Annotated in this window: 51 protein-coding genes, 1 tRNA gene and 2 pseudogenes (2 of these 54 cut by a window edge); 47 read left to right on the top strand and 7 right to left on the bottom strand. The window is 45.2% G+C overall.

The features are described from left to right. Together NSQ66_RS30295 and NSQ66_RS30290 are read left to right on the top strand one after the other, a co-directional pair. Positions 1 to 779, top strand: partial view of an aminotransferase class V-fold PLP-dependent enzyme gene (locus NSQ66_RS30295; protein ID WP_038573968.1) — the 3' portion only. 367 nt of this gene lie to the left of the window's left edge; only the last 779 of its 1,146 coding nucleotides appear in the window; the start codon falls outside the window, past its left edge; it ends in the stop codon at positions 777 to 779. A gap of 36 nt (positions 780 to 815) precedes the next feature. Further along, positions 816 to 1,316: a DUF4446 family protein gene (locus NSQ66_RS30290; protein WP_038573966.1), complete on the top strand. Its 501-nt coding sequence runs from the start codon at positions 816 to 818 to the stop codon at positions 1,314 to 1,316. Here NSQ66_RS30290 and yyaC read toward each other — a convergent pair. After that, positions 1,288 to 1,896, bottom strand: a complete 609-nt coding sequence (gene yyaC / locus NSQ66_RS30285; RefSeq protein WP_036677770.1) for a spore protease YyaC — start codon at positions 1,894 to 1,896, stop codon at positions 1,288 to 1,290. The genes NSQ66_RS30290 and yyaC overlap by 29 nt on opposite strands. A gap of 119 nt (positions 1,897 to 2,015) precedes the next feature. On the opposite strand from yyaC, the gene NSQ66_RS30280 reads away from it, so the two are divergent. From NSQ66_RS30280 to NSQ66_RS30265, 4 genes are all read left to right on the top strand, one after another. Further along, positions 2,016 to 2,261: a DUF3343 domain-containing protein gene (locus NSQ66_RS30280; protein WP_036677843.1), complete on the top strand. Its 246-nt coding sequence runs from the start codon at positions 2,016 to 2,018 to the stop codon at positions 2,259 to 2,261. A gap of 21 nt (positions 2,262 to 2,282) precedes the next feature. Continuing rightward, entirely contained in the window at positions 2,283 to 3,323 is a 1,041-nt protein-coding gene (locus NSQ66_RS30275) for a mechanosensitive ion channel family protein (protein ID WP_076140566.1), read from the top strand. After that, positions 3,323 to 3,535, top strand: coding sequence for a DUF951 domain-containing protein (locus tag NSQ66_RS30270; RefSeq protein WP_036677772.1), 213 nt, complete (start codon positions 3,323 to 3,325; stop codon positions 3,533 to 3,535). The genes NSQ66_RS30275 and NSQ66_RS30270 overlap by 1 nt, the downstream gene beginning before the upstream one ends. A gap of 43 nt (positions 3,536 to 3,578) precedes the next feature. Beyond that, positions 3,579 to 3,669, top strand: a tRNA-Ser gene (locus NSQ66_RS30265). Positions 3,670 to 4,036: 367 nt separating this feature from the next. Here the strand turns inward: NSQ66_RS30265 and NSQ66_RS30260 are convergent. Then, the gene (locus NSQ66_RS30260) at positions 4,037 to 4,234 is read right to left on the bottom strand and encodes a YjzC family protein (RefSeq protein WP_036677774.1); all 198 of its coding nucleotides are present in this window, start codon (positions 4,232 to 4,234) and stop codon (positions 4,037 to 4,039) included. A gap of 217 nt (positions 4,235 to 4,451) precedes the next feature. On the opposite strand from NSQ66_RS30260, the gene rpsF reads away from it, so the two are divergent. The 21 genes from rpsF to NSQ66_RS30155 all read left to right on the top strand — a co-directional run bounded on the left by rpsF (position 4,452) and on the right by NSQ66_RS30155 (position 28,074). Continuing rightward, positions 4,452 to 4,736 (top strand): 30S ribosomal protein S6, encoded by a 285-nt coding sequence (rpsF, locus tag NSQ66_RS30255; protein WP_036677776.1) that lies wholly within the window; start codon positions 4,452 to 4,454, stop codon positions 4,734 to 4,736. 48 nt (positions 4,737 to 4,784) lie between these two features. Beyond that, on the top strand, positions 4,785 to 5,291 hold the full coding sequence (gene ssb, locus NSQ66_RS30250; protein WP_036677780.1) for a single-stranded DNA-binding protein: 507 nt from the start codon (positions 4,785 to 4,787) through the stop codon (positions 5,289 to 5,291). Between the two features lie 21 nt (positions 5,292 to 5,312). Continuing rightward, the gene (gene rpsR, locus NSQ66_RS30245) at positions 5,313 to 5,585 is read left to right on the top strand and encodes a 30S ribosomal protein S18 (protein ID WP_036651767.1); all 273 of its coding nucleotides are present in this window, start codon (positions 5,313 to 5,315) and stop codon (positions 5,583 to 5,585) included. Between the two features lie 516 nt (positions 5,586 to 6,101). Further along, entirely contained in the window at positions 6,102 to 8,051 is a 1,950-nt protein-coding gene (locus NSQ66_RS30240; RefSeq protein ID WP_076140567.1) for a DNA mismatch repair protein MutS, read from the top strand. A gap of 193 nt (positions 8,052 to 8,244) precedes the next feature. After that, a complete protein-coding gene (gene opp4A / locus NSQ66_RS30235) occupies positions 8,245 to 9,963 on the top strand; it encodes an oligopeptide ABC transporter substrate-binding protein (RefSeq protein WP_076105179.1) in 1,719 nt (572 codons plus the stop codon). 84 nt (positions 9,964 to 10,047) lie between these two features. Next, positions 10,048 to 10,992 carry a D-alanyl-D-alanine carboxypeptidase family protein gene (locus NSQ66_RS30230; protein WP_036677789.1) on the top strand — a complete coding sequence of 315 codons (945 nt, stop codon included), beginning with the start codon at positions 10,048 to 10,050 and terminating at the stop codon, positions 10,990 to 10,992. A gap of 323 nt (positions 10,993 to 11,315) precedes the next feature. Then, complete coding sequence (locus NSQ66_RS30225) at positions 11,316 to 12,341, top strand: LCP family protein (protein ID WP_036677792.1); 1,026 nt, start codon at positions 11,316 to 11,318, stop codon at positions 12,339 to 12,341. Positions 12,342 to 12,535: 194 nt separating this feature from the next. Beyond that, positions 12,536 to 12,961 carry a CBS domain-containing protein gene (locus NSQ66_RS30220; protein WP_036677795.1) on the top strand — a complete coding sequence of 142 codons (426 nt, stop codon included), beginning with the start codon at positions 12,536 to 12,538 and terminating at the stop codon, positions 12,959 to 12,961. 223 nt (positions 12,962 to 13,184) lie between these two features. Next, positions 13,185 to 13,487 (top strand): MazG-like family protein, encoded by a 303-nt coding sequence (locus NSQ66_RS30215; protein WP_170914153.1) that lies wholly within the window; start codon positions 13,185 to 13,187, stop codon positions 13,485 to 13,487. 6 nt (positions 13,488 to 13,493) lie between these two features. Then, entirely contained in the window at positions 13,494 to 14,411 is a 918-nt protein-coding gene (locus tag NSQ66_RS30210; RefSeq protein WP_036677800.1) for a DUF2232 domain-containing protein, read from the top strand. Positions 14,412 to 14,422: 11 nt separating this feature from the next. Next, a complete protein-coding gene (locus NSQ66_RS30205; protein WP_036677802.1) occupies positions 14,423 to 16,429 on the top strand; it encodes a DHH family phosphoesterase in 2,007 nt (668 codons plus the stop codon). After that, a complete protein-coding gene (gene rplI / locus NSQ66_RS30200) occupies positions 16,426 to 16,872 on the top strand; it encodes a 50S ribosomal protein L9 (RefSeq protein WP_036677804.1) in 447 nt (148 codons plus the stop codon). Before NSQ66_RS30205 ends, rplI begins: the two co-directional genes overlap by 4 nt. 1 nt (position 16,873) lies before the next feature. Then, positions 16,874 to 18,235: a replicative DNA helicase gene (dnaB, locus tag NSQ66_RS30195; RefSeq protein WP_036677807.1), complete on the top strand. Its 1,362-nt coding sequence runs from the start codon at positions 16,874 to 16,876 to the stop codon at positions 18,233 to 18,235. 211 nt (positions 18,236 to 18,446) lie between these two features. Beyond that, the gene (locus NSQ66_RS30190; protein WP_036677809.1) at positions 18,447 to 19,733 is read left to right on the top strand and encodes an adenylosuccinate synthase; all 1,287 of its coding nucleotides are present in this window, start codon (positions 18,447 to 18,449) and stop codon (positions 19,731 to 19,733) included. A gap of 190 nt (positions 19,734 to 19,923) precedes the next feature. Beyond that, positions 19,924 to 20,568 (top strand): hypothetical protein, encoded by a 645-nt coding sequence (locus NSQ66_RS30185; RefSeq protein ID WP_038573956.1) that lies wholly within the window; start codon positions 19,924 to 19,926, stop codon positions 20,566 to 20,568. A gap of 317 nt (positions 20,569 to 20,885) precedes the next feature. Continuing rightward, on the top strand, positions 20,886 to 22,433 hold the full coding sequence (locus NSQ66_RS30180) for a M23 family metallopeptidase (protein WP_076140569.1): 1,548 nt from the start codon (positions 20,886 to 20,888) through the stop codon (positions 22,431 to 22,433). A gap of 191 nt (positions 22,434 to 22,624) precedes the next feature. Next, on the top strand, positions 22,625 to 23,356 hold the full coding sequence (gene yycF / locus NSQ66_RS30175; protein ID WP_076124308.1) for a response regulator YycF: 732 nt from the start codon (positions 22,625 to 22,627) through the stop codon (positions 23,354 to 23,356). Next, positions 23,356 to 25,185 carry a cell wall metabolism sensor histidine kinase WalK gene (gene walK / locus NSQ66_RS30170; protein ID WP_036677817.1) on the top strand — a complete coding sequence of 610 codons (1,830 nt, stop codon included), beginning with the start codon at positions 23,356 to 23,358 and terminating at the stop codon, positions 25,183 to 25,185. Before yycF ends, walK begins: the two co-directional genes overlap by 1 nt. Further along, positions 25,182 to 26,474, top strand: a complete 1,293-nt coding sequence (gene yycH, locus NSQ66_RS30165) for a two-component system activity regulator YycH (protein WP_036677820.1) — start codon at positions 25,182 to 25,184, stop codon at positions 26,472 to 26,474. The genes walK and yycH overlap by 4 nt, the downstream gene beginning before the upstream one ends. Before the next feature lie 38 nt (positions 26,475 to 26,512). Next, on the top strand, positions 26,513 to 27,253 hold the full coding sequence (gene yycI / locus NSQ66_RS30160; RefSeq protein WP_036677823.1) for a two-component system regulatory protein YycI: 741 nt from the start codon (positions 26,513 to 26,515) through the stop codon (positions 27,251 to 27,253). A 14-nt stretch (positions 27,254 to 27,267) separates the two neighbouring features. Then, positions 27,268 to 28,074 (top strand): MBL fold metallo-hydrolase, encoded by an 807-nt coding sequence (locus NSQ66_RS30155; RefSeq protein WP_036677825.1) that lies wholly within the window; start codon positions 27,268 to 27,270, stop codon positions 28,072 to 28,074. On the opposite strand, the gene NSQ66_RS30150 is transcribed toward NSQ66_RS30155, so the two are convergent. Continuing rightward, positions 28,043 to 28,249 (bottom strand): hypothetical protein, encoded by a 207-nt coding sequence (locus tag NSQ66_RS30150; RefSeq protein WP_036677826.1) that lies wholly within the window; start codon positions 28,247 to 28,249, stop codon positions 28,043 to 28,045. The two genes, NSQ66_RS30155 and NSQ66_RS30150, sit on opposite strands and share 32 nt — an antisense overlap. A 388-nt stretch (positions 28,250 to 28,637) precedes the next feature. Here NSQ66_RS30150 and NSQ66_RS30145 point away from each other — a divergent pair, with 388 nt between their 5' ends. From NSQ66_RS30145 to NSQ66_RS30110, 8 genes are all read left to right on the top strand, one after another. Then, positions 28,638 to 29,885, top strand: a complete 1,248-nt coding sequence (locus NSQ66_RS30145) for a trypsin-like peptidase domain-containing protein (RefSeq protein WP_036677827.1) — start codon at positions 28,638 to 28,640, stop codon at positions 29,883 to 29,885. Positions 29,886 to 30,304: 419 nt separating this feature from the next. Beyond that, positions 30,305 to 30,505 (top strand): cold-shock protein, encoded by a 201-nt coding sequence (locus NSQ66_RS30140; protein ID WP_019914582.1) that lies wholly within the window; start codon positions 30,305 to 30,307, stop codon positions 30,503 to 30,505. A 92-nt stretch (positions 30,506 to 30,597) separates the two neighbouring features. Continuing rightward, positions 30,598 to 30,825 carry a cold-shock protein gene (locus NSQ66_RS30135; RefSeq protein ID WP_036677829.1) on the top strand — a complete coding sequence of 76 codons (228 nt, stop codon included), beginning with the start codon at positions 30,598 to 30,600 and terminating at the stop codon, positions 30,823 to 30,825. A 222-nt stretch (positions 30,826 to 31,047) separates the two neighbouring features. Continuing rightward, a complete protein-coding gene (locus tag NSQ66_RS30130; RefSeq protein WP_036677831.1) occupies positions 31,048 to 32,451 on the top strand; it encodes a cytochrome ubiquinol oxidase subunit I in 1,404 nt (467 codons plus the stop codon). Beyond that, positions 32,438 to 33,454, top strand: coding sequence for a cytochrome d ubiquinol oxidase subunit II (cydB, locus tag NSQ66_RS30125; protein WP_038573947.1), 1,017 nt, complete (start codon positions 32,438 to 32,440; stop codon positions 33,452 to 33,454). The genes NSQ66_RS30130 and cydB overlap by 14 nt, the downstream gene beginning before the upstream one ends. Then, a complete protein-coding gene (gene cydD / locus NSQ66_RS30120; RefSeq protein ID WP_076140570.1) occupies positions 33,454 to 35,220 on the top strand; it encodes a thiol reductant ABC exporter subunit CydD in 1,767 nt (588 codons plus the stop codon). Before cydB ends, cydD begins: the two co-directional genes overlap by 1 nt. Further along, a complete protein-coding gene (gene cydC, locus NSQ66_RS30115) occupies positions 35,217 to 36,968 on the top strand; it encodes a thiol reductant ABC exporter subunit CydC (RefSeq protein ID WP_076140572.1) in 1,752 nt (583 codons plus the stop codon). The genes cydD and cydC overlap by 4 nt, the downstream gene beginning before the upstream one ends. A gap of 230 nt (positions 36,969 to 37,198) precedes the next feature. Then, positions 37,199 to 37,366: a CxxH/CxxC protein gene (locus NSQ66_RS30110; RefSeq protein WP_063829780.1), complete on the top strand. Its 168-nt coding sequence runs from the start codon at positions 37,199 to 37,201 to the stop codon at positions 37,364 to 37,366. A 98-nt stretch (positions 37,367 to 37,464) separates the two neighbouring features. Here the strand turns inward: NSQ66_RS30110 and NSQ66_RS30105 are convergent, their stop codons facing one another. Further along, complete coding sequence (locus NSQ66_RS30105; protein ID WP_076140574.1) at positions 37,465 to 38,877, bottom strand: MFS transporter; 1,413 nt, start codon at positions 38,875 to 38,877, stop codon at positions 37,465 to 37,467. Between the two features lie 142 nt (positions 38,878 to 39,019). Here NSQ66_RS30105 and NSQ66_RS30100 point away from each other — a divergent pair, with 142 nt between their 5' ends. From NSQ66_RS30100 to NSQ66_RS30060, 9 genes and pseudogenes are all read left to right on the top strand, one after another. Beyond that, positions 39,020 to 39,370, top strand: a complete 351-nt coding sequence (locus tag NSQ66_RS30100) for a helix-turn-helix transcriptional regulator (RefSeq protein WP_038573939.1) — start codon at positions 39,020 to 39,022, stop codon at positions 39,368 to 39,370. 257 nt (positions 39,371 to 39,627) lie between these two features. Then, on the top strand, positions 39,628 to 40,107 hold the full coding sequence (gene rlmH, locus NSQ66_RS30095; protein WP_036677839.1) for a 23S rRNA (pseudouridine(1915)-N(3))-methyltransferase RlmH: 480 nt from the start codon (positions 39,628 to 39,630) through the stop codon (positions 40,105 to 40,107). Between the two features lie 401 nt (positions 40,108 to 40,508). Then, a complete protein-coding gene (locus tag NSQ66_RS30090; protein WP_036677840.1) occupies positions 40,509 to 41,057 on the top strand; it encodes a cupin domain-containing protein in 549 nt (182 codons plus the stop codon). A 152-nt stretch (positions 41,058 to 41,209) separates the two neighbouring features. After that, positions 41,210 to 44,869 carry a stalk domain-containing protein gene (locus NSQ66_RS30085; protein WP_339279511.1) on the top strand — a complete coding sequence of 1,220 codons (3,660 nt, stop codon included), beginning with the start codon at positions 41,210 to 41,212 and terminating at the stop codon, positions 44,867 to 44,869. Positions 44,870 to 44,980: 111 nt separating this feature from the next. After that, positions 44,981 to 45,379: a hypothetical protein gene (locus tag NSQ66_RS30080; RefSeq protein ID WP_076140575.1), complete on the top strand. Its 399-nt coding sequence runs from the start codon at positions 44,981 to 44,983 to the stop codon at positions 45,377 to 45,379. A gap of 304 nt (positions 45,380 to 45,683) precedes the next feature. Next, positions 45,684 to 49,745 (top strand): annotated as a pseudogene (locus tag NSQ66_RS30075) (AAA family ATPase); the annotation flags it as partial. 105 nt (positions 49,746 to 49,850) lie between these two features. After that, a pseudogene (locus tag NSQ66_RS30070) lies at positions 49,851 to 50,051 on the top strand (LuxR C-terminal-related transcriptional regulator); the annotation flags it as partial. 234 nt (positions 50,052 to 50,285) lie between these two features. Continuing rightward, on the top strand, positions 50,286 to 50,855 hold the full coding sequence (locus tag NSQ66_RS30065; RefSeq protein WP_076140579.1) for a MarR family transcriptional regulator: 570 nt from the start codon (positions 50,286 to 50,288) through the stop codon (positions 50,853 to 50,855). After that, a complete protein-coding gene (locus NSQ66_RS30060; protein ID WP_076140580.1) occupies positions 50,845 to 51,858 on the top strand; it encodes an alpha/beta hydrolase in 1,014 nt (337 codons plus the stop codon). The genes NSQ66_RS30065 and NSQ66_RS30060 overlap by 11 nt, the downstream gene beginning before the upstream one ends. Before the next feature lie 232 nt (positions 51,859 to 52,090). Here the strand turns inward: NSQ66_RS30060 and NSQ66_RS30055 are convergent, their stop codons facing one another. Next, entirely contained in the window at positions 52,091 to 53,008 is a 918-nt protein-coding gene (locus NSQ66_RS30055; protein ID WP_036681034.1) for an AraC family transcriptional regulator, read from the bottom strand. Between the two features lie 145 nt (positions 53,009 to 53,153). Here NSQ66_RS30055 and NSQ66_RS30050 point away from each other — a divergent pair, with 145 nt between their 5' ends. Then, on the top strand, positions 53,154 to 54,278 hold the full coding sequence (locus NSQ66_RS30050; RefSeq protein ID WP_081383629.1) for a serine hydrolase: 1,125 nt from the start codon (positions 53,154 to 53,156) through the stop codon (positions 54,276 to 54,278). Between the two features lie 323 nt (positions 54,279 to 54,601). Here the strand turns inward: NSQ66_RS30050 and NSQ66_RS30045 are convergent, their stop codons facing one another. Beyond that, on the bottom strand, positions 54,602 to 56,116 hold the full coding sequence (locus NSQ66_RS30045; RefSeq protein ID WP_339279510.1) for an S-layer homology domain-containing protein: 1,515 nt from the start codon (positions 56,114 to 56,116) through the stop codon (positions 54,602 to 54,604). Between the two features lie 97 nt (positions 56,117 to 56,213). Continuing rightward, on the bottom strand, positions 56,214 to 56,345 hold the full coding sequence (locus NSQ66_RS30040; protein WP_256715920.1) for a hypothetical protein: 132 nt from the start codon (positions 56,343 to 56,345) through the stop codon (positions 56,214 to 56,216). 196 nt (positions 56,346 to 56,541) lie between these two features. On the opposite strand from NSQ66_RS30040, the gene NSQ66_RS30035 reads away from it, so the two are divergent. After that, positions 56,542 to 56,865, top strand: a complete 324-nt coding sequence (locus NSQ66_RS30035; RefSeq protein ID WP_036682419.1) for a DUF2834 domain-containing protein — start codon at positions 56,542 to 56,544, stop codon at positions 56,863 to 56,865. Between the two features lie 292 nt (positions 56,866 to 57,157). After that, on the top strand, positions 57,158 to 57,671 hold the 5' portion of the coding sequence (locus tag NSQ66_RS30030) for a U32 family peptidase (RefSeq protein ID WP_076140582.1). 1,730 nt of this gene lie beyond the right edge of the window; 514 of the gene's 2,244 nt are visible here — the first part of the coding sequence; its start codon is at positions 57,158 to 57,160; its stop codon lies beyond the right edge, outside the window.

The following is a 57,671-nucleotide window of genomic DNA, read 5'->3' as shown; positions in this document are numbered from 1 at the left end:
ATCGGGCGGGTCAATTGGATTTGAAGGAATTGGGCAAAACGTTTCGACCAAACACTAAAATGGTAATTTGTAATCATAGCTCCAACTTACTAGGTAGTATACTTCCCATTGGTGAAATCGGAGATCTAACTAAAGCAAAGGGTGCTATATTTCTAGTGGATGCTGCTCAAAGTGCAGGCTCGCTTGATATTGATGTAAAAAAGATGAATATTGACTTATTAGCTTTTCCTGGGCATAAAGGATTGCTTGGACCACAAGGGACTGGTGGACTCTATATATCACCTGAATTGGATCTCGAGCCCTTAATGCATGGAGGCACAGGCAGTCAATCTGAGAATAGTGAACAACCCTCCGTTCGCCCAGATCGGTATGAAGCGGGAACGCAAAATGCGGTAGGAATTGCTGGTTTACTAGCCGGTGTTCAAAAGGTAAAATCGATAGGGACAACCGTTATCCACGAAAGAGAGTGGAAGCTGACTCAACTGCTGATGGAGGGGTTGTCCCATATTCCAAACATTAAACTATTAGGACCCACATTAGGGGCTCCGAGAACTGGAATTGTGTCGTTTGTAGTGGATGGGGAAGAATCGGCGAATATAGCTCACCGTCTAGATCGTGAGTATAAAATAGCCGTCAGAGCGGGTATGCATTGTACCCCGCTGGCACATAAGGCTGTTGATACACTAGAAAGTGGTGCTGTTCGGGCGAGTGTAGGCGTAGATACAACAGAGCATAATATAAGCAGAATGCTAGCTGCTATGGATGAGTTATATGGCTGATGCCCGCAGCAGATAAATAAAAAGGATGGTCCATTCATGTCTGAAATGAATCAATTAATTAATGAACAGTTGCAGTGGTTTGTGTTTGGTTTCGTAGTAATTATGCTAGTACTGATAGTGACTGTAATCGCCCAGGGAGCTAAGCTGCGGACTATACGGCGCAAATATGAGGCCATGATGGCAGGAAGCGGTGTGGAGGATCTGGAAGGCCTTCTGGTTGATCTGAAGAACCAAAGCGACATGCTGGAAGAAGAACAACGTGAGCAAAAAGCGTTGATAGAAGCTACCCAAGTCAAAATCCGCAGCATGAAGTCAAATATCGCTCTCAAGCGTTATAATGCCTTCGGTGAACGTGGTAATGATTTGAGCTTCTCGGTGGCTATTCTGGATGACAATAGCAGTGGCATTGTATTAACCAGCCTTCATAATCGTGAGAACTCATATATTTACTCCAAGCCTATGCAAAATGGGGAGTCACAATATGCCTTATCGCCGGAAGAGAAAGAAGTTATAACTCTCGCGTTGCAGCAGAAGTAGCATGTAGGTTCCATTGTTTTAAAGCAGAATATAGACTTGTAGCGATAATATCAGATAATCGCATGACTAGACTTAGCCGTGTATTCTGCAATACGAAATACTCCATAAAGCCGCCGACATTAACGATTCCAGTCAAATGGATATCCCCAACCGGCGGCAATTGTTTATTTACGCCAGCTCCTGGTCTGAGGGGGCCTTCAACGACTTGGATGCAGCCAACACTAGTAGAGTGACCTAAGCAGGCATCTATTCCGATGACAAACGGGTTATTATATTTTTCATTAATTAGCGACAAAGTCTCTTCAAGATTGACGGCATGAACCGGTTCCTCAAGGGTACCGTATAAATGAAACAACGGGCTATGAAAACGGGATAATGCAGTACCAACAAGAGGACCGAGAGAATCTCCGGTGGAGCGATCAGTGCCTACACAGATGACGATAATTTGAGTCTCTGGACGCGTGCGTGAAAAGTGAAAAAGTAGCCGATGAGTAATTGCGGAATAGATATCGGGATCTGTATGTGATATTTTTAAACAGGACGTTTCTTGCGCTGCTGTAGCCTTGGATGAGGAGTTCATACCATCTTCCTTTCTAAAGGTGATTCTATTTGTTGGTATCTAGTATATGGATAGAAGAGGGGTTTTATACTACAGCAGCAAGAGATAGGACGATAAACCTATGGAGAGGCTTGACGTATATGCAGGATGAGATGTTAATAGCGTTTGACTCCACCCAGCAGGCGCTTCGTGCTGAAATGCTGCTTGAGTATGCTGAAATAGAAATTGATATATTTCCAACTCCGAAGGAAATCACCGCAGGCTGTGCAATTTCAATTCAGTTTTTTCAAAATGCGCTGGAAGAGGTAAAAAAGATTATAGTTGAGCAAGAAATAGAAATACGCGGCATCTACGGAAAACACAACGAGAACTACATACTGATTTAGGGGTAGGGAGGAGTACATGCGATGAATATGTGGATACTGGAGGCTGATACACCCGGTGCGGATACATTAAAAGATGCCATTCGCTTTAAAGATAAGGTGTGGAATTGGTTTACCGATGCTGATATGTGGGCGGATGTATTATTTGCGGGTCTACGGATTCTTGTTATTTTTCTCTTAACCCGGGTTATTATTAAAATTGTTTCTAATATTATTGATCGTTCGCTTGAGCGTAAAACCGGTGGCAGACTTCTGTCCAACACACGAAGGTTTACTACGGTTGGGGAATTGATGAAAAATGTAGTGACAGTTATCTGTAATTTTGTGATGATCATGCTCGTGCTTTCTGAGTTCCACTTCGATTTGGCACCATTGTTGGCTGGAGCGGGTGTACTTGGTTTAGCAGTAGGTTTTGGGGCGCAAAGTTTGGTGAAGGATGTTATTACAGGTTTCTTTATTATTTTAGAGGATCAATTTGCAGTGGGTGATGTGATTCAAACAGGTACCTATAAAGGAACTGTAGAATTAATCGGACTGCGAACAACCAGGCTGTTAAGCACAACTGGAGAAGTATTTATTATCCCGAATGGATTAATCACGAACGTGACCAATTATTCTCTCTCGAATGCATTGGCTGTAGTTGATGTTCCTGTAAAAATGGAGCGCAGCTTGGAGGCCACGCTAGGTTTGATTGGAGAAGCGTTAAAGGGAATAGAAGAGCGTAACTCTAATGTGCTTGCTTATCCTAATGTGCTCGGTATACAGTCCATGAGTACTTCGGAATATGTAATTCGTATAGCGGCTAGCTGTTTACCCAATGCAAAAGAGGTTGCGGAGAGACAGATTCAGAATGATATTAAGCAGGCACTAGAGAAACTAAGCAGTCTAGAGCAGGCTCAAGCTGCTCAAGCCGAAGAGGAAGCTCGTTTGAAGGCAGAAGAAGAAGCAAAGGTTGAAATTGAACTGGGAAAAACAGAAAATGAGCAGGAAGTATCGGATACGCCTGACACTCGATCAAGACGCCAAATCGCAGCTACACAAGAGGGGAAAAAGGGGGAAGGGTAGTGGAACGTAAAGTTTTTCAGCTTGGAGATATTGTACAGATGAAGAAACAGCACCCTTGCGGTTCTAATGAGATGGAGATCATTCGTATGGGGATGGATATCCGCATTAAGTGTACAGGATGTCAGCACAGTGTTCTGATTCCCCGGGCGAAATTCGAGAAGAATATGAAGAAGGTACTGCGTTCTGCAGAGGGAAATACAGACAATAATTAAGCTTGCAAATGGCATGTCTGCATGATACAATTATTTTTGCTGCGGAGAGGTACCCAAGAGGCCCAAGGGGGCTGACTCGAAATCAGTTAGGCGTGTCACAGCGTGCGTGGGTTCGAATCCCACCCTCTCCGCCACTTCAGCATAATATAACATTTTAATGAATCCTTCGTTCCTGTAACGGAGGTTTTTTTGTGTCCAATGAGCTGTTTGCAAAAGATCATAACATGCAAAAAGAAGGGCCCTTTCGGGTCCTTCTTTAAGAGGCAGTACATCAATGATGTTGGAATTTCTCTGTATATAGCTACTAAAGTGATTTAGGCGTTGCTGAGGTTACTGCTTTTTAGACAATAACCCACTACTATTCCCAGCTAACAATAGATGCTGAATCAGATATCCTGTGATTGTGTTCGTCTACGACGGCCAACGGAACCACACCTCTCTTTTGTACTGCCTGAGAATAGTATGGTGTAATGTCGTTTTTTTATACACATTTATTTTTAATTAATGTACACGTGCTTTTTCAACCTTTTTCCACTTCCGATTTTTGTTACTGGTCTCGGGGAAGGTATCCCCTTTTTCCATTTTAATATGCTGTGGATTCTGAATTTCGGTATGGAAGCTTCGCGCTTCACCTACCTCTGTATACATGCCTGGATTGGGGGCTTTGTCGCCTTTTTCATATTCCGTCTTTTCGCCCATCATTATCGCTCCTTCCTTAAGTGCAGATGAATTCACTGATTATTGTGCGCAGGTAGGGTTTTTTTCATGTAAAAAGAGGGTGGAGGGTTGTCCGGTATTAATATTGCTTGCACTCTGCTGCTCGTTTTGGTATATTAATCAGGTGCGAGTCTATGTTTGTGCTCGTTCCTTGCTCCTGACGTGATTAGGGGCCTCAGACCATAAGGAGGTGAAAATTATGCGCAAATATGAAGTGATGTACATTATTCGTCCTGACATTGAACAAGAAGCTGTTCAAGCAGCAGTCGATAAATTCCAAGGCATCATCTCCAATGGCGGGGAAATTACAAAGCACGAAGTGCAAGGTAAACGCCGTCTTGCGTATGAGATCAAGAAATTCCGTGATGGCGTTTATGTTTTGGTTAACTTCAATGCAGAACCTGCAGTAGTTACTGAATTAGAACGTCTTATGAAGATTTCTGACGAAGTTATTCGTTATCTCATTACGAACGACGTTGCTTAAGATCTTGACAAGCTTTGTAATGAATCGCTCTAAAGGAGGGGACCAGAATTGTTGAACCGTATCATTTTGATCGGACGGTTGACCCGTGACCCGGAACTTCGTTATACTCCCGCTGGTGTTGCCGTAACTCAATTTACGCTTGCCGTAGATCGTAACTTTACGGGCCAGAACGGTGAACGTGAGGCAGACTTCATCCCGGTTGTTACCTGGAGACAGCTAGCAGAAACCTGTGCCAATTATTTGCGCAAAGGTCGTCTGACAGCAGTGGAAGGACGCATCCAAGTGCGGAACTATGAGAATAACGAAGGTAAACGTGTATACGTAACTGAAGTTATTGCTGATAATGTTCGTTTCCTGGAATCTTCACAAAGCCGTGAAGGTGGAAATACTTCAAGTGGTGCAAGTAGTATGCCTGAAGAGCCAGCATATGGTGGCGGTGGTAACGCTGGACGCGGAAATAACAACAATAATTTCTCGCGTAACAACAATACTCAAGATCCTTTTTCGGGCGATGGTAAACCGATTGATATATCGGATGATGATTTGCCATTTTAATTAGGAAGGACTGAAAAGAATATGGCTTTTAAACCAAGAGAAGGCGCTGACAACGACAAAAGACCAGCACGTCGTGGTGGACGCAACAAGCGTAAAAAAGTTTGCTTTTTCACTGTGAACAAGATTACTCACATTGATTATAAAGATACTGAACTTCTTAAGAAGTTCATCAGCGAACGTGGAAAGATTTTGCCACGCCGTGTAACAGGTACAAGTGCAAAATACCAACGCGCTCTTACCATTGCTGTAAAACGCTCGCGTCAAATCGCGTTGCTTCCTTACACAACGGAATAGGACGTTTTATAGAAGCAGTCGGGAAACCGGCTGCTTTTTTTGTTGTGAAAAGCCAGCGTGCGGATTACGTTTGACGTTCAATCTGGAATGTGTTAAATTACAGCTATCCTATAATAAAAGGGGAAATATTGATGTTGGTGACCGTTCTTAACTAGCAATTTCATAACACTGGATTAGGAAGGCTTTAGCAGGCTCGTCTTTTGGCGTTTACGTGCTCTATTTGAGTCCGTCTCGCACAGATGTCTGTTGTTCCTAACGGTGGATGATTTAGTTAAGAACACACGAAGCGTCATATGGCCTCTTTACGGCTATTGTTCTCTTTGTAATTAACCGTGCTCTTAGAGCACGGTTTTTTTGTTTTTCGGCCACCCTGGCTTTTATAGGGGGACCTTAAAACGCCAGAGAACAATAGTATAAAAAGAAGGGCAAGGACTGCCATAGTGGCATTCTTTGTCCTTTTTGCGTTAGGGAGATTTTGTTCCAAAAAAATAGTTAGATCAATAAGGAGGATTTGCTGTGAATTTACAAAGTCTAAACACGTTGGAATACGAAATTATTAAAACCGAGCTTAGCCGTCATGCGGTATCTTATGTAGGAAAGAAAACTGTAGAAGAGCTTATGCCTATGACCTATTTGCCTTCCATTCAAAGAGCGATGGAGGAAACGTCTGAAGCTAAAGAGCTGCTGGAGCGGGGGTCCAGTGTACCGATTCCTTCATTAGAGGGGATTGAGTGGATCATGTCACTAATGGGGACTGGATATCTGTACAGTGAGCAAGACTTCACTGCAGTGGCTACATTTCTAAAGAGCTGTAGTCAATTGCGCAAATATATGGCTTCTAAAGAGCAAAGTGCTCCCCGGATTGCTGCTTATGCCTCCTCGCTGCTGGAATTAAATCATGTGCGGGAAGCAATTGACCGCTGTATCCGCTTTGGGGGAATTGATGATGGAGCTAGTAAGGGGTTAGAGCGGGTTCGTAAACGGATTGGCGTAGCTAAAGAACGTCTTCATAAAAAAATTGACGGGATCATGTCGCGCCATCAATCGATTTTGCAAGAGAATATTTATAGTCAGCGTGGTGGACGTTACGTTATCCCCGTAAAGCGGGAGTATCATAAGCAAATAAAGGGATCGGTACTTGATCAATCCACAAGTGGACAGACGGTGTTCATCGAACCAGATGAGATCGCCTCCATGCAGATTGAGCTGGATTTGTTATTAGGAGAAGAGGCACGTGAAGAAGCTGTGATCCTCAGTATGCTGACCAGCATGGTAGAACAGGAACAAACTGCACTGCGCCTAAATATCGAGGTTACAGGCACCTATGATTTTATTTTTGCCAAAGCAAAATATGCACGAACGCTGGGAGCATCTGAGGTTACTCTAAATGATAGGGGTTTTCTAAGGATGAACGGAGGCAGACATCCCATGCTGCAGGGCATGATTCCAATTAGCCTGGAGATAGGGAAGGGATATAAATCCCTAATCATTACAGGTCCAAATACAGGCGGGAAAACGGTGGTGCTCAAGACCCTCGGGCTGCTGACCCTCATGGCTCAATCGGGGTTGTTGATTCCGGTCGAGGAGGGGAGTGAGTTTACGGTCTTTACGGATGTGATCAGTGTAATCGGAGACGGACAAAGTTTGGCCCAATCACTCAGTACATTTTCGGCACAAATGAAGAGTATTGAGGGAATGCTGAGAGATGCCTCTAAAGGGGTGCTGCTGCTCATTGACGAGCTGGCGGCAGGTACAGACCCTGGGGAAGGAATCGCCCTCTCAATCGCCATTCTGGAAGAGCTGAGCCGTAAAGGGGCGAATATTATCGTCACAACCCACTTTAACGAGCTAAAAGCCTTTGCCGCTGCGACAGCCGGTTTTCAAAATGCACGAATGGAATTCGACAAAGAAACGCTGCAGCCGTTGTATCGTCTGACTATCGGAGAAGCGGGGGAGAGTTATGCTCTGCAAATTGCTAAAAAGCTGGGTATCCAGGATAACGTTATCAAGCGATCGTGGGAGATCGTTGAGGCGCAGCAGCAAAGGCTGCAGAAAGGTGATGGGTCGGCATGGGCAAGTCTTTTTAGCAAAGAGGGAGAGAAAGGGAAGACTGCACCTGTTATAGAGGATTTTGAAAAAGAAGAAAAGTCTGTGGAATCACTGAGCGATAAGGAGAAGCAGACCCAGTATGAAATTGGTGATGCCGTTCTTGTAACTTCACTGGGGCGGATAGGAATTGTTTATGAGAAAAAAGATCACTTAGGAATGGTCGGAGTGATGATCCAGAAGCAAAAAATGCGGATTAATCATAAACGTTTAAAGCCATATCTATCCAAAGATGAGCTGTATCCTGAGGAATATGACTTTGATATAATTTTTGAGAGCAAGGATACCCGTAAAAAGCGTAAATTGATGCAGCGTAAGCATGTCGAAGGCCTGAGAATTACGCATAAGGATGAAGAATAATGTAATAAAAGGATCTGCCTATGAGGTAGGTCCCTCTTTTTTTATAAATACTATGAAATATGCGTAAATTCAAGCAGGAGTATAGGCCTAAAGCTTAGAAGTTATTGTAACCATTCTAAAACTTTGTTACAGTAAATATTTATTCCATAGCTTAAATGTAGATATACGTTCAACTAGAGAAGGGAAGGAACACATGAAGAATAAGAAGATATGCGGGTTCTTGTTAACAATGCTCGTGATGACTACTGTATTGTCAGCATGCAGCAGAGCAGGTACCAGCAGTAATTCATTATCTTTACATCACAATGAGGTGGTCGAAAAGCCACAGACTGGCGGAGTAGTTACTTATGGATACTCATCGCCGTTTATGGGCTTCTTTGAGCCTGCTTTTTATGAAGGTGAAGATGATTTTCATGTGCTGGAGTTTATTACTGAGGCCATGTTTACGATAGATGATGATTTATCAACGGTTCCTAATATCGCCACTTGGCAGGAGTCCGAGGATCATAGAATATTTACCTTTAAAATCAAACCGGGAATCCGTTGGCATAATGGAGATGAACTGACCGTAGAGGACTGGAAATTTGCGATGGAGACTATTGCTAGTCCAGACTACACCGGATCACGTTATTATAGTGTGGAAATGATTCAAGGTGCGGAAGCCTATCATAAAGGTGAGGCGAAGAATATAACAGGTCTTAAGGTTATAGATCCTTATACTTTGAAAATAACAATGACAGCTGCCCGCGTAAATACGATTGATAATCTATGGCCGTATCCGATGAATAAAAAATATTATACTGGAGTCGCTGTTAAGGATATGCCTGAGAGTGATCAGATGCGAAAAAATCCGATAGGGATTGGTCCCTTTGAGGTGAGCCTTATTGAACCTGGCCAGCGGGTGGAGATGAAGCGCTTTGATCAATACTATAAAGGTAAGGCTTTATTGGATGGTGTGTTGTATAAGGTATTTGATGACAAGGAAATCATCAGCCTGTTTGAACAAGGCGTAATTGATATAGAGAATGCCCCACGAGATACTTATGAAAAGTTGAGTAAACTCGATAATATTAATATTTTACAATCAAATGAGCTTGCTTATGAGTATATAGGGTTTAAATTTGGGTATTGGGATAGTGAAGCTGAAAAAATCGTAATGGATAACCCTAAATTTGCGGATAAAAGATTACGTCAGGCGATGTATTATGCACTTGATCGGGAGGGGATCATTCAATCATTTTCTCATGGGTTAGGCAAGCCTATAGAAACTCCGGTTTCCAGTGCAAGCTGGGCGAAGATCCCTGATAGTCAGATTAATACGTATCCCTATGATCCGGAAAAAGCGAAGCAGCTGCTTGATGAGGCTGGTTTTGTAGATGTTGATGGAGATGGCCTGCGTGAGGATCAAAAAGGAGAAAAGTTAGTTATTAATTATGATTCTATGCTAGGCAGTCATTCAGCGGAGTTACGAACTGCTGCTATTCTGGAGGATTGGCGAAATGTGGGACTTGATGTGCAGCTTAATGGTGGGGCGTTAAAAGAGCTCAACACCTTCTATGAAGCAGTAGAGGCTGATGATCCGTCCATTGAGTTGTTTAACGGGGTATGGGGATTAGCTAATGATCCTGATCCTTCAGGTCTCTGGAGAGAGAATGATTTGTGGAACTACCCACGTTGGTCCTCGGAGCGGAATGAAGAATTGATTCGCGATGGCACAAGTATGAAGGCGTATGATAGAGATTATCGACAACAAATCTATTATGAATGGCAGAAGCTAGTGAATGAAGAGGTTCCTATGATCTTTTTTGCGGAAAGAGAAAGCATTACTGCTGTCAATAAACGTCTACAAGGTGTGCGTGTTGATTCTTTGGGCTCCATAATTGAGCCTAATAAATGGTGGATAAAGGACTAAATTAAAAAAAATAAAAAAAATTACGCAAAAAGTGAAATCAAATTGCTGTTTCATTCGTCATATATATTATGGAGGATGACAACGATGAAGAGACGGATATTAATATGGGCTGGTGCAGCTTTGATAGTCGTTGTCTTAATTACGGTGTGGAGGCCTATCGAGTTGGGCTTTAAACCGGATATTGACGCGGGTTCAGCAGTGCTGCTAGATATGGATAGTGGAGACATATGGGTCAATATAAACGGCGATGTGCCTATGCCACCGGCCAGTGTGTCTAAATTAATGACTGAAATGATTGTGCTGGATCACATAACCTCTGGAACCCTTAGGTGGGAGGATAGAGTCCCTATTAGTGCTTACGCCAGTCAAATGGGAGGTATGAGTCTCTCATTAAAACGAGGAGATTTCTATACAGTAAGGGAGCTATTCGAAGGCATCACCATATATTCTGCTAATGATGCTGCAGTTGCATTGGCAGAATATATGGCAGGATCAGAGGATTCTTTTGTACTTATGATGAATGATAGAGCACGTAGTTTAGGTTTATCTCCTAATACGGTATTTACCAACGCCTCTGGATTGTCGAGCAAGGATCTTGGTATCATTCGTCAGCCTACGCATATCGGTGGCCAGACGATGATGACAGCGAGGGATACAGCCAAATTGGCAGCTGCGCTAATCCATAATCATCCTGATGTACTGAATATTTCCGGTCGTACACAGATGCAATTAAAGGATAAAGGGTTATATGTTAGTAATAGCAACCTTATGCTTCCAGGTATGGGCGGCGCTTACGCATACGATGGAGCAGATGGGTTGAAGACTGGATATGATAGCCAGACGGGATATTGTATTGCGGGATCAGCCCAGAGGGAGGGGCACCGGCTTATTGCGGTCGTTATGGGGGCGGAGACTTATGGCAGCCGATTTGAGGGTGCTGCTAAATTGTTCGATTATGGGTTTTTCCGCGGTTTACATTATGGAGAACGGGTAAAACATATTATACATGCCCTTGGGATTCGAAGTTAAATTTGGAGCATCATACCAGTAATTATTACTTGGTATGGTGCTTTTTCCCTATTCATGTCGGTATTTGTTGTTTCTTTTTATCAATTTAGTGATTACAATAGAAATATTGTTTTATCCCATATTATTTTAGAAACACAAAAAAACTTTTTTTCTATAATTTAGAATGACCCGAATTTCCTGAAAGGGGGGACAATAAGATAATGGAATAAGGGACAGTAAATTCGCCGCCGAGAGAAATAAAACCATGACTGCCTGAGAACGATCAGGAGGCATTGTAAATATATGGTACGTGCAATTATTCTACAATAAAGAAGGAATCAAAGATGAAAAAAATAAAGAAAAGATACATTGCGCTAATTGTTCTCGTCGTTATTATAGCGGGAGGTTTTCTCTTTCGAAATTCTTTGGCCGTATTAGCTTTTGACCTCTTTTTGTCCGATCGGGTAGAAAGCAAGCTGAAAGAAGAATCTTACCAGCCACTTAAGGATGAGAATAAGGTTAAGCCAGAGCCGGTTGTATACAAAAGCGATCCATTCTCGCTGATGCTGCTCGGGACTGATCAACGCGACAATGAAACCGCACGTTCGGACACGATGATGTATGCTGTTGTTCGCCCAGAGGATTACAAAATTCTGCTTATTTCTATTCCACGTGATACGTATACCGAGATTATTGGGCATAACGATAATAAAAAAGATAAGATTACCCATGCTTATGCTTTTGGTGGGCAGCAAATGGCTAAGGATACTCTGGAAGCACTGCTGGAGCATGATATTCAGTATTATGCCACCATTAACTTTCAAGGGCTCAAGGATGCCGTTGATGCTATTGGAGGCGTTCCGCTGCCAATCAAGAAGGACATTGTAAACAAGGGTAAGGACCATGAAAAGTTTACGATCGAGGGTGGAAAGTCGAATTATAACGGTCAAGAAGCACTTAACTATACACGCTACCGTGAAGATAGTGACTTTAACCGGACCAAACGCCAACAGGTTTTTATTGATGTTGTAGCTAATAAAATGTTATCGATCAGCCAAATCGGCAATATTCCAAAGCTGCTGGATATTATGGGCAATAATTTTAAGACCGATATAGAGCCTTCAATGATCATTAGTCTGGCCAAGAAATTCATGGGCGGCAAAGACATGGATATCTCAAGCTTTACGGTAATGGGCGAAGGAAAACGTATTGACGGACTTTATTATGATATCGTTGATGAAGAGGATTTGCGTGAAGCTAAGGCGCTGATTGATAATTGGATGAATGCAGGAACACCAGTAGATCAACTGATTGAGCCGGGAAAAGCAAGTAATGCACTCGAGCCCAAAGCAACAGCAGTTACGCAGTAATTCTAATTGGAAAGCTAAACTCATATAAATAAATTGCAGCAGCCATAAACATTCTCATGGCTGCTGCTTACTGTCTTCATGTTATAATGAATTGGAACTATTATTTAGCTGCTACGTATAATCACATTGGCATGGCAGTAAAAGGAAGTTAAAGAACCGTAATTCCTTCGGAACTCTTTGAGGAGGATCAAGAGATGAATATTGCATTTTTTTTACTTCCGAAACAGGAGGTGGCCTGCGTAACGCTCGATTCTACGCTGCGCCAAACGCTTGAGAGGATGGAGTTTCACCGCTATACAGCAGTCCCGATTCTTAACCGTAATGGAGAGTATGCCGGCACGGTAACGGAAGGTGATCTGCTCTGGTACATGAAAGAGTCGGAGGGCAAGGTTTCGTTTGAGAACGCTTCAAAATTTTTGCTGAAGGACGTTCCATTACGTATGAATAACAAGCCGGTCTCGATTGATGCGGATATGGAAGATCTAATTAATTTGGCTAAGGTGCAGAACTTTGTACCTGTGGTCGATGATATGAACCGGTTTATTGGAATTGTTCGCCGGAGTCAAGTCATAGAGTATTGCGAGAAATTTGTAACAAGACAATCACAGGAATCATTATAGTCCCAGTGTATTCGCGGTTATAGAAGCTATCGGAACAAGGCCTGTATTTCCGGCGATAACGGAATGCGGGTCTTTTTTAAAGAAAGCTCCTCTCCAAAAAGAGGCATAGTCAGCATGGATTGAAGCATACTTAAGGGGCGCGGGGCGTCCAGTGTGACACCGAATTTTTTATGCTATAATGGAGAATAAAGCTTTTTGCCGGAGGTAGAGAGACGTGTCCAATGTGCCGAAGGATCTGGATGTAGCCAAGCGCGCCAAGGTAATTGAATGGCTGAAAACCGAAGTGATTGATCAAGTTTCACGGTTATTTAAAGCGTTATGGGAAGGCAGTACTACCCGTGTCGGTGACAGTCTGGCTAGCTTGATTATGAGCTCTTATATTTTGGGCCGCAGACTAGGGATTCCTTATCGTTCTTTAGATGACTTGCTACTGGAGAAGCTTAGAAAGCACAAGCAGGAAGGGCATCAACTGGAAGATTGGTACCAAGATATATCTGCTTTAGAAGAACATATGCGTAAGAGGTGAATACTGTTGAAATTTCGCTGGTCATCTGTGGCTTGGAGCGTAGCATACTTACTTTTGCTGCTTAGTTTAACGACTCCACTCCTCATCATCACTACCCTGTTTATGATTGTTCCGGCAGTAGTGTTGTTTACTACACTGAACACGAGACAATTTGTGCTGCATGTATTGCCGGTGTTGCTGATTGTAGGCTTGATTACACCAATTTATCTGTTGATAGCTGCGTATTTCTTAATACCGGCTCTGGTTATGGGGCGCTGGTATAAAAGACATGCCCCGGCCATGTCTACTGTGATCGCAGGTACGGTTACGATTCTTGCACAGTTCCTGCTGCTTTTGCTGCTGGGTACGGCATTATTTAATTTTGACCTGTCTACCTATGTGAACGATGTATTACAAATGGTTAATTCACCTCTGTCCGAGCTCGGAACTACCAATCCTCTGCTCACTGATATTGGATTTTCAACTGAGGATGTAAACAAGATAAGTCATATGACGGTCCAAATGATCCCTATGACTCTAATCGTAAGCTCCTTCATGATTGCTGTGATTACGCATGCTATTGCCCGCCCGATTCTGAACAGTATGAATTATGCAGTGCCTAAGATGAAGCCTGCACGTGAATGGAGACTTTCGAGATCGTTTATTTGGTACTATCTGATTGGTGTTGTTCTACAGCTCTTCTTCTCAGGGTCGGAGAACAATTTCATCCTCATGATTTCTGCCAATCTTCTGCCATTGCTGCGAATTGGCTTTATGATTCAGGCCATCGGATTTTTCTTCTTCCTGGCGCATGAACGCAAATGGAACAAGATGTCTGCCGTTTTGTTAGCGATACCGGTTATTTTACTGCCGCCGCTGCGCATTATTGGTATTATTGATCTTGCGTTCCCACTGCGGGAGTATGTGACCAAATCGAAACGATAGGGTGAGAGTTCATGCCTAAATTTCTGCAAAGACGCTGGCACGGCTATCATACCGTATGGGCGTTCATGCTGCTGTTGGTCCTTATTATAATTGTCAGTGTTTATAACTGGGCGCTTGGGGTCGCCGGTCTGTTTCTGTCAGGTACTTTATGCTTCTATATGTTGAAAGCGGAGATCTCGTTCCGCCGTAATCTGGTGGAATATATTAATGGGCTGTCTTTCCGCATTAAGCGGGTAGAGGGCGAAGCAGTCAGCATGCTGCCGCTTGGAATCATTCTGTTTAGCGAGGATCGAACGGTGGAATGGAATAACCGCTATGCCGGCGATATTTTCGCACGCAAGTCTTTAGTTGGGGAATCACTGCAAGAATTATTGCCTGATATGCAGTCTTTTTTTACAGGTGCTGCAGCGGGTAAGCGGGAGGTCGGCAAAGAAGGTGTGCTCCATGACACCCGCCTTGAGATCACCGTGGATGAACGATTTTATCAAGCTGTCATTATTCCGAGTGAGCGTATTCTTTACTTGTATGATATCACTGAGCTTGTGGTGTTACGTGAGCGGTATGAGGATGAGAAGCTGGCGATCGGCATAGTGATGATGGATAACCTGGATGAATCCGCTCAAGGAATGGATGATCAACAGCGAACCTCGCTGATTGCTAAGGTGACGAGTGAGATCACTGAATGGAGTAAGCAGTTTGAGGTTTATCTGCGGCGGTTGTCCTCGGAACGTTATCTAATGCTGCTTAATCATCGTAGCCTGCAAGCGTTGGAAGAGAGCCGCTTCGTGATTCTAGATGAAGTCAGAGAAATGACTGCTGATCTCAAGGTACCTATGACACTGAGTATTGGTCTGGCCTTTGGCGCAGACTCTGCAAGTGAATTAGGGGCATTGGCCCAATCCAGTCTAGACATGGCGCTGGGCCGAGGTGGTGATCAGGCGGCTGTAAAAGCAGGCCAACGGTTATCCTTCTACGGTGGCAAGAGTAATGCTGCTGAGAAGCGTACCCGAGTGCGGGCGCGGGTCATTGCGCATGCTTTGCGGGATCTGATGCAGGAGAGCGATCGTGTGCTGATCCTCGGTCATCGGACACCGGATATCGATGCTGTGGGTGCTGCAATCGGCCTGTTAAGGGCTGCGCAGATGTATAATGTAGAGGCTAGCATTGTGATGGAGACTCCAAATCCATCGATAACTAACATGATGGAGCAGATTCGTAAGGATGACGATTTGTATAAGTCATTCATCACAACGGAGCAATCCCTACAGATCATGACAGAGCATACCCTGCTTATTGTTGTGGATACACATAAGGCGTCTATGACGATGGAGCCGCGGCTAGTACAATATGCCAGCAGAATCGTAGTGGTGGATCATCACCGCAGAGGTGAAGAGTTCATTAATGATGCTGTATTGGTATATTTGGAACCTTACGCTTCATCGACCTGTGAGCTGGTGACAGAGCTGCTTCAGTATATCCATGAGAAGGTAAAGATCAGTCCGCTGGATGCTACAATGTTGTTAGCGGGGATCACGGTGGATACAAAGCACTTTGCGCTCCATACGGGTTCGCGTACCTTTGAGGCGGCAGGCTTCCTGCGCCGGAATGGTGCCGATACCGTACTTATTCAGCGCATGCTGAAGGAGGATTTACAGGAGTATATTTCCAAAGCCGAAATTATCAAACATGCGCGAATGGTGTATGACCAAATCGCGCTCGTAGTTACGGCACCAGGCATGAAAATCCCGCAGCTTCTTATTGCTCAGACTGCGGACACGCTGCTTGGGATGACCAACGTAGTCGCTTCATTCGTCATCAGCGAGCGGCCTGACGGCCTGATTGGCATTAGTGCCCGATCACTCGGACGTATGAATGTACAGGTCGTGATGGAGAAATTAGGCGGCGGTGGGCATCTGTCCAATGCCGCAGTACAGCTTGAAGGAACATGTAAAGAAGCAGAAGCCAGATTACTGCAGGTGCTGGCGGAAATCGAATCGAAAGAGGGGTTATTCGAATGAAGGTCATTTTCATAAAAGATGTTAAGGGTCAAGGTAAAAAAGGTCAGGTTAAAGAGGTATCCGAAGGTTATGCTTCCAACTTCTTATTGCCACGTGGATTGGTTCGTCCGGCAACGGAAGGCAACGTGAAGACGCTGGAGAATCAAGCAGCTGCTGAACAACGCCGTAAAGATAACGAAAAAGAAGAAGCACAGCAATTGGGTAAGAAGCTTGACGAGTTAACACTGACAATGAAAGCAAAATCAGGTGAAGGCGGACGTTTATTCGGCGCTATTACAAGCAAACAGATTGCTGAGACACTGGCTTCCACCAAAGGAATTACTATTGATAAGCGCAAGATTGAATTAGGTGAGCCAATTCGCCATATAGGAGTATTTCAAGTAAGCGTAAAATTGCATACTGAAGTAAAGGCCACACTTAAGGTTGAGGTAACGGAGGAGTAACATGGGTGGAGATCTCTTTTTCGATCGGGTTCCCCCGCAGAATCTTGAAGCCGAGCAGGCGGTAATTGGTGCGGTTCTGTTGCAGGATGAAGCGCTCATTACTGCAATGGAACGGGTGAATACTGAAGACTTCTACGATAAAGCGCATCAAATGATTTTTGAGGCGATGGTGCAGCTCGGAGAAGAGAGCCAGCCGATTGATCTTGTTACACTTACGTCCAGACTGCAGGACAAAGGAGAGCTTGAAGATATTGGTGGTGTTAGCTACTTAGCTAAGCTGGCGCATGCCGTGCCTACTGCTGCTAACGTAGAATACTACGCCCAGATTATCGAAGAGAAAGCCATGCTGCGCCGTTTGATTCGCACAGCCACGCAGATTGTGAGCGAAGGTTATACTGGCGGTGAAGATGTAGCCGATATGCTGAGTGATGCAGAGCGGCGTATTCTTGAAATCTCCAACCGGCGAAGCGGCAGTGGATTTATTGCGATCCGCGATGTCTTGATGGAAGTGTTCGACAAGGTTGAGTTGCTTCATCAAAATAAGGGGGGTACCTCAGGTATCCCAACCGGATTTGTGGATTTAGATCATATGACTAACGGATTCCAACGTAACGATCTGATCATTGTTGCGGCTCGTCCATCTGTTGGTAAGACTGCATTCGCCCTGAATATTGCACAGAACGTGGCAGTACGCGCTAAAGAAACTGTTGCGATATTCAGTCTGGAAATGTCAGCGCCACAGCTGGTACAGCGGATGATTTGTGCTGAAGCCAACTTAGATGCCAATATTATGCGTACCGGTGACTTCAAGAGTGATGATGATTGGTCCAAGCTGACGATGGGCATTCAGTCTCTATCTGAAGCGGAGATTTATATCGACGATACACCAGGTATCACGGTAACCGATATTCGTGCAAAGTGCCGGAGACTGAAGAAGGAAAAAGGACTTGGCATGATCGTCATCGACTACTTGCAGCTCATTCAGGGCCGCGGTAAAGGCGGAGAGAACCGTCAGCAGGAAGTATCGGATATATCTCGTACATTGAAGCAGATTGCCCGTGAGCTGGATGTGCCGGTTATTGCCCTGTCGCAGTTAAGCCGGGGTGTAGAGCAGCGTCAGGATAAACGTCCAATGATGAGTGACTTGCGTGAATCGGGTTCTATCGAGCAGGATGCCGATATTGTTGCGTTTCTGTATCGTGATGATTATTACAATGCGGATACGGAGAAGAAGAATATTATTGAGATCATTATAGCTAAACAGCGTAATGGTCCCGTAGGCACGGTAGAACTGGTCTTTCTTAAAAATTTCAACAAGTTCGTTAACTACGAGCGAGCACATGCGGAACCCTTTGCTGGTTAAACCTGACATGTATAATTCCCGAACGATTGCACATTTCTTTGTGTAATCGTTCGTTTTATTTGACTTTGAAAAAAACCGCTGTTACACTGAGAATTGTCCTTTAGCGGGTTAAATCTGCTTGGCGTCCGGAGGGCCACGTACATAAGAATGACGTATAGGGCCCATATTATGAAAAATAATGGTGCTAAGTAGCACCTACGGAGGAATGAACATGTCAACGGTAGTCGTCGTGGGAACACAATGGGGAGACGAAGGTAAAGGGAAAATCACTGACTTTCTAGCGGAAAGTGCAGATGTGGTCGCCCGTTATCAAGGGGGCAATAATGCCGGTCACACGATTCTGATTGACGGTGAGAAGTTTAAGCTCAGCTTGATCCCTTCGGGTGTATTTTATAAAGAGAAAACTTGTGTAATTGGTAACGGAATGGTTATTAATCCGGCTGCCTTGATCCAAGAAATTAATTATATTCACGAGAACGGTTTTGACACTAAGAACTTAGTGATCAGTGATCGTGCTCATGTCATTATGCCATACCATATGGTGCTGGATGCTCTCGAAGAAGACCGTAAGGGTCCGAACAAGATTGGTACTACACGTAAAGGTATCGGTCCTTGTTATATGGATAAGGCAGCACGCAACGGTATCCGTATTGCTGACTTGATGGACGCTGAGGAATTCGAACTGAGACTCCGCCCCTTGATGCAAGAGAAGAACCAAGTGATTACACAGGTCTATGGTGCGGAAGCTCTTAACGTAGAAGAGATTCTGACTCAATATCTGGAATATGCAGAAGTGCTGCGTAATTATGTAACAGACACCTCTGTTATTCTTAATGAAGCCATTGATGCGGATCGCAAAGTGTTGTTTGAAGGTGCGCAAGGAGTAATGCTTGATATCGATCAAGGTACGTATCCGTTTGTTACTTCATCCAACCCATCTGCCGGTGGGGTATGCATAGGTTCTGGTGTGGGACCGTCCAAAATCAAACAGGTTATTGGGGTTGCAAAAGCCTATACCACTCGTGTTGGAGATGGCCCGTTCCCTACAGAGCTGAATGATGCAACAGGTGATTATATCCGTGAAACAGGTCATGAATATGGCACAGTTACCGGACGTGCGCGCCGTGTAGGCTGGTTCGACAGTGTAGTTGTGAGTCACGCTCGTCGTGTAAGTGGAATCACAGGGCTATCTCTTAACTCGCTGGATGTACTTAGCGGACTTGAGACTGTGAAGATCTGCACAGGCTACAAATACCGTGGTGAGGTAATTACTCATTACCCTGCTAGCCTCAAAATGCTGGCAGAATGCGAAGCGGTATATGAAGAGCTTCCAGGCTGGAGCGAAGATATTACTTCTGCAAAAACGTTGGATGATCTTCCAGCCAATACACGCAGATATGTTGAACGTGTATCTGAGCTTACGGGTATTCCGATTGCTATCTTCTCAGTGGGTCGTAACCGTGAGCAGACGAATCAAGTATTGCCAATTTATATCTAAAACCTAGTTATACTAAGGAGCCTCGTTAGAGGCTCTTTTTTTTGTTCTGAGGACTATATCTCTCTCTTTTGGGGCCTAGATTTATGCCTAGACGTTTCCCAAGGCCGGTTCTAGTCAATACTGGATGTATAGAAGAACATGTACATGATCTACCAGATAGACTTGAACATAGGTGAGAGGAGAAATGAAGATGAAGATCGTGAAGCGTGCACTTAGCGTATGTCTGATTGTGGTACTTGCCAGCACTCTTTCAATTCTAACAACGGGCGTGGTTGTAAATGCTTATATTCAGTCGGTACTGGCTAGCTTCGATATTAAAGTGAATACTCCCGGTCCGGGATTTGGAGGAATGATTCGGAGCATTATTGGCATGGATAACAAATCTGACTCGGATACAGCTAATAAAGAAGTAACCACAGGGAGTACAGTTAGCAAGGAGACCGACAAAAGCACGGATTCGCCAGCTAAAGGCAAGGGTGAGCCCGTAGATGATAATACTCCGACTGATGCCTTACCAGTTATGGGGCAAGTTACAACCGAAAGTTCAGCTGATAGCGGAAGTGGAAGTGTTGGTGACCAACAATTAGTAATGACACCTGAGGCACTCAGTGACTTTAAAGATAATCTTCCATCGGAAGAGAAGGTAAATATATTCAATATTTTGATGTCCAAACTACCCCAGGATGAGATGGCAAAAATTTCAACAGCGATGGAGGATGGATTAACAGAAGATGAGGTTAAAGAGCTGCAGCAGGTAATTGCAAAATATGTTGATGCAGACGAATATGAGAGCATAATGAAAATGCTTACACCAACTACAGAATCTACGCAATAGCATTTGTAATTGTCACTTTATAGACACATGAAAAAGGTTAAAATTTCATATTTGCGCAAAAAAACCCGCGTATTTGGCGGGTTTTTTGTTATGTCTAAAGTTGAAATTTTTCTCTAAGCTATGGTACAGTAAACAAGGACCTCAAGAGGTTAATTTTTTGTAACCTCCTTAACAACCTTTTTATAGGTTCATTAGAAGCAGGAATTAAGCACTAGTATACGCAGAAATTTACATGGACGTAATCTATATAATCGAGGTCGTACAATTAGCTTGGCCGCTTTTGTCGGAAGTAAAAGCGGACTGAAAGGGAGAGTTTCATGAAGGGATTTATGTTCATGCGTCGGATGAGCAAGCTGCAGGATGGACATCCAGCAGAGTCCGAGGCGAATGTTCAACAGAGCCACAATTTCGATCACGACTCCAAACACTTTCAACAAGAGAAAGGTACTCGCAGATTTCGGCGCGCTTGGATTTTGGGATCTGTCGGCCTTGTGCTTCTAGCTACGGTGTTGGTTGGAGCAGAGAAAAGGTATGTAGCTGCTAACACGGTTACCTATTATCAAGTGTTGGTGAAGGGTGAAGAAATCGGAAGACTTACCGATCAGACGCAGCTTAACCAGCTATACGATAAGAAACAACGAGAATATCAGGAGAAATATCCGAATTCAACCATGGTGCTGCAAACAGAGGGCATTACAATAGAAGAGCAGAAGGCATACAAGCCAGAAGTTGATAGTGAGGCGACACTTACTAAACTAGATGGAATGCTGAAGGCTTATGCGGTAGGCGTACAATTGATGGTAGATGGCAAGGCTGTTGGCATAGTTAAGGATCAGGAAACTGCTAATGCAGTGCTTGAAGGGGTAAAAAATCATTATGTCCCACAAGCAGAAGTAGCAACGACGGCTAGTAAGCTAACAAGAACGGCTGCTTCCAGCTCATCTGCTGCAAAAGCGAAGACTCCGGAGCAAGTAGAGTCGGTAGAGATTAGTGAAGATATTTCTATCGTTCCTATCAAAGCAGATCCTAATAAAGTGTTGGATGTGGAGGCAGCGGTCCAGACACTTACCGAAGGTAAAGAGGCGCCCCTTCTTTATACCGTTCAAGAGGGTGATACGATTTCGGGGATTGCCAAACGGTTTGAAATCACCCAAAAAGAGATTTATAGTAACAACCCTAACGTGAAAGAACTGACGTTGAAGATTGGAGATACACTGAAGCTGAAGGTACCCCAACCAGATGTTACAGTAGTAACAGTGGAAAAAGTGACTGAGCAGATAGTGACTGAGCCGGAAGTGGTTGTGCGTTCGAGCGATCAGCTAGCGGCAGGCAAAAGCAAAGTCGTTCGTCCAGGGCAAACTGGACTTAAAGAAATGGAGTATCGGGTAACGAAGGAAAATGGTACGGTCGTCCAAGAAGAATGGTTAGGCCAGACCGTTATACAAGCCTCGCTGCCAGAAGTTGTTTATCGGGGAACGAAGGTTGTTGGTGAAGGAACAGGCATGTTCAGTTGGCCGGTAAGCGGGGCGACCCTGACAAGTAGCTTCGGCGAGCGTTGGAGCCGTGCCCATAAGGGTATTGATATGGTATCTAGCAATCGGAATATAAAAGCTTCTGATGCCGGGACCGTGATCTTTGCAGGTGTGCAGAGTGGATACGGGAATGTAGTTATTGTAGATCATCGCAACGGATACCAGACCTATTATGGTCATTTAAAAAGCATCTCGGTTTCTACAGGCCAACGCTTGGAGCAGGGTGGCAAGATTGGCGTAATGGGCAGCACCGGACGTTCGACGGGTACACATCTGCATTTTGAGATTCGGAAGAATGGCACTGCTGTAAATCCAATGAAGTATTTGCAATAATTCATACTTTGTCCTTTAACTGCTCGATTTCAATCGGGCGGTTTTTATTTTTTTTAATCTACGAGTGACGGCAAAGCCGTTTCTTTTTGCTGGGCAGGGGGATTGCTTATTTCGTAGGATGTGACGGTTAGACAGGTATGTTAAAATAAAGGAATGATCATTAAGTAAGGATAGGAAGGTGAAGCTGGGACATGCAGATGGGAACGATTCTGGTAGTAGATGATGAACAGCCTATTGCTGATATATTGAAATTTAATTTAGAAAAAGAAGGCTACGAGGTTATTTGTGCTTTTGATGGCAACAGTGCAGTGGAGCTGGCATTGTCCAAAAGGCCCGATCTTATGCTGCTTGATCTTATGCTGCCCGGCAAAGATGGCATGGACGTCTGCCGCGAGGTGCGTTCTGCGCACTTGGACATTCCTATCATTATGCTTACAGCCAAGGACGGAGAGATTGATAAGGTACTTGGCCTGGAGCTTGGTGCTGATGACTATGTGACCAAACCTTTTAGTACACGTGAATTGCTGGCCAGAGTTAAAGCCCAGATGCGGAGACAGCATAAACCGTCACCACAGGGGATGGCGAGTGAACCAGCAGAGAATAAGCAGGGCATTTATCATTTTGATCTGTTTATAGATACAGATATGTATATGGTCTATAAGGGCGGGGAGCCGCTTGACTTGACCCATCGTGAATATGAGCTGCTCTACTATATGATCAAACATGCCGGTAAGGTGATGACTCGGGAGCATTTGCTGCAGGCAGTGTGGGGATTTGAGTATTTCGGTGATGTGCGGACCGTTGACGTGACGATCCGTCGTCTAAGAGAGAAAATTGAGGAGAACCCCAGCAAGCCCGAATATATTTATACTCGGCGTGGACTCGGCTATTTGATGCATAGCCCTAAAAATGGAGGACTGTGATGAAGTGGCGGTCCTTTATCCGGACAATTCAGGCAAAACTTATTATTATTTACGTATTGCTAATTCTGATAGCTATGCAGTTGATCGGGGTTTATTTTGTCAGCTCGATGAAGAACTCGTTAACAGATAATTTCACCAAGGACCTTAAAGCACGTGCTGAGATGTTGTCTATCCTGACTGCTGATAAATTTGGTAGTGAGGCTGGAACCGCAGATGAGGAAACCGCTGTGGAAAGTCTGCGCGGAATGGTCAATAATCTGTACATTAACGGGGCTGAGATTCAGGTACTGGATGCCAGCGGCAAAATCATCACCACTTCCGTTCCCTCGCAGAATGACTATGTCGGGCAGCGTAACACCCAGACAGTTGTGAATCGGGCCTTGCAGGGCATCAGTGATAACGAGGAATATATTATTGCCGATGATAATGTGCGTAAAAAGGTTGTGGCCAAGCCTGTGCTCTCGGGTGACAAGGTAGTGGGCGCAATCTATATTGCTGCTGACATGAAGGATCTGTACGCCACGATGGGCCGGATCAATAGTGTATTTATCTCAGGTTTGCTGTTAGCTCTAGCGTTAACGGTTGTTTTATGCGTCATTCTGGCGCACACCATCACGCAGCCTATTAAGGAAATGACGAGGCATGCTACGGCTGTCGCTGAAGGCCGATTCAATCGTAAAATGCCTGTATTAGGAAATGATGAAATTGGACAACTCAGTCAGGCGTTCAATTATATGACCGGTAGATTGCGTGAGGCACTCTCGCAGAATGAAGAGGAGAAGGAGAAGCTTACCTCTATTCTGACGAACATGAGTGATGGTGTTGTGGCTACAGATGAGAACGGAGTAGTGATTCTGATGAATCGGCGGGCAGCACTGATGCTCGGAAATGAAGGCCCGTTGCCGGAAGGCGCTCCTCTAGATAAACTGTTGGGCTTAGATTACGAACAAAGCGGATCTCTGGCTAAAGGTAATGCCCAATCTGCAATGCTTCATCTGACCCATATGGGTGGAGAAGATTCTAATATCGTAAGAGTGACGTTTACTCCCATTCATCGTCGTGAGGGTGGCATTGCCGGCACAATTGCTGTGCTGCAGGATGTCACCGAACAGGAGAATCTGGAGGAATCACGCCGGGAGTTCGTGGCGAACGTTTCGCATGAGCTAAGAACACCACTTACCACTATTAAAAGCTATGTTGAAGCACTGGATGATGGAGCACTTGAAGATCCGCAGCTGGCGGTTCGATTTGTTGGGGTTATTCGCAACGAAACCGAACGGATGATCCGTCTGGTTACGGATTTGCTGCATCTTTCCCGTCTGGATTCCAAGGAAGCTCTTCTTCGAATTCAGCAGACGGATATTACCGAGATGCTGGAGGATGTGGCGGATCGTTTTTCTTTTCAAATTCGGCAGAAGCGTATCGATATAAGTACAAGGGTCCGCAAAGATGTTACCACGGCGTGGCTTGATCGCGATCAAATCGATCAGGTCTTGGGGAATTTGGTCTCCAATGCGCTAAAATATACGCCAGAAGGCGGTACGATTGAACTGGAAGCGTTGAAGAATGAGGATGGAATGCTCTCCATTTCTGTGCGTGATTCGGGGATAGGGATTCCGAAAAAGGATATCGAGCGGATCTTCGAACGATTTTATCGCGTGGATAAGGCACGTTCGCGGAACATGGGAGGCACCGGACTTGGCCTTTCCATTGCCCGGGAAATTGTGAAGGCACATGGAGGCTCCATTTCCCTGCAATCCGAGCTAAATGAAGGTTCAAAGGTAACCTTTACCCTGCCTTTGAACGAGCAAAGGGGGAGTGAGGCATGAAGGAACGAATCAAATCATGCATTCTAGCCTTGCTCGTGCTCGGAAGCCTGGTTGAAAGCTATTATTTGATCTACCGTTTGCCTGGTGCTGATTCAGCAGTGCTTTCTGAGAACCTGTATGTGAAGACAGATAATATGGGTCCGGAAGAGAAGGTAGAGAACCTGTTATACCCTGACAAAATGATCATCCATATGGGAGAAGGCAAACATACGCTTTTTTATCCGGATTCTACGTTCTATAGCTTGATCATGAATCGCTTAAAAGGTCGTGGCTTCGAAAGCTTCCAGCGGCATTCGGTACAGGATTATGATTGGGATAAGATCCGCAATGAGAATCCTGGGATTGAGCTTTCATTCGGAGCGGGCATTCCGGTAACGTTATTGCAGCGGGTGATGCAGTTATCGCCAGATTCCCTTTTTGAAGGAGAAAGCATTGATCGCATTTGGATCTATAACATTAAGAATGATTCCAAGGCCCATGCTATTTTCTTCAGTACGAGAGGCGACATCATATACGAAGCGGCAAAAGCGGATTTAACGGTTCAGGATGTGCAGCAGCATGTTGATTTCGGTAAGAATTGGACGCCTTACAAGACCGTAAGCGGGGATTATTATGTGCCAGACAGTAAGATTTCTCTGGTTCAGGTAGACATGCCTTCCGGGATGTACACCATAGAGCAAATGCAGAGTAATCTTTTCTTCGATGTTGGAAGCACTAGATATATTCGGGAGAAGAACGGCTCGGAGATTTATACGGATAGCAAACGGAGCCTTCAGGTGGACCAGGGTAAGAACTGGATGAGCTATAGTGACCCTGCAGCGCTTCCAGCTGGAGAAAGTACCCCTGCCAAGGATGCTTTGGAAGCTGTAGAATTTGTGAACCAGCATGGCGGATGGAATGGGACTTACCGTTTGGAGGCTACAGAGGAAGGCAGACAGGAGAGAAAGGTCTCTTTTCAACAATATTATGGCTCCTATCCGTACGGCTCCTATCCGATTATGAGCAATTCATCATTACAGTATGGTGTAATAAATCTGGAACTGCAGCAGGGAACAGTATCCTCTTATGAACGTTCTCTAATCTATATAGATGAAAGTAAGGCCGTAAAAAAGGTAGTGGAGCTATCTGGAGGTGCGGATCTGGAGTATAGGTTGTCTCTGGTCAGTAAAACTTCGGCAGTGAAGGATTTAACGCCTGCTTATGTGCCTGAGGTGAAGGAAGATCATCTGGAGCTGATACCTGTCTGGAAAGTTACACTTAGTGATGGCAGTGTTCTTACTTTAAATTAATGGACAAGTGGTTCATATAACAATTAGGAGGTTCGGGTATGGATTGGGGAAGAGCTAAAAATGTACTGATTTGCGCCTTTTTAGGTCTGAATCTGCTGCTATGTTACCAGCTGTGGGTCGATTTGCGCGATCAGGTTAGTGCTAATCTTGATTTTACTTCCCTGTCTGCTGAGACCCAAGCCGTAATGGAGCAGAAAGGGATTCGTGTATTGTGTCCCATTCCGGCGTCTACCCCGCAGCTTCCTAACATTACTTATCGTTATTCTGCTGAAGAGCAGACTGAACCACCAATTAAATTAGATGTACCTATAGACAGCAAGCTGATCTATTCTTCCTTCTCAGAGCTTAGCAAGGCGCTTGAGGATAAGATTCCTGATATTTCCAATTATCGCTTTGATTCACAGGAAAGTGAGGTTGGGAAGTTTGTTCTTCATCCGCTGGTTCAAAATCAGTGGTCGTTGTTCCGTGTTAGGCTAGAGTTGATTAACAGTGATCAAAAAATCGTAGCTTACCGCTGGCCGAAGATTGAAATAGGGACAAGCAGCAGCGATAAAGAACAGAAGGTGCTTCCAGCATCGCAAGCACTTAGTAGCTTGATAGAGAAGTATTTTCCGGCAGATTCCGTAGTGAAGGAGATTGAGCTGGGGTATTACGGTGAGCTGTTCAACTCGGAAAGTCAGGTAGCTTCGCCGATGTGGCGGTTTATGCTGGAGAACGGCAATGCCTATTATGTGGATGCTATTAGTGCGGACATCATCAGTCCTAAGACAACAGAGTAGAAGGAGTAAGGAAAATGGGGATTTCATTTACAGTACTGTCCAGTGGTTCTACCGGCAATGTAACGGTGGTACGAAACGGGGAGACAACACTTATGATTGACGCAGGTTTTAGTGCCAAGCGGATCGATGAGCTGTTGGCCATGCGTGAACTAACGGGTAATGATATAGACGGGATTCTAGTTACACACGAACATTCCGATCATATCAAGGGACTCGGGGCCATGGCCCGTAAATACGATCTTCCGATTTATGCGAACACCAATACCTGGGGAGCTATCGAGAAGGGAATTGGTAAAATACCGGAGTATAACCGTATGATCATGGAGTCTGGCCAGCACAAGGATTTCGGCAGTATGCGAGTAGAATCCTTTGCGATTTCTCATGATGCAGCGGAGCCAGTGGGTTACAATTTTTATGATGGAAAAGAGAAGTTATGTGTAGCTACAGACCTGGGCTATGTTAGTGATAAGGTAAGAGATGCAATTTCAGATGCAGATGTATTGGTGCTGGAGGCGAATCATGATATCGAATTGCTGAGAATGGGACGTTATCCGTGGAATACGAAACGGCGCATCCTAGGCGACATGGGTCACCTTTCCAATGAGGCAGCTGGAGCTGCGCTTAGCGAAATTCTTACAGGGCGGACCAAACGGACCTATTTGGCGCATTTAAGCCGGGATCACAATATGATGGATTTGGCAAAAATGTCGGTACGCGGCGCAATGGAGGATCGGGGCTGTTTTTTCAAAGATAGTGAGTTCAGACTGTGTGATACGTATTATGATCAACCTACGCCATGGGATAAGCTGAGCCAGTCATAAGCTGATCAAGTTCAGCGGTCTTGCGATCTAATTCTTGGCGGGAGATTAGGCCTTTTTCAATCATCAATTCGATCATTGCGCTAAAGGCAAGGGTCATGTGGTAGTGTTCATCCTTTAAGTCACCAAGCTTACCGATAAACTCGACTAAATCCATACTTGTTGAAAAAGAACTCATAATTAATCCTCCTTTAATAGTGTGAATATATAGTGTAATTAGAACTGAAAACTGTAAAAAATTCGCAGGTGTTTTAGCTGAGGAAAATCCCGAATTGCAGGTTGCCTGTGATACAATTAAAAGCGTGATGAGCAAAGCTAAAATTTTAGGGACACTTCTATTTTATTGTAGTCTTTTAAGTTGCAAAATATTCCTAATAGAGAAGATATATTAAAAGATTATCATAATCTAACGATTGATCGAAACTCTTGTGGGGTTAATGGATAAAGTGAAACTTTTTAGTGATATTTGGAGTCTAATGGTTACAGAGGTTTGGTTCGGACGTGGTTGCTATAGGTTCAGGTCTTAACAACAGTGAACGCTTGGCAATAGAAGGGGGAGATTTTCGGTGGGATTGTTTGATGATGATTTCTATTCAACTAAAGTTTCGCGGTCCAGAGGGGATGAAGCATCAAAGGGATCGTTTGCTAACCGTAGACATTCTGTACGCAGATCGCGTAAAGGGCTATCTACCTGGCAAATATCCGCCGTTTGCTCCTTAGTCAGCGCTGTGGTGGCAGTTCTGTTATTCAGTATGTTTACAGGCCAGATGAGTCATGAGACTGCTCAAAAGCCGGTTGTAACAACTGGAAATGTTGCCCCAAGCAGTAGTGATCCATTTGACCGGATTATTCAAGCTGCTGCCACGGTTCGCCCTGCAGTAGTAAGTATTATCAATCATAAAGAAGATAATGAAGAATTAAACATTCTGGATGAGTCCGCACTAGGCTCAGGAGTGATCTATAAAAAGACAGGAAATAAAGCATTTATCATTACCAATAATCATGTCATCGAAGACTCCGGTAATCTCGAGGTAGTTACAGTGAACGGAGAGACCCGTAAGGCAACACTCGTTGGAACGGATAAAGTAAGCGACATTGCGGTACTCTCTATTGATGCCAAAGGAATCGATACCATCGCGCAGCTCGGTGATTCCTCTAAGCTTCGTCTAGGTGAAACGGTCATTGCTATCGGTAATCCGCTAGGACTTGGTGATACATTGACCTCGGGGATTGTTAGCTATACTGAACGGATGGTTCCCGTATCCCTTAATCAGGATGGAGTATATGACTGGGAACAAGAAGTGATACAGACTGATGCGGCGATTAATGAAGGAAATAGTGGCGGCGCGTTAGTGGATCTCGATGGCAAGGTCATTGGAATTAACACGATGAAGATTTCAGATACGGGTGTAGAGGGTCTGGGTTTTGCAATTCCTGCGAATCATGTGATAGATATCGCTAATGAGCTGGCTGAAAAAGGGCATATTGCCCGTTCGTACTTGGGTGTATATTCAGTTGATTTGAACAATCCGTACGTTCCACTAGCAGAAGATCAACGCAATGAATTGAACCTGCCGAACAGTGTTAAGGATGGAGTAGTTGTTCTAGAAGCCGTTGGCCCTGCGAAGGAAGCTGGACTGCAATTCAATGATGTCATTACCAAATTTAATGATCAATCCATCATATCTACCCTTTCTCTTCGCAAGTACTTATATAATCATACGAAGATCGGTGATGATCTGAAAATTACTTACTATCGAAACGGCGAGGCCAAACAGGCAACAGTTAAACTTCTTGAAAAACCACAGGAATAATATGCTGGAAGTCGGTATATAATGATATAGCAGTTACGACAAGTAGAGCGGACTACCCCTTCGATTCCAAGGGGGTACCTTCTTGAAAAAGCGGATAAAAGTAACGTTTTTGGGAAAGCTATTTTTCTAAAACCATGATAATTATGCCAGAAAAAGGATCTATTTAGGGAATAAACACTAAGTGGCAGCCCTTACATTGGAAGGTAATACTTATTAGGGCAAAACCGGATATATTCGGATGCTTGCTTGCCTTTGCTAATCAGGTGTGGTAATATGATATCAATCATACATTTAGTCCCTAATTCTCGCATTGAAAAGGGCTGTCATATTTGGTAATACAACCTTTTTCAATGTGTGAATTTTTTCTTTGTTTGAAGATAAAAAGAACATATTAATTTAAATTTGTGGAGGTAACACACATGCAAACAGGTACAGTTAAATGGTTCAACGCAGAAAAAGGATTCGGATTTATCGAAGTTGAAGGCGGAAGCGACGTATTCGTTCACTTCAGCGCAATCACTGGCGACGGCTTCAAAACTTTGGACGAAGGCCAACGCGTTGAATTCAACGTTGTTCAAGGCAACCGTGGACCACAAGCCGAAAACGTTGTAAAACTGTAATAATAGAAGAAACCGTCCCAGCTTGTGAAAGTTGGGACGGTCTTTTTATATCTAGTTACTCACTATTGACTTACAGGATGGGAGGAACGGCAATGAACTACCGGAAGAAACCTTTGGAAGAAATACCGGAAGAAAATACCGCAATTTGGGCATGTACCAATGAGGGATGCAACGGATGGATGAGGGATAATTTCGCATTTGAACATGCGCCTTCTTGCCGTCTATGTGACTCTCCAATGGTTCGCAGCACGAAGATGCTACCTCAATTGCTTAATTCAAATGGCGATCTCAAATCGCTGAAGAAGGGTATTTCCATCTAACCAATACCTAAATGAGTCAAGCATTTAATAGAACGACGAACCACTCAAGACGGGTAAACCGTCTTATTTTTTTTGCTTTCTTTATGCTAAAATGTGATCTTTGTCACAAATCATTTGAATTTCACCGTTAAATGACTATCTTTATGTGACATTTATCACAAAAAGAAGCTTAAATTTTTGACAGAATATAATTAACGAAAAGGGGAGAAGGAAGGGACAAATATGGATACAGTAATGCTGTCGCGTATACAATTTGCGTCGACGACAATATTCCACTATTTCTTTGTACCGGTATCAATCGGACTAGCGCTCTTGATTGCAATCATGGAGACAATGTACGTTAGAAAAGGTAATGAAGAGTACAAAAAAATGGCGCAGTTCTGGGGAAAGCTATTCCTCATCAATTTTGCAGTAGGGGTAGTTACAGGGATATTGCAGGAATTTCAGTTCGGGATGAACTGGTCCGATTATTCACGTTTTGTGGGTGATGTATTCGGGGCTCCACTTGCAGTTGAGGCATTGGCAGCCTTTTTCCTGGAGTCTACTTTTATTGGGATATGGATATTCGGCTGGGATAAGGTATCCAAGCGAGTACATTTACTGTCCATCTGGCTGGTAGCATTCGGTACGATGTTATCTGCATTCTGGATTCTAGCGGCTAACTCTTTTATGCAGCATCCTGTGGGTTTTGAGATAAATAATGGACGTGCAGAAATGAATGATTTCTTCGCGCTTATTACGAACGGACAATTGCTGGTTGAATTCCCACATACAGTACTGGCTGCTTATGCAACAGGTGCTTTTCTTGTAACAGGTATTAGTGCTTATAAAATATTGAAGAAACAAGAGGTTTCTTTCTTTAAGAAGTCTTTTCAGATTGCAGCTATCGTAGGGATTATTTCTTCTATTGGTGTAGCTGTTGCTGGTCACGCCCAAGCGCAATATTTGGTTGAAACTCAACCAATGAAAATGGCAGCTTCCGAAGGACTGTGGGGTAAGAGTGGTGACCCGGCACCTTGGACCGTATGGGCAAACATTGATCCAGAGAATCAAATCAGTACTGGAGAATTTCAAATTCCTTATATGCTGAGTTTCCTTTCATACAGTAAATTTTCCGGTGAAGTTAAAGGTATGCTTGAGCTGCAAGCGGAGTATGAGCAAACCTATGGCCCCGGTGACTATATTCCACCTGTACGTACGACATTCTGGAGTTTCCGGATCATGGTTCTAGCAGGAACGTTAATGATTGTATTGGGAATGTACGCTATGTACTTAATGTGGCGCAAAAAAATGGACCGTCCGAACACTTGGTTTATGCGGTTCATGTTATGGGGCTTGCTGCTTCCTCCGATTGCGAATACAGCCGGTTGGGTCATGACCGAATTCGGGCGTCAGCCATGGACGGTATTCGGACTGATGACAACGGAAGACAGTGTGTCGCCTAATATTACAAGTGGTCAAGTTCTGTTCTCCGTGATTTCTTTTACAACGATTTATTTAATTCTAGGATTAGTGTTGGTCGGATTGTTTATTAAAGTGATTAAAAAAGGTCCTTATGCGATGGATAACGATCACGGCGATTCGAATGATCCATATAACGAGGAGGGTTCCCATGATATCTCTTAATGAATTGTGGTTTGTGCTGATTGCAGTTCTGTTTATAGGGTTCTTCTTCCTGGAGGGTTTCGATTTCGGCGTAGGGATGGAAACACAAATTCTCGCTAAAAATGATACAGAGCGCCGTGTTCTGATTAACTCGATCGGACCTTTCTGGGATGGGAATGAGGTATGGCTTATCACCGCTGCGGGTGCAATGTTTGCGGCTTTCCCGGAGTGGTATGCAACGCTGTTTAGTGGATTCTATATTCCTTTTGTATTTGCCTTATTAGCTCTGATAGCGCGTGGTGTCGCTTTTGAATTCAGAGGTAAACGTGATTCATTAGCTTGGAAAAGAACTTGGGATGCCTGTATCTTTATCGGCAGCTTCCTTCCACCATTCCTCTTGGCTGTAGTGTTTGCAAGCTTTATCAAAGGGTTGCCTATTGATGGGGATATGCAAATGTATGCAGGGTTCACAGATATCGTGAATGTGTACACTGTAGTAGCAGGGCTTACTGTTGTCCTTCTGTGCCTAGTGCATGGTCTCATGTTCACAACGCTGCGTACAGTGGGTGATCTACAGGCTCGCGCTCGTAAGTTGGCACAAAAATTGCTGATACCACTCGCAGCTTTATTTACTGCTTTTGTGATTATGACTTATAATATGACGGATATTTTCGAGCAACGTGGAACGGTTCTTATGATTATTGTAGCCCTGGGAGTTATCGCCTTTGTACTGTCCGGTTACTTCATGACGAAGAAGAAGGACGGCTACGCTTTTGGAATGACAGGAGCGGTAATGGCTCTTTCGGTAACTTCTATCTTTGTAGGATTGTTCCCGCGTGTTATGATTAGTTCAATTGATCAAGCTTTTAATTTGACGATCACTAATGCGGCTTCGGGCCATTACTCTTTGAAGGTAATGACGATTGTGGCACTGACCATCCTTCCGTTCGTATTGGGATATCAAATTTGGAGTTACTTTGTCTTTCATAAACGGGTTCACGAGAAGGAGCATCTTGAATACTAATGGATAAAAACTTGCTTGGGTATAAAGGAGTTAAGCCAGTCTTTCTGATTGTAGGCTTCCTTACCCTGGTGCAAAGCTTGTCCATACTTCTGCTGGCTAAATCGCTGGCAGAAGTAATCTCTGCGCTATTTGCGGGAGAACCTCTGAAGGAACAATGGGGCACTGCGCTATTGTTCCTTCTTGCATTTCTTGTGCGCCATGCTTGTGCTATGCTGATGAGCCGTGTCTCTTACCGCTTCGCGGAAGCAACGGGCAGCACTATGCGGAGGGAAATGATGGACAAGCTCTTCCAGCTTGGCCCTAGAATGGTGGGCGGGCGTGGAACCGGGGATCTTGTTACACTAGTGCTGGAAGGCGTAACTAAATTCCGCACGTATCTGGAAGCAATCATTCCTAGAATGGTAGGGATGTCTGTTACACCGGTCTTGGTGCTTATTTACGTCTTTACGATGGACACTACGAGCGGGATTATTCTTACGGTAACTATGCCGATTATTATTGTTTTTATGATTTTGATTGGGATGACGGCCCGTAAGCAAATGGATCGGCAATTGAAATCATATCGCACATTATCTAATCATTTCGTAGACTCACTACGTGGACTAGAAACATTAAAATTTCTAGGGCGCAGTCGTAGTCATAGCGACAGCATTGCTACGGTCAGCGATCGTTATCGCTCGGCGACCATGCGTACGCTGCGAGTGGCCTTTTTGTCATCGTTCGCCCTGGATTTCTTCACTATGCTGTCTGTAGCTTCTGTAGCGGTAAGTCTTGGTTTGCGGCTTGTAAATGAACAAATGACATTGGTTACGGGCTTAACGATTCTAATCTTGGCTCCGGAATATTTCCTGCCTGTCAGATTGGTGGGTTCAGATTTCCATGCTACTTTGGATGGGAAAGAAGCCGCTGAAGCAATGAAGAGCATTATAGATCAAGATGAGGTGAAGGCTGAAGTAATCGGCCCTAACGGTAATCTATCTGTCGGTTCTGCAGCAAAAACATCGGAACAAATATTCACTTGGCATGAGAATAGCGTGCTCACATTAAATGACGTTAGCGTGAAGTATGAGGAAGCAGGGCTTTCTTCGCTGGAAGCGCTGAACCTGCAATTTAAAGGAGCTAGCAAAATTGGGATTATCGGAGAGAGCGGGGCCGGTAAATCTACTTTAGTGGATATATTAGGGGGTTTCTTACACCCTACCTCAGGAAGTATCACGGTTAACAGTACAACGGTTAGTGCATTAACGGATGAGGCTTGGCGAAAACAGACCTCATATATCCCGCAGCGTCCGTATATTTTTAGCGGCACGTTAGCGGATAATATACGTTTTTATTACCCTGAGGCTTCTATGGAAGCTGTTGCCGCGGCAGTGAAAGCTACTGGTTTATCGGGGCTGGTGGATACTCTTCCGCATGGTTTAGATGAGATGATTGGTGGCGGTGGCCGTTCGTTCAGCGGTGGCCAGGAGCAACGGGTGGCATTAGCCCGGGCACTGCTTAGCAGCCGTCCAATTATGCTTCTAGATGAGCCAACGGCGCATCTGGATATTGAAACGGAATATGAGCTGAAGGAGACGATGGTGCCTCTTTTTGAAGGAAAGCTGGTCTTTCTGGCTACCCATCGCCTACACTGGATGCTAGATATGGACATTATTGTAGTAATGAAGCAAGGCCAAGTGGCAGAAATCGGTACCCATCAGGAGTTACTTGCCCGCAAGGGTGCGTATTATGAGTTGATTGGGTCGCAATTGGAGGGAATCCATTGAAACGTGAAGGATGGTTTGCTCCCTATGTATCGTCGTATTTTTGGCGTTTTGTGCTAATTATTGTGCTTGGGGCGTTGACGATATTTACAGCCTCTTCATTGATGTATACTTCAGGATTTCTGATCTCAAAAGCGTCTACACCGGTCGAAAATATCCTGATGATCTACGTGCCGATTGTTGGTGTACGTACGTTCGGAACAAGCCGAGCAGTCATTCACTACGTGGAACGGCTGATTGGGCATGACACCATTTTACGGATTCTTTCTAAAATGCGTGTGCGCCTGTACAATATTTTGGAGCCACAGGCCTTGTTCCTGTCGTCGCGTTTCCGTACTGGGGATATTCTCGGGATGTTAGCTGATGACATCGAATATTTGCAAAATGTATATCTGAGAACTGTATTTCCAAGTGTTATTGCTTTATTGATCTACGGGGTTGCGGTGATTGCGTTGGGCACCTTTGATATCGGTTTTGCGTTATTAATGGCTTTGTATATTTTGGTGTTGGTCGTGGTATTGCCGCTTATATCTTTGTTGTTCACCCAGAAACGTCAACGTGAAGTGAAGGTAGAGCGTAATCGCCTCTATCAAAAGCTGACTGACGCCGTTCTCGGTATGGGCGATTGGGTCATTAGTGGACGGCAAAGCCAGTTCGTGGAGACCTATGAAGCAGATGAGAAAAAAGTGGCCAAAACGGATGCAGCGCTGCGCAGCTGGGCGCGTCTACGTGCGTTCATCGGGCAAGCAGTTGTTGGAGTTGGCGTGCTTTCGATGTTATATTGGGCCGCCGGGGAGTATGCGGATGGTGCTATTGCAGGTACGTTGATTGCGGCGTTTGTATTGGTTGTTTTTCCTGTGGCAGATGCTTTTTTGCCAGTATCCGAAGCTGTGGAGAAAATCCCGCAGTACCGTAACTCGCTGGAGCGGTTGTCTGGAGTGGTTGGAGAAGAGCATAATATAGTTTCCGAACAGGCATCTGTAGTTGATGTTCTACCTCAGGCCATAAAAAGTGCTCATATCCAGCTCGAAAATGTGGGTTACCGCTATGGATCAGAGGATAACTGGTCGGTTCGTGATCTCAGCCTCGACATCCCACAAGGCAAAAAAATTGCCATCATCGGCCGTAGTGGGGCAGGGAAATCGACGTTGTTAAAGGCTATTCAAGGGGTTATCCAACCTTCTGCAGGTTCGGCTATGATTAATGGAATCGCGGCGGCTGCCTATGGCGATAATATTCCTTCTATTATTGCGGTGCTAAATCAAAGCCCACACTTATTTGATACTACGGTAGCGAACAATATTCGCATGGGTGATCCGAAGGCTTCCGAACAAGCGATTAAAGAAGCTGGCGCATTAGCCAAAATGGATACGCTGATCTCCTCGTTACCAGAGGGATACAATACCTTTGTCCGTGAAGCGGGGCAACGTTTCTCCGGTGGAGAGCGTCAGCGGATAGCGTTAGCTCGTATTTTGCTGCAAAATACACCTGTCGTCATTCTTGACGAACCGACCGTAGGGCTGGACCCAAGCACGGAACGTGATCTTTTGCAGACGATGTTTGAAGCTATGGACGGTAAATCTCTGATCTGGGTAACGCATCATTTGGTTGGTGCAGAGCAGATGGATGAAGTAATTTTTATGGAAAATGGCTCGGTAGAAATGCGTGGAACCCATGCGGAGCTGATGGAAAAAGAACCACGTTACCGCAGATTGTATGAGCTGGATCGTCCAGTGGAGTTTCTAGGGTAAGATGGAGAGTTGGTAGATAACATTTATAGAAATTAGAGAGATATTAGTGAAGAGATTCCTTTTGCCCGTTTGGGGTGAGAGGAATCTTTTTTTTCGGTAGGGCAAGAATATAGACAATGGATGAACAGATTGCTGGAATGGATAGATAGGAGTTCCATTTTCGTGGGAAGTATGGTAGAACAATAGAAGGAGTATAGGCCGCAGCGGCACAGAAAGGGATGCTTGGTTGAATGTATGTAGTATGTAAAGAACATGTAGAGTTAGCCATCGACAAATTTGTGGACGAGTATGAGGATGCACCTGATATTGTGGACTTGAAGGAGACCGAGTTCTCGGACTGGGACCCGCCGGCCAAATGTGCGGAATGTGAGAAGAATGCGGAATATTTAGTGGTCTAAAGGACTGTTAAAATTTATTAAAAACACCTTGCAGTCCCGGAAATGGGCCGCAGGGTGTTTTTTTGCATGAAATAATATATGTGTTAGCCGATTAGGTCTTATGCATCTGCTGCATCTACTATGTCGGTCAGCGAGCTACTTCGGTTGCCTCGGCGGTAGAGAATAGCTGAGATGATGGCGATCAATGCTGCAATAGAGAGTCCCCAGTAGATATTGGAGTAGGCTGCAGAAAGCGGCAGTCCGCGCTGCCATTCTAGTGCGCTTGCGGCCATAGCCACGCTGAAGGCGCCGCTGAAGAATTGCAGCAGCTGGAACAGGCCCATCCCGGAGCCAATTTGTGAAGAAGGCAGAATCCGAGAGATTTCATTGGATACACTACTGGACAGTGTCGTGAAGGCCAGACTCATAATCATATAGATGAACATGACGGCAATCCATGACCGCCCAGCAAAGAAAGCGAATAGGATGGTAGCGGTCAATACGAGCAATGGTGCAAAACGCAAAATCCCCGCATTGCCATAACGGTCAATGATTCGCCCGACGGAGCGGGAGACAAAGATGGCGAGCAGCGAACCCGGAAAGATCACAAGCCCGGCATGGCTTGCGCTGAAGCCGAAACGGTGAGTCAGAATCTGCGGCAGCAGGAATAACGTGGCAAAGCTGCATAGGTAGGAGGCAACTCCGATCAGAGCCAACACGAGATATGAGCGGTTACGGAAAAGATCCGGCATCACGAATGGATCAGGTGTGCTGCGGATACGGCCAACAAATAAAGCAATGGCGACAATTCCGGCGATCAAGGCAATCCACAACCCGCTGGTCAGGAACAGCAGCAGCCCGGTCGTGCCGACGCCCAAGAACAGCCCGCCAAGCACATCAAAGGAGCCACGGGTGGGTACTTCTTTGGGCAGCAGGATAAGGAACAGCGGCACTAGAAGCAGAATAGCTGCCGTTACAGAGAATAGCCAAATCCAGCCGAGATATTCGACGATGGCTCCGCCCGCGACCGGCCCAAGCCCTAGACCCAGCGAGACGGCTGACATAATTGTCGCCATTGCTTTGCCGCGGCGGGCTTGCGGGATATAGCGGGTAAACAGGACAAGCGACAAGGACATTACTGCGCCCGCGCCTGAGGCCTGGAGAATGCGTACGATAAGCAGGAAGATAAAGTTAGTGCTGAAAAAGCCGGCAACAGCCGCGAGGCCCAGCGTCAACAAGCCTATAACCAACAGACGGCGAATCGGCAGAAAATCAGAAAGCCGGCTGTACGTGATTGAGGCAATCGAGAACATAATGGAATACCCGGTGACAATCCAAGAAGCGGACGCAGCCGTAATCCCGAAGGCTTCGGTCACATCAGGCAGCGCCAGATTGAACATAGCCGTATTCATGATTACGAGAACCACAGCGACACTGAACAGCAGGGTCAGCAGGCCTTCTCGTGGAAGAGGCGCTTCCGGAACGGAGGCTTCATGATCCGCATTCGCGGAGAGGTTATTTACAGAAGTCATGTGCGAAGCACTCCTTTTATTATTGTTTAATAGTTCGATTACTTACGAACAATTGAAATATAGCATGCGTTGATATAAAATGCAATTAGGAACACCAATATTTTTTTCGCATTCATCGTACGACAAAAGGGGATAATCATCCGTGAAAATACTATTTCATCCGGACCGCAAGGACATTCAGCTTGCCTCCGTATTGTATGCACTCAGCGATCCGATTCGCTTACATATCGTATCGGATATTCACTTAAATGGAGAACAGGCTTGCAACGGCTTCAACGTCCCGATCGCAAAATCCACTATGTCTCACCATGCCCGTACTTTGCGCGAGTCAGGAGTTGTTTTTACACGAGTTCAAGGAACACAGCGCATGTTGTCCCTGCGGACTGAGGATCTTAATGCACGTTTCCCAGGCTTGCTGGACTCTATATTGAGCGCTTATGAAGCTGGGGGGAAACCGGATTTAGTGATGGAGGAGCAGGAAGAAAGTAAGTAGGGATGGATTGAACCTGCTGAGGACGAGGAATACATGAAATTCTAGATTCAGGCAATCTAGGAATACGTGGGATCAGGAGATCCATAGATTGCATGAAAAATAGGACATTTAGGGACTGCGCAAGAGTAGGCCGTTTTAATTGTCGTTTCTTTTCCACCAAATATGTGATAGAACAGAAGGTACTTACTAAAACTACAAGGGACGCCCAGTGCGCGTCCTTTTGCTATTTCTATAGAGGATTATGACAGGAGGCACTTATGCTTATTCAAATTATTGGCGTAGGAAAATTGAAGGAAAAGTACTTGATCGATGGCATCGCGGAGTATGCAAAACGGCTGACACCATACCTGAAGTTTCAGGTCATTGAGGTGGCAGATGAAAAAGCACCCGATTCTCTAAGCGAAGCAGAGGTCGTGCAGGTAAAGGGACGCGAGGGCGAACGCATCCTCGCGCAGATTAAGAGCGAGGCGCATGTCATTGCGCTCGCGATCGACGGCAAGCTGTGGAGCTCGGAAGAGCTTGCCGCAGAAATTGACCGGCTCGGCACCTACGGGACGAGCCATGTCGTGTTCGTCATCGGAGGGAGCCACGGGCTCTCCGACGAGGTCATGCGCCGCGCGCAGCAGCGCATGAGCTTCGGGCGCATGACGCTGCCACATCAGCTCATGCGCCTGGTGCTGGTGGAGCAGGTGTATCGCGCGGTGAAGATCAATCGGGGGGAACCGTATCACAAGTAAGGCGAACTTGTATACTTGCAAAAATAACTCCGAAATCCAGCGTTATGCGATTTAGGATTTAAACTATTTCAGAGTGGTCTCAAGAGATGGCGGATGAATTTCAGCTGTGTTAGAACAGACATTAAGGTGTGATATTTAATTCGAATCAAATGCAGATGATGAAGACCTGCGGGAAGAACTTTGTGAGTGCTGCCATTTTTTGATTTGAACTGTGCGCGGTGCTTATCGTTCACCCCCTCCTTTTTACTGTGTACTCCTTTCGTAGGACTTAAACCTTTTATTATTCGACTATGATGTTTAAACAGAGTCGAATGATAGAAGGTTTTTTTGCATGAAGACAATCAATATTGAAGCATCTAAGCATCTAGTTTTGGTAAATAATCAACAAGGAGCGAACATGAATGGAACAAACGGTTAAGAATAAAGTCACAGGAGAACAAATTACTTTTCTAGAAACGGCAAAGGACACGGAGGGAGAGTATTTATTAATCGAAGTTGCACTGCCTCCATTTGGCAAAGGTCCACCTTTGCATATTCATGATCAGCTTGAAGAGCAATTCGAAGTAATTACAGGTAAGCTCACCGTAACTTTAGGTAAAACAGAGCATGTGTTAGAAGCGGGAGACCGCCGTATTGCCCCACTTAAAACGTCACATACCTTTGCGAACGAGCATGAAGAGCCAGTTGTATTCCGCGTCCGGCTAACGCCGCCAAGCAAGTTCGAGCAATCGGTTCGCATTCATTACGGGCTCATGGACGATAGATTAACAGATGAAAAGGGCAAACCCAAGTCACTTGCCCATACCGCTTTCGTTTTAACACTACAAAACACCCTAATCGTGGGTATTCCCTTCTGGTTACAACGTTCTCTCTTTAAATTCATTATTAAACGAGCCCGTAAAAAAGGAGTTTATGAAGTTCTGAAAAAGTATACAGGAGAGGTGCTGTAAGGAGAATTAATCGTTCATTTCTCACACAATCTTATAGAATACTACTTTCGTAGGACTACAAACTATTATATTTCTCACTATAATGTCCAGAGGAAGTCGAATTATAGTTGTTTTTTTGTTGCTTTGATTTTATCGGGTGAAGGGGGATCAATGTGAGGAAAGTATATCGTCGTTTAATAGTTGCTGTTATGAGTTTCACATTAATTGGAGGTACAGCCGCAGGGGCTGCCGGCATTCAAAGTGAGCTGTACCTGGGTGACAGCCATGAGGCTCTTTCAAAAGTAACAGTATTTGCAGGAAGTGGTGAATTTGACGATTGGGATGGAGCGGCATCAGAGGCTTCTTTTCGTATGCCTCAGGGAATCGCTGTCTTGAAGGATGGTTCTGTGCTTGTGGCAGACACCCGGAATCATCTCATCCGTCAAGTGAAGAATGGAGAGGTTTCTACCTATGCGGGCTTAATGCTTGACGGGGAAGACTACGGAACTCCTGAGGGAGCTTGGCACGATGGTGCTAAAGAAGATGCTGTGTTCAACGGTCCTTCGGGCATGGATACGGATTTGGAAGGTAATATATACATAGCAGATACCGAAAATCATCGGATACGAAAAATATCTAAGGATGGGATGGTAACAACGGTTGCCGGTGATGGCATAATCGGCAATGAAGACGGTATAGGTAATGAAGCGGGATTCTATCATCCCCAGGATGTGGCTGTCGCTGCAGATGGAACCTTGTATGTTGCGGATACGTTAAATCATTTAATCCGGCAAATAACAGCGGATGGTCAAGTGACTACACTTAACGCTGCATCTGATCGAGTCGTCGAGGTGATTGGCGGCTATGCTGTTCCTGCAGGTGATTATGCAGATGGAGAGCTTTCAACCGCCAAGTTTAATGATCCTACCAGCATTGCGATCGACCATAAAGGCAACTTATATGTAAGTGATACGGGCAATCGAGTAATTCGCTATATTGATCTGGCCAAGCGTACAGTGACAACCGCGGCGGGTTTGCCTGCGGGGGAGGAGCCTGTGTATGCGAATGGTAGCCTGTATGCCGAAGGTGGTTATGCGGATGGTGCCGCTACACAGGCACGCTTTCAGTCTCCTAGAGGAATCGTCGTAACAAAGGATGGGGGACTAGTCATTGCCGATAGCTTGAACCACACGATTCGTTATCTTGTTGACGGGTATGTGAGTACAATTGCTGGTGTACCTGCTCAGTTTGGTCAAGTAGATGGCATTAACGGTCATAATCTGCTCCATAATCCGACAGATGTAGCGGTTCTGCCAAATGGCGGCTTGCTCATTGCGGACAGCTATAACAATAAAATCCGTGAGCTTGAGTATTACCAGCTTCCAACCAATTTGCCCCACAATGATCAGGTGAAGGTTGTGATCAATGATACCGTGATCAGACTTGACGTGCAGCCCGAAATTGTGAAGGGGCGCACAATGGTGCCCGTGAGAGCTTTAAGCGAAATGCTGGGCTATAAGGTTGGATTGTTGGATAACCAGCGTACCATTGAATTGACAAAGGGAGACGTAAGTATCAGGCTGCAAATGGAGAGTAAAGTGATTTCCATTAACAATGCCGAGACGGGTGCAGAAGAGCAGCGAGAGATTGAGACAGCGCCATATAACAAAGATGGCCGTTCCTATGTTCCGATCCGATTTTTCAGTGAGGCATTTGGAGCAGATGTACAATGGGATTCGAACACGAGGACGGTAATTTTACGGGAAATCGCGGAAGCGGTCGAGAAGCTGCCTGCAGCAGATCGCAAGTCGCGTGTGACGGTAATCGAACAGATTAAAGGAACGGTCTGGATCAATCAGGCGGGCGGTTCATTGACTTACCGGGCCTATAATGGCATGAATCTTCATCAAGGTGATCATATTCTTACGGAAAAAAATACGAGCGCGATATTAAGGACGGCCGATCGTGGGGATGAAATTACGATAAGCGAAAACTCGGAGCTGTACATTTCAAACTTAAGTGATGCGTCCCGTGTAAAGCACACGAGCTTTATGTTATGGAGCGGGCTAGCTGCGGCCAATGTGTCCTCACTGGTAAGTGCCAAGGATACCTTCAACATCCTTACGCCGACGGCTGTGACTGATGTTCGAGGCACGAATTTTATGGTGGGTATCAATCCGGTTACGTTGTTTCCGATGATTACTGTAAACAGCGGTCTAGTTCAGGGAAGCGGCAACGGAACTAGTCAGGATCCAGCCCTCCTCGTATATCCTGGGCAGCAACTGAGCTTAAATCCAGGATTAGATTCGCAAACGCCCAATGTGCCTTATGTGGTTGATCTTTCCGGTCTCGTTAATCAAGCTTCACCTGCTGTTATCGAAGCCATATTAAAGGCTAAGCAAAAAATAGAGCAGGAAAATGAGGAGATGCTGGAGAGGTTTAGAAATCAAGCCCCAGGGTCTATCCCTAGCGGAAATCCGGGTGGCTTGTCTCCAGACGATCTGGATCGATACCAAAATAATTTAGATAATCTTCTTCCTAATATTTTAAAGCAGGCTCGTGATCAGAATTTAATAGGACCAGAACAATTGCAGGCACTTATCGATGAGGCCAATAAGCAATCCGGTAAAAAGATCGATTTGAATAATGTCCTGCCGCTTCAATTATCGGATGAGGAAAAGCAGCAGCAGGCAAGGCAGAAGCAATTGGAGGAAGAACAAAAAAGACTGCTGGAGGAGCAAAATAAGCAGCGTCTACTAGACGCACAGAAGCAGGCCCTAATAGATAAGCTTCTAGCTGCAAAAGTACTGCAAGAGCTGGAGAATAAGAAGAAACTTGAAGAAGCCGGTAAACAATCGGAGGAAAAGTTGATGCAACGACTTTTGGATGCTGAGAAGAAAAGATTTGAGGAGCTGAAAAAATTTTTGGAGCAGATGAAGAAGCTGCAAGAACAAGCTCAGCGGCCGCCAACACCGACGACACCATCAGGACTATCGGGATTGACACCGACGCCGACGCCAACACCGACGCCGACGCCAACACCGACACCGACGCCAACACCGACACCGACGCCAACACCGACGCCGACGCCAACACCGACACCGACGCCAACACCGACACCGACGCCAACACCGACGCCGACGCCAACACCGACACCGACGCCAACACCGACACCGACGCCAACACCGACACCGACGCCAACACCGACGCCGACGCCAACACCGACACCGACGCCAACACCGACGCCAACACCAACACCGACGCCAACACCAACACCAACGAATACTGCTCCTGAGGCGGTTAAACCAATATCTAATCAAATGGTAAATTCTAATGCGCCATTTGAAATCGATATGAGCGAGGTTTTCCATGATGCGGATGGTGATTCGTTAACATTCACAGCCCGTTCGAGTGATACGGCAGTTGTAGAGGTAGATGTGGAAGGAGCTAGCATGCGCATTAGCCCAACTGGTTTCGGTTCAACAGAAATTCATATAACGGCCAATGACGGTAAAGGCGGACTAACTACAGCCTCCTTCCGTTTCGCGTACTATGGGGAGATACAGAATATGAGGTCTGAAGTTCAGCCTCATTTCATTGAGCTCTATTGGAATGAGTATGGGGAAGAGGGGATCAACTATCACGTTTATATGAATGAGGAGCTGATCGAAACCACCCCAACCACCCATGTTTCACTTAGGAATCTTAATCCGGAGACGGTGTATAATCTGCGTGTAATTGCGGTTACTCGCGATGAAAAGATCATAGCGTTATCCGATTATTCGGTAACGACACTTCCTATCTACTTTGAGCCTATACCAAGTGACGGCTGATTCAATTACCGTATGTGGAACAAATAAATAAGCAGCTTTTTTGGAGGACTTTACGCTCCTATCATTTGTCTATGTTGTTTAGATAAAGCGAAATGATAGGAGACTTTTTATATGGAGACGACCAAGAGGCTTCTATTAATATTGGTGGCTTCTAGCGATGAAGAATTCTTTATGCGTAAGGACAAAAGAATGATGACAAGGAAAAGTAGGAAATTAGCAATAATGTTATTGATTATCCTTTTTATAATAGGAGGTATTTCGGGAAGCGTAGAATTTGGCGGCATATCGACTGTTGCAGCCGCTACAAACATCTCCGGTCAAGATGGAATTGGGTATAGTGGCTCCATTCTTGGGGATGAAGTGTTAGGAAGAACATTTACTGGATATCAGGCATGGCCAAGCGGATTTATAAAAGGATCTTCTGCCTTTGCCGGCGGTGTCTATGACGGAACTAACACAAGGTCGAAGCGGGAATCGGTTCGAACCGGAGTCGGAGGCCACACGGGCTGAGGAGGCGGTACTTATATTACGGTTGCTTCAACAGAAATAGTCAGGCGAATGCATGTGTTTTTGCCAATAGTTTCGCTGAGCTGAACCCTATAAGGCACCCGGACCGGGTGTCTTTTTTTCGTGCGCCCATAGTATATTTGAGTTAACTTACAGGGGGGGAATTAAAACTAATGGACTCCAAAAGCATCATAGATTAATATTTATAATAAACTTATCTTCCTAACCAAAGAGATCAGGACCTTTCGAACCATCTATAACTCAAAACTTAACTTATATTTTAGGTAGGTGCGTACGATTGTCGGCTATGATTAAGAAACTAAAAGATTACATAAAGGAGCCTCCTATAGAGATTGAAGGCTTCATTGAGCTCTCCATCCCATTGACGGAATTGGTGCTCCGTGAGCATCAAGAGAATGGGATGATCGGATGCTTGAGCCCCGTTAACATCAGTATTCAATGGGATGAAAAGACGGCGCGCATGATAAAGATCGGGGTAGGTAATGCTGCTTATCGGTCTCCTGAGCAATCAGGACGGATTAATCGTGTGCCGGATGAACGCAGCGATCTATACGCAGTAGGCGTTATTTTTTATGAGCTGTTCACCGGACAACTGCCTTTTCTTCCTGAAGACGGTGAAGATTGGAGTACTGTACATATTAGCAGGAAGCCTCAGCTTCATAATCGGTTGGAGGGAGAAGGGCCGCTGCAAAATATTTTGATGAAGTTACTTGCCAAATCTCCGGAGGATCGGTACCAGAGCGCTTACGGGTTACTTGAGGATCTGAAGTGGTGTCGGGACATGCTGAATAAACAAGGATCGCTGACGCCCTTCGAAGTAGGCCGCCTAGACCAAATTCGTTCGCTAGGTCGAACCGATAATTGGTACGGGCGCAGCGCTGTAGTAGAGCAAGTGGAGGCCAAACTTGAGCAGGCGGCTCAAGGGATGAGCGTATTTTCATGGGTGAGCGGCCAGGAGGGCATTGGCAAAACGACGCTCGTTCGCAGATTACAGTTAAAGGTCGCTCGGCGTGGAGGCATGTTTGTTGAAGGGAGAGCAGAACCTCTTCAGCAAACTGCACCGTATGAACCGATTCTTCAAGCTTTGCGACAATGGGTGGATCAGCTGTGGAGCGAGCCGGCAGATGTCATTTCACAGCTTAAAATAAAGCTGCAGGCGGAGTTTGGACGAGATGTGAGGGAAATCGTCACTATTTTGCCCGAGATTCATTCGCTGTTTGGAACCGAGACGGAGGTATCGGCTGCCGTGGACGAAGAAAATGGCTGGGATCGTGCCAGAGATCATCTGCCACATCTCATGCAATGCATGGCCGAATGCAAGCCCCCGCTTGTCCTGTTTATTGATAACCTGGAATGGGCCGACCATGGAACGCATGCGGTACTTGACTCCCTTGTGAAGCATACGGTACCCGGTTTGTTCCTGATTGGAACGAGCCGGATGACAGTTGAGCAAGCTCCCACTTTGGGAGAACCTAATTTGAATCACTTCCCAGAGATTACCTGGTTAGTTGAGAGATGGCGTACCAATTCGGAGGAAATAGTGGCCCTCCTGCCACTGACATACGAAGAGGTGAGCCAATATGTCTCCGATGCCTTGCATGAAAATTCTGCTCGTATTCGTCTTCTGGCCAGATCTGTCTATAATCAAAGCGGTGGTAACCCTCGGGCGATACGTCTGATACTAGAAGGCTGGCTGCAAGAGAAAAAACTCAGCTTTGACGATAATAGGCATCAGTGGTCATGGGATCCGGAAGTCATCCGGCAAATGGGCGATCCAGAAGCTCACCTCCGTCTGATGGAGGTGAGCTTCACTAAGCTATCGAACGATACAAAGCAGCTTCTAGCCATGGCTGCCGCGATTGGCTCTGCTTTCCGATTGTCGATTCTTGCCAAAGCATGCGACATGGTGCCGGATGCCGCTTTCCATGGGCTACAAGAGGTAGAGGCAGAAGGAATCATCTATCGTGAGGATGAGGATGAGCAGGGAGACAGACAGGATCGAATCTATTTGTTCGTCCATGAGTGCATTCACCGAATGGCATATGATTTCGATTCAGGACGCAACGCGGACAGGCACCGTAGGATCGGGCAGCTGCTGCAACGCAGCTTTCCCAAGTGGAGTGATAATACGACGCTGACGGCAATCGATCACTTGAACCTAGCCGCATCGGTTCTGTCAGGGCAAGAGGTTCGGCAACTGGTTGAGCATAATCTTCAAGCGGGAAAGAAGGCATTAGCTGATGGGCGCTATGTAAAAGGGAAAGAATATGCGGAGAATGGGATTCGCCTATTAACGGAATACAAAGAGCTCGAATCGGGCGAGCTCAATGTTCAACTGCAGTTGGTGTTAGCATGGACGGAGTATATGGGCGGGCAACCCGACCGGGCGAGAGTACTATTGTCGGATTTAAATAAGAACACCAAGGGGATGAGCCGATCGAAGCGTTCGTGCATATGGGTGCCCTTGATTCAATTTCACGCGTTTGTGGACAATGAGGCGGCAATTGCAATTGGAAAAGAAGCGTTGGAGGCTTATGGATGGAAGCTTCAGGAGAATAGCTCCTTGTTGTCCATCGCCAAGGAAGTGACTCGGACAGGGCTTATGTTGTATCGAAAACGCAATAAGTCTTATCTGTTGTCCGACGCTCTTGATGAAGAGTATACGGAGTTATGCCTGTTATTGGAGCAGCTATTTTTTCCTCTCTTTATGCATGACGCCAGAGCGTTGCTAGAATTCTATGCTCGGTTTATCCGTTACGGGCTTCAGAAAGGGTTAAACGAATCACTTGCCGTCATGATCGTAGGATACGAGTTGATCATACAGAGGGTGCTTCCAAACTATGTTCAAGCGCCTTCAATCGCCAAACGGGTATTTTCGGAAATGGTTAATTTGTCCAATTTTAATCAACATTCATTTAATTTTGCGAGTGGAATGTTTAAGCAAATGGATAAGCCCTCGGAGGCTTTCATCATGATGTATAAGTCGATGCGCCAAGGGTTAGAAAGTGGAGAAAGAGATTTCGCCAATCTGGCCCTGATTACCTGTCTCGTGACGTACAGCGGTGACCTGGATGCTTTAAAGGAGCTACTCCAGTATTATGAGGAGAATATGCGACAGTTCGCCAGCGACAAGACACAGGAAATAGTACGGATCGCAGAGAGTTACATGTTAGCACTACAGGACGAATCTAAGAGGGAAGACTTCATTTCCATTCCGCAGGTTCCGTCAAGCGGCGCTTCGAAGCAACAGGAAGAGGATAACTATGGTTGTGTCTGCAGGCTAGAAGTGGCTTACTTGTCGGGTAATTATGAGGAAGCCTTGTACTGGGCGAAGCAGGGAAGGCAGAACGAGCTGTCACTGGATTGGACAAGAATTCGCAAGCAACGCTTTTATGAGAGTTTGAGCTTAGCCGCTATATTTTTGGAGAAAAACGAGGAAGAACGCAAGCAGATACGGCAAGCTATACGTCGTCAATTGCGAAAAATGAAAAGCTGGCGAGGATTTCTAGGCAACAGGTCCTCCGCATATTTGCTAATGAAAGCGGAGGACGAACGAATGGCTGGAAATCCGATGGCTGCGGTACACGGATATATGGCTGCGATTGGGCAGGCGAGAGCTGAAAAATACGCTCTAATTGAAGGGATTGCCTGCGAACGGCTTGCAATCTGCTATAAAGATGACTTAATTAGCGGATCCGGTGCGATGATTAACATGATGGATGCCTGCGCCGCGTTCGCCGAATGGGGCATCACCTCCAAGGTGGCCCAAATCAAAGGCAGATATGCCGATCTGTTGGTTTACCCAGCTGCCAAGCAGCAGGAGGAGCAGATCTTGGAGCAGGAAGTGGAAAGCGACCGTAAGCGCATGGACATGCCACAGCTGAATACTTCAGTGGAAGGCAGGGAAGAGGCGAGGGAAGGCGAGTATGAGCTTGTGCGACAACTCATTGAGGGGGTTAGCAAGCTGAAGCAGGCTAGCTGGATGACAAGTCTGCTGGAAGCAGCGCTTCGCCAGTCTGGCGCCGATTGGGGTCTCTTGTTGAGCCGCCAAGGTGACGGGTTTGCTATCGAAGCAGGCGGATCAGATCGGTCGGATAAGCAAACGGCATCCGGATTGTATGCAGAGAGCGTCTTGAGTCATACTGCGTTGACAGGTAAGCCGCTACTTCTCCATGATGCGATTCGGAGTTTTTGGGTGAAGGATCATTATATTGAAGCACAGCAGCCCAGATCAATATTGTGCATACCGATCGCGGTTCCGGGAGATCGAGCTTCCTATTTACTCTACTTGGAAAATCGGAAATTACCAGGTGTGTTTACGGATCGGGACGTAAAGGTGTTAGAGCTTGTCGCGACGCGGATGATTTATGTCGAGCTGCTGGAAGGCGATGTTGGGGGTGCCGTAGAAAATATCTCGTTGCCGTTGCCTGTCCCAAGCCCCGATCAAACGGAGCTGAGTGAGCCACTGACCGACCGGGAGTACGAAATCTTAATGAATATTGCTGAAGGGCTATCGAACCGAGAGATTGCCGAGCGGCTCGGTATTGCCGAAACGACGGTCAAGACGCATGTATCGAGAGTCATCGGCAAGCTTGGCGTGAAGCGGCGGGGGCAAGCCGTTGTCCGTGCCAGGGAGCTGCAATTGATAGATTGACGAACGAGGAAGCGAGCCTTTAAGGGGCTCTTTTTTTCGTTTTTTTGAGGTGTACATCTTTAGGAGGGTAAGAAATTCTGCCTTATCCGAGGATATATCTCCACACTCTAGAAAAAGGACTTTCAGTTCTATCGGGGTCCGTCTATCTATAATTAGACAGTATATTGACTAATTAAAATAATCTGCTATGATGAATAAAGACAACATATTGTCTAACTGAGAAAAGGAGGACTCATGGATAATTACAGAGAGTTATTTTTGATGCAACAAATATATGCGACTTCATTCTCTCTTACCAATAAGATTCAGGGTAAAGGTGATAACTACATGGATCATTTTACATCCAGACAGTTTATGGTAATGATGGCCGTTGCTCATATATCCGAAGATGAATCGACGTTGAACAACATTGCAAGAAAGTTAGGTTCCACAAAACAGAGTGTGAAACAGATGATCATGATTTTGGAGAATAAGGGCTACATTAAGATTTCGCCTAGTAGTAAGGATAAACGGGCTGTCAATGTGACGATTACTGACTCTGGAAAACAAGCCCTATTGGAAGACGGCGAAAAAGCAACATTCTTCTTAGAAGAACTTTTTACGGAGTTTTCTACGGAGGAATTGGAAACAATGTGGGGTCTATTAAAGAAACTATACCGCTTTGACGGTGAGCAACAAGATGGATTTGAAGAAGATGGTAGTTTGGAATTCACGGAGAATCAAAACGACACCCAGATGAAGGTACTGAAGGAATTTGAAAAACGAAGAACCCATCGAGGAGTGGAGAATAGCCATGAAGAATAAGTCTGCAAGGCTAATTAATATTGAAGAATACGCACCAATCAATGGAATCAATCAATACTTGTATCACTTGGGAACTAACTATGATAACCCTGTGATGCTATTTTTGCATGGAGGACCCGGCTCAGCTGAATCTTTGTTTACGAGGGCGTTCCAAGAAAAATGGGAAGACATCTATACGGTGGTTCATTGGGACCAGCGCGGGACTGGGAAGACTTTAACCAGAAATCCAGATAAGCTTCCAACGATTGATCTGGTGCTGCAGGATTTGTTTGAAGTCATCCAATTCTTGAAGAAGAAATATAACAAGCAGAAGATCGTCCTGATCGGTCATTCTTGGGGAAGTGTATTGGGTTCTGTGTTTATTAAGAAGTATCCAGAAGAGGTAGCTTATTATATAGGCGCCTCACAGGTTATTGATATGTTGGAAAATGAGAGAGTCGGTTATAACAAAGTTAAAGAACTAATTGCGCAAGCCGGTGATACTAAATCAATGAGAAGGCTGGAGTCCGTTGGTGAATATCCGGGCAACCGAATTGTATTTAACAAACCATTTTTGAAGAAGGTTGATGTGGTAAGAAAGCTCCAAGGAAAATATGAAACAGGAATAAAGCTAGACCTTTCGACTTGGATAACGGTGTTCAAGAGCCCTATTTTCAAGTTTTCAGATATTATTGCGTTCATGAAGATTTTTCGGGTAAATGCTAAGCTGCATGAATTTCTAGGTGATTTCAATCTCCGTACTGAAACGGCAAAATATAAGGTTCCTATTTATTATATTTTGGGTGGGAATGATTGGCAGGCTCCTTATGTCATTGCCCAAAAGTATTTTGAAGAGATCGAAGCTCCGAATAAAGGAATATATATCATTCCTAATGCGGGACATATGACAATGATGGAACAGCCAGTTCTGTTCTTTGATGCTCTGTTGGAAATAAACAAGATTGAAGAAATGAATAAAACCAGTGAAACTACCTACAGCGAGAGCACGCCATTGCTGGCGTAGTAACTACATATAAATGAGATATACCCCTAAAGTAATGTTTACTGAAGGGGGTACCTGCAAGGGTGCCCCCTTCAATTCGCCGTTAGAGTGATACGGTGAACCTTATCATAAGTAGGGGGAAAAGTTTGACGTGAAGTCCTTGCTGGCAGTGGAACGAGAGGGCGTTCAGCTAACGAGAAAGTTCAAATAAAAATCTATATAAAAAGATGTGTCTGATACATCAGAAGCTTGCTTAATTTAGTTTGATCGGGATACCGAATTCCATTTCGCACTGTCCATCCGGATGGTGAAGGGAGTTGGGGAAGTAAATCTCCAGGGCCGGACGTGAAACATCCCATATATATGGGCTTAGGGGAAGCCACTCGATGGAGACCAGGTGCAGCAGATCTTTCACCATATCCAGTCTGTCTGTTATCCGCACAATGGCGTACTTGCCTCCAGGAATCGTCCGGATGCCCAGATCGCCAGTCGGCGTCATCTGTTGCTCCGTTGTAATGCAAGCATCATACCTGTGTCTGCCATCCGGCGTGATGAAAGGGTCGTCGAGGATGAGTCCGACCGTCAGACATCCTTTTTTCAGTGCTTCTCTCGCGTCCAACCACGAGGCTACCCGCTCAAAGAGCCCTGTAATGTCCGAATTGATTGTTCCTTCATTGATGGTTCCCCTATACCGCGCGTAGATAGCATTCATTGGAGCAAGGTTCCGAATCTCAATCGGGAGTTCCGCCAGCTTGCGGGACAGTTCGGTGGACTTTTCAAAGGTGAATCGGGCCCTGAACCGTTCCGCAATCGTCTGGAGAGGAAACCTGTCCCGGCATTCGGAAGCGCTCAGCCCGGTATGCTCACGGAACACTCTGCAAAAGTGGGCCGGGGTTTGCAGACCACAATCCAAGGCGATATCAGTTATGCTCCGGTTTGGGTGGAACAACAGTAGCTTGATTGCCTTCTCGATGCGGATCCGCCGGGTAAACCCGTGCACGTTCTCGCCCATCACCACTTTGAACACCCGATGGAAGTGAAAGGGGGAGAAGGCGGCCATGTCCGAGACTTCTTTAAGGGTTAATGGATTCGTAAGATGCTCCTCCATATAGTTGACGACATGGTTGACCCGGTATCGGTATTCCAATTCCAACGCTTTTGCTGCCACCATTCGTTTCACCGTCCCCCCTTATTTTCATTATTGATTCAATCCTATCTCTATTATAGCAAGAATTGTTAATCAGTTAGCAAGAAATTGGAAGATGATACGCGCCCATTACACTACCATAAGGGAAGAAAGAAGATAACCTTAAAGGATGTGTTCATGTATGACCGAAATATTCCGTTATGCCAAGCTGGCCATGTTGGCAGGGGCAGCTAGCCTGATCCTTACCATGTCCGCTTGCTCTTCCGAAAAGTCCTTAGCCCCTGTGGTGTCCCCCAGCAACTCTAAGGTGATCAACTTGCCCAACGGGGAGTGGCCGATCGGCACTCCAGAGCAGGTTAAGATGGATCCCAAGGAAGTCGAAGCAGTGATGCAATATGCCAAGGAATCGCCGGTTCTCTCCATGCTCGTTGTTAAGGACGGTACAATTGTCTCCGAGTATTACAAGGACGGCATGTCGGATTCCAAGCTGGCTATAAACTCGGTCACCAAGAGCGTGACATCGCTCTTGATCGGGATAGCTATCGACAAAGGTTATCTGAAAGGAATAAATGAGCCGATAGAGCCATTTTTCCCCGAATATAAGGAGTTGTTCAATTCAACCGATAAGAGATCCATTACATTAGAGCACTTGCTCAGCATGACAAGTGGCTTGCATTTCCCGGAATGGACTGATTGGAATTATATGATCCAGCCTATGACGGAGACCAAGGACTGGAACCAATTTGTACTCAGCCAACCGATGGATTCTAGGCCAGGTGAAATATGGAACTACAATACAGGCGGTTCCCAACTAATGGCGGCAATTCTTAGGAAAACGACTGGGCAATCCGAACTCGATTTTGCCAAGGAGCATCTGTTGGGTCCTCTCGGAATTGATAGCATGAAGTGGCCCCGTTCACCGGACGATTCGAATTCAGGGGGCTTCGGCCTGAAGATGAAGCCAAGGGATCTGGCCAAGATTGGCCAATTGGTGCTTAACCGTGGCGTATGGGATGGCAAGCGCATCGTCTCGGAAGCATGGATCCGGGAATCGACCTCTCGGCATTCGGAGGGAAATGTGTTTTTCGGCGAATATGGCCACCATTGGTGGATGAATCAGTACGGCGGGCACAAGGCAGTTTTCGGTTTGGGTTATGCCGGCCAATATCTGACCATTGTTCCCGACCTGAATCTAGTGATCGTCGTGAACTCGGCTGCCACCGGGAATCCCCAGGATACCACCCTTCCTATCCAGTTTATCGAGAGCTTGGTTAAAGCGGTGAAGAACAAATAGAGGATATAGTCCTAGCCTACCGCTGTTTTATTGAACTCCAACCAACGTTGAAATTCGAATGTATACACAATTAAAGGGCACCCACACGAATGCCCTTTAAGGGGGAAACCTATGACAAGGATGCCTGGGGAGAATCCTCCCTCTGCCCGGTAAGAAAGAAAATGCCGCTTCAGCTATCGCGGTGAACCTTATCATAAGTATGGCGAAATAAATCCGTGGCAGGCGTTGTCCCCAGGTATCGTCATCCCAATCGAACCTAAAGAAGAAAATAGCGGCGTAGGGATCATCTCCCTTACGCCGCTACTATTCTAGTTTAATTCATTTTATTCCAACAAATCGTTAACGACAGCTTGGAGCTGATTGCTGTTAGTTAAAGAAAACGGCGGGTTATATTCGTATCTGTGATCATGGGCATACCCAATAGCTTCTATGACTTGGTCTAAGTTGTTAGTGGTTACTCCCGTTATCCCTGCAACGGCAAATGTCGTTGCGTCAGGCTTAGGGGCATATCCAGGATCCCAAAAGTAATTACTGATCTCTGTCAACGCTAGTCCAGCACGAACTTCATTAACTATCGCTTGGATTTCAGTTACGGTCCATGGAGATTTCGCGTCCGCGCTCAATGCATAATCAATATAGATTAAGTTCGACTGAGTGACACCTGTTACTCCAGCAATGTCAAATATGGATTCGTCAGGCGCATCGACATTTGGCTCTGGCTGGCCATAGTAAGCATTAATCGCTTCCAACGCGGCTTGTGCAGTCATTGGTGTTGGTGTTGGTGTTGGTGTTGGTGTTGGTGTTGGTGTTGGTGTTGGTGTTGGTGTTGGTGTTGGTGTTGGTGTTGGTGTTGGTGTTGGTGTTGGTGTTGGTGTTGGTGTTGGTGTTGGTGTTGGTGTTGGTGTTGGTGTTGGTGTTGGTGTTGGTGTTGGTGTTGGTGTTGGTGTTGGTGTTGGTGTTGGTGTTGCTGTTGGTGTTGGTGTTGGTGTTGGTACTGGTGTTGGTACTGGTGTTGGTACTGGTGTTGGTACCGGTGTTGGTACCGGTGTTGGTACCGGTGTTGGTACTGATGTTGGTACCGGTGTTGGTACCGGTGTTGGTACTGGTGTTGGTACTGGTATTGGTGCTGGTGTTGCTGCTGGTACTGGTGTTGGCGTCGCTGTTGGTACTGGTGTTGGCGTTGCTGTTGTTCCTGATGCTTCAGCTTTAGCTTTAGCTTTGTCTATAGCTTCTGTTACTGAATAAGATCCGACTACAAGATCGGCGCGAGTAGCAAGCTTGGCTCCATTGTTGCCTACATCAAACCCGCTCGCCTTGGCAACATCTAAGTAACCCTGGTACCATGGAGTCGTCGTTTGCACCTCGGATTTTTTACCAAACCCCTTAACTAGCATTGTAGCAAGCTGCCCAGTAGTTACGTTATCCTTTGGTGCAAATGTGTTGTCCGTCATGCCATCAATGATTCCAGCTTTTTTTGCCGCTTCAATAAACGGAATTGACCAACTCGAAGAAGCATCCGAACCATCTACATCTTTAAAGGACGAAGTGGCTTCTGTCCCGACGGTTAAGTTGAAAATTTTAGCTACAAGTTTAGCAGATTCCGCACGCGTCATGTTTCCAGTAATATCAAATTTATCGGTGCCATTACCTTCCATGTATCCCTTGGCTAGCAATGCATCAATTTTGGCAAGAAGAGCCGCATCCAGACCTGCTAAATCTGGGAAATCTTTAGAAGTCTTTGTAGGTGGTGAAGTAACTTCTGCTGCAGAAACCACACTTGGAATGAGTAAGCAAGCTACTAACGATAGAAGAATCCATTTTGAAACTTTCCTTTTCATAGAATACGCTCCTTAATTTATTTTTTTAGATGTAAATCTGACGTAAGGTTTATATCGGCATTTATTTCAATTTTAAATAGATTTTGAGGAAAATAATCTACACCCGGATATCAAGGCTGGCTTGGTCAGCAGATTTTTTGCAAAGCTCGGATTCAGCATAATCAACCATGCCGGGTTTCAAAAAATGATAATTGTCCTTGATTAAGAAGTAGCTTTCACCGATATTCATCTCATGGCATGCTACTCCTACGATATCGCCGTTTTCCTCCCAGCTGCCGATCCGGTGCGTTCACGAGTGATTGGAGTAAGGATGCGTGTGCCTTAATCATAAACGGTCGTCCATAGCCGTATCATAAATAGCGGCAAATTTTTTGGAAAATCGCGCTGCGGGCTTTTTGGAATTACAAAATAATGGAGGGGTATAAATGAAGTATTTTTACGGAGTATTATCTTTTTTGGGACTCGTCTTGCCCTATTCGCAATTCATCCCTTGGGTCGTGCGCAACGGCCTCGATTTGGGTCTCCTATTTGAAGCCATAATCAGTACGCGTATCGGAGCTTTTGCATGGATGGATGTTTTAGTTACCGCGATCGTGCTTATCGGATTCATTCTGTTAGAAGGTACCAGAAAGAGAATGAAATATTTATGGCTGCCGATTGCAGGTACGCTACTGGTAGGTCCTTCACTGGGTCTTCCCTTGTTTTTGTTTCTTCGACAATTACACATGGAGAAAAACATTTTAAAATAACATCATTCTGTTTTAGTATGAAGACTTGCCGTTCGTGACGCTAATGATGAGAAGATACGCGTGGCGAAAAATGTACTTAAAGAATTATTATGTGATACGTCCCTCATAGCAAATGAGGTCATTTAAAACAAGCGCACAAGCCATTGGCTTGTGCGTTTTGCTGCAGCTTAAGTATAGTTCTTATTTTATGATTAATGGTAATAGTCTGAAATTTGAGGCGTAACAAAAAATATCTTTAATAAAGAATTTCGCTTTAACTAGCGTACAATTTATGGGTCATAAGGAGGAAGAAATGACTGAATTACTAGCTCCAGCAGGAAATATGGAAGCTTTAAAAGCTGCAATTTCTAATGGTTGTGATGCAATATACTTAGGAATGCAAAAATTTGGTGCACGTGCATACTCGTCTAATTTTGATTTAGAAACGTTAAAAGAGGCGGTTACGTATGCGCACCTGAGGAACGTTAAAATCTATGTTGCTATGAATACCATCGTTTTCGAAAACGAAGTTGAAGAGATGAAAGTGCAGATACAGGAATTAAATGAAATCGGTGTTGATGGTATTATCGTCCAGGACCTGATTGCTTTTGATTATATCGTTAAAAACTTTGTTGATATGGAAGCACATTGTTCAACTCAAATGGGAATAGATGATCTAGACGGAACTTTATTATTTAAAGAACTTGGTGCGAAAAGAGTTGTTCTGTCCCGTGAGGTCAAGATTGAAAAAGTAAAAGAGATCAAAAGAATAGCTGAAATCCCTTTAGAAATTTTCGTTCACGGTGCTTTATGTGTATCTTATTCGG

Origin of the sequence: Paenibacillus sp. FSL H3-0329, from assembly GCF_037963285.1 — a bacterium.
Taxonomy (GTDB): Bacteria; Bacillota; Bacilli; order Paenibacillales; family Paenibacillaceae; genus Paenibacillus_AQ; species Paenibacillus_AQ odorifer.
The sequence above is the reverse complement of the archived record's forward strand: the minus strand, read 5'-3'. Positions and strand labels throughout refer to the sequence as shown.

Bases quoted from the DNA above. Each gene is read 5' to 3' on its own strand.
- NSQ66_RS30290 (WP_038573966.1), top strand. From the start codon at position 816: ATGTCTGAAATGAATCAATTAATTAATGAACAGTTGCAGTGGTTTGTG.
- yyaC (WP_036677770.1), bottom strand. From the start codon at position 1,896: ATGAACTCCTCATCCAAGGCTACAGCAGCGCAAGAAACGTCCTGTTTA.
- NSQ66_RS30280 (WP_036677843.1), top strand. From the start codon at position 2,016: ATGCAGGATGAGATGTTAATAGCGTTTGACTCCACCCAGCAGGCGCTT.
- NSQ66_RS30275 (WP_076140566.1), top strand. From the start codon at position 2,283: ATGAATATGTGGATACTGGAGGCTGATACACCCGGTGCGGATACATTA.
- NSQ66_RS30260 (WP_036677774.1), bottom strand. From the start codon at position 4,234: ATGGGCGAAAAGACGGAATATGAAAAAGGCGACAAAGCCCCCAATCCA.
- rpsF (WP_036677776.1), top strand. From the start codon at position 4,452: ATGCGCAAATATGAAGTGATGTACATTATTCGTCCTGACATTGAACAA.
- rpsR (WP_036651767.1), top strand. From the start codon at position 5,313: ATGGCTTTTAAACCAAGAGAAGGCGCTGACAACGACAAAAGACCAGCA.
- opp4A (WP_076105179.1), top strand. From the start codon at position 8,245: ATGAAGAATAAGAAGATATGCGGGTTCTTGTTAACAATGCTCGTGATG.
- NSQ66_RS30230 (WP_036677789.1), top strand. From the start codon at position 10,048: ATGAAGAGACGGATATTAATATGGGCTGGTGCAGCTTTGATAGTCGTT.
- NSQ66_RS30225 (WP_036677792.1), top strand. From the start codon at position 11,316: ATGAAAAAAATAAAGAAAAGATACATTGCGCTAATTGTTCTCGTCGTT.
- NSQ66_RS30220 (WP_036677795.1), top strand. From the start codon at position 12,536: ATGAATATTGCATTTTTTTTACTTCCGAAACAGGAGGTGGCCTGCGTA.
- NSQ66_RS30205 (WP_036677802.1), top strand. From the start codon at position 14,423: ATGCCTAAATTTCTGCAAAGACGCTGGCACGGCTATCATACCGTATGG.
- rplI (WP_036677804.1), top strand. From the start codon at position 16,426: ATGAAGGTCATTTTCATAAAAGATGTTAAGGGTCAAGGTAAAAAAGGT.
- dnaB (WP_036677807.1), top strand. From the start codon at position 16,874: ATGGGTGGAGATCTCTTTTTCGATCGGGTTCCCCCGCAGAATCTTGAA.
- NSQ66_RS30190 (WP_036677809.1), top strand. From the start codon at position 18,447: ATGTCAACGGTAGTCGTCGTGGGAACACAATGGGGAGACGAAGGTAAA.
- NSQ66_RS30185 (WP_038573956.1), top strand. From the start codon at position 19,924: ATGAAGATCGTGAAGCGTGCACTTAGCGTATGTCTGATTGTGGTACTT.
- NSQ66_RS30180 (WP_076140569.1), top strand. From the start codon at position 20,886: ATGAAGGGATTTATGTTCATGCGTCGGATGAGCAAGCTGCAGGATGGA.
- yycF (WP_076124308.1), top strand. From the start codon at position 22,625: ATGCAGATGGGAACGATTCTGGTAGTAGATGATGAACAGCCTATTGCT.
- walK (WP_036677817.1), top strand. From the start codon at position 23,356: ATGAAGTGGCGGTCCTTTATCCGGACAATTCAGGCAAAACTTATTATT.
- yycH (WP_036677820.1), top strand. From the start codon at position 25,182: ATGAAGGAACGAATCAAATCATGCATTCTAGCCTTGCTCGTGCTCGGA.
- yycI (WP_036677823.1), top strand. From the start codon at position 26,513: ATGGATTGGGGAAGAGCTAAAAATGTACTGATTTGCGCCTTTTTAGGT.
- NSQ66_RS30155 (WP_036677825.1), top strand. From the start codon at position 27,268: ATGGGGATTTCATTTACAGTACTGTCCAGTGGTTCTACCGGCAATGTA.
- NSQ66_RS30150 (WP_036677826.1), bottom strand. From the start codon at position 28,249: ATGAGTTCTTTTTCAACAAGTATGGATTTAGTCGAGTTTATCGGTAAG.
- NSQ66_RS30140 (WP_019914582.1), top strand. From the start codon at position 30,305: ATGCAAACAGGTACAGTTAAATGGTTCAACGCAGAAAAAGGATTCGGA.
- NSQ66_RS30135 (WP_036677829.1), top strand. From the start codon at position 30,598: ATGAACTACCGGAAGAAACCTTTGGAAGAAATACCGGAAGAAAATACC.
- NSQ66_RS30130 (WP_036677831.1), top strand. From the start codon at position 31,048: ATGGATACAGTAATGCTGTCGCGTATACAATTTGCGTCGACGACAATA.
- cydB (WP_038573947.1), top strand. From the start codon at position 32,438: ATGATATCTCTTAATGAATTGTGGTTTGTGCTGATTGCAGTTCTGTTT.
- cydD (WP_076140570.1), top strand. From the start codon at position 33,454: ATGGATAAAAACTTGCTTGGGTATAAAGGAGTTAAGCCAGTCTTTCTG.
- NSQ66_RS30110 (WP_063829780.1), top strand. From the start codon at position 37,199: ATGTATGTAGTATGTAAAGAACATGTAGAGTTAGCCATCGACAAATTT.
- NSQ66_RS30105 (WP_076140574.1), bottom strand. From the start codon at position 38,877: ATGACTTCTGTAAATAACCTCTCCGCGAATGCGGATCATGAAGCCTCC.
- rlmH (WP_036677839.1), top strand. From the start codon at position 39,628: ATGCTTATTCAAATTATTGGCGTAGGAAAATTGAAGGAAAAGTACTTG.
- NSQ66_RS30090 (WP_036677840.1), top strand. From the start codon at position 40,509: ATGGAACAAACGGTTAAGAATAAAGTCACAGGAGAACAAATTACTTTT.
- NSQ66_RS30080 (WP_076140575.1), top strand. From the start codon at position 44,981: ATGGAGACGACCAAGAGGCTTCTATTAATATTGGTGGCTTCTAGCGAT.
- NSQ66_RS30065 (WP_076140579.1), top strand. From the start codon at position 50,286: ATGGATAATTACAGAGAGTTATTTTTGATGCAACAAATATATGCGACT.
- NSQ66_RS30060 (WP_076140580.1), top strand. From the start codon at position 50,845: ATGAAGAATAAGTCTGCAAGGCTAATTAATATTGAAGAATACGCACCA.
- NSQ66_RS30055 (WP_036681034.1), bottom strand. From the start codon at position 53,008: ATGGTGGCAGCAAAAGCGTTGGAATTGGAATACCGATACCGGGTCAAC.
- NSQ66_RS30050 (WP_081383629.1), top strand. From the start codon at position 53,154: ATGTGTTCATGTATGACCGAAATATTCCGTTATGCCAAGCTGGCCATG.
- NSQ66_RS30045 (WP_339279510.1), bottom strand. From the start codon at position 56,116: ATGAAAAGGAAAGTTTCAAAATGGATTCTTCTATCGTTAGTAGCTTGC.
- NSQ66_RS30040 (WP_256715920.1), bottom strand. From the start codon at position 56,345: ATGAATATCGGTGAAAGCTACTTCTTAATCAAGGACAATTATCATTTT.
- NSQ66_RS30035 (WP_036682419.1), top strand. From the start codon at position 56,542: ATGAAGTATTTTTACGGAGTATTATCTTTTTTGGGACTCGTCTTGCCC.